This window comes from Avibacterium sp. 21-599 (assembly GCF_026226765.1).
GTDB lineage: Bacteria > Pseudomonadota > Gammaproteobacteria > Enterobacterales > Pasteurellaceae > Avibacterium.
Window position 1 is genome coordinate 2,030,879 of record NZ_JAKKOB010000001.1, and the last position, 41,255, is coordinate 2,072,133.

Annotated in this window: 40 protein-coding genes (1 of these 40 cut by a window edge); 36 read left to right on the forward strand and 4 right to left on the reverse strand. The window is 35.6% G+C overall.

The window, feature by feature from the left end; all coding sequences use genetic code 11:
* From L5B83_RS09695 to L5B83_RS09705, 3 genes are all read right to left on the reverse strand, one after another.
* Nucleotides 1–793: the 5' portion of a tyrosine-type recombinase/integrase gene (locus L5B83_RS09695; RefSeq protein WP_103855534.1), read on the reverse strand. Its footprint begins 107 nt before the window's first position; 793 of the gene's 900 nt are visible here — the first part of the coding sequence; it begins with the start codon at nt 791–793; the stop codon falls past the left edge of the window.
* A gap of 66 nt (nt 794–859) precedes the next feature.
* Entirely contained in the window at nt 860–1,171 is a 312-nt protein-coding gene (locus L5B83_RS09700; RefSeq protein WP_250350011.1) for a helix-turn-helix domain-containing protein, read from the reverse strand.
* Between the two features lie 644 nt (nt 1,172–1,815).
* A complete protein-coding gene (locus L5B83_RS09705) occupies nt 1,816–2,334 on the reverse strand; it encodes an Hcp family type VI secretion system effector (RefSeq protein WP_250350010.1) in 519 nt (172 codons plus the stop codon).
* A gap of 220 nt (nt 2,335–2,554) precedes the next feature.
* On the opposite strand from L5B83_RS09705, the gene tssB reads away from it, so the two are divergent.
* The 10 genes from tssB to L5B83_RS09755 all read left to right on the forward strand — a co-directional run bounded on the left by tssB (nt 2,555) and on the right by L5B83_RS09755 (nt 14,586).
* The gene (gene tssB, locus L5B83_RS09710; RefSeq protein ID WP_250350009.1) at nt 2,555–3,055 is read left to right on the forward strand and encodes a type VI secretion system contractile sheath small subunit; all 501 of its coding nucleotides are present in this window, start codon (nt 2,555–2,557) and stop codon (nt 3,053–3,055) included.
* Nucleotides 3,056–3,080: 25 nt separating this feature from the next.
* Complete coding sequence (tssC, locus tag L5B83_RS09715) at nt 3,081–4,562, forward strand: type VI secretion system contractile sheath large subunit (protein ID WP_250350008.1); 1,482 nt, start codon at nt 3,081–3,083, stop codon at nt 4,560–4,562.
* A 4-nt stretch (nt 4,563–4,566) separates the two neighbouring features.
* Nucleotides 4,567–5,016, forward strand: coding sequence for a type VI secretion system baseplate subunit TssE (gene tssE, locus L5B83_RS09720; RefSeq protein ID WP_250350007.1), 450 nt, complete (start codon nt 4,567–4,569; stop codon nt 5,014–5,016).
* Between the two features lie 9 nt (nt 5,017–5,025).
* The gene (gene tssF, locus L5B83_RS09725; protein ID WP_265778329.1) at nt 5,026–6,825 is read left to right on the forward strand and encodes a type VI secretion system baseplate subunit TssF; all 1,800 of its coding nucleotides are present in this window, start codon (nt 5,026–5,028) and stop codon (nt 6,823–6,825) included.
* On the forward strand, nt 6,789–7,826 hold the full coding sequence (gene tssG / locus L5B83_RS09730; RefSeq protein ID WP_250350005.1) for a type VI secretion system baseplate subunit TssG: 1,038 nt from the start codon (nt 6,789–6,791) through the stop codon (nt 7,824–7,826). The genes tssF and tssG overlap by 37 nt, the downstream gene beginning before the upstream one ends.
* 30 nt (nt 7,827–7,856) lie before the next feature.
* On the forward strand, nt 7,857–9,968 hold the full coding sequence (locus L5B83_RS09735) for a type VI secretion system Vgr family protein (protein ID WP_265778330.1): 2,112 nt from the start codon (nt 7,857–7,859) through the stop codon (nt 9,966–9,968).
* Between the two features lie 10 nt (nt 9,969–9,978).
* A complete protein-coding gene (locus L5B83_RS09740) occupies nt 9,979–10,902 on the forward strand; it encodes a hypothetical protein (protein ID WP_265778331.1) in 924 nt (307 codons plus the stop codon).
* Nucleotides 10,899–11,708: a hypothetical protein gene (locus tag L5B83_RS09745; RefSeq protein WP_265778332.1), complete on the forward strand. Its 810-nt coding sequence runs from the start codon at nt 10,899–10,901 to the stop codon at nt 11,706–11,708. The genes L5B83_RS09740 and L5B83_RS09745 overlap by 4 nt, the downstream gene beginning before the upstream one ends.
* A gap of 170 nt (nt 11,709–11,878) precedes the next feature.
* Complete coding sequence (locus tag L5B83_RS09750) at nt 11,879–14,032, forward strand: type VI secretion system Vgr family protein (protein ID WP_265778333.1); 2,154 nt, start codon at nt 11,879–11,881, stop codon at nt 14,030–14,032.
* Nucleotides 14,026–14,586: a hypothetical protein gene (locus L5B83_RS09755; RefSeq protein WP_250349999.1), complete on the forward strand. Its 561-nt coding sequence runs from the start codon at nt 14,026–14,028 to the stop codon at nt 14,584–14,586. Before L5B83_RS09750 ends, L5B83_RS09755 begins: the two co-directional genes overlap by 7 nt.
* Nucleotides 14,587–14,987: 401 nt before the next feature.
* Here the strand turns inward: L5B83_RS09755 and L5B83_RS09760 are convergent, their stop codons facing one another.
* A complete protein-coding gene (locus tag L5B83_RS09760; protein WP_265777648.1) occupies nt 14,988–15,551 on the reverse strand; it encodes an IS1595 family transposase in 564 nt (187 codons plus the stop codon).
* A gap of 93 nt (nt 15,552–15,644) precedes the next feature.
* On the opposite strand from L5B83_RS09760, the gene L5B83_RS09765 reads away from it, so the two are divergent.
* The 26 genes from L5B83_RS09765 to L5B83_RS09890 form a co-directional block, all read left to right on the forward strand.
* Entirely contained in the window at nt 15,645–16,148 is a 504-nt protein-coding gene (locus tag L5B83_RS09765) for a hypothetical protein (RefSeq protein ID WP_265778334.1), read from the forward strand.
* Entirely contained in the window at nt 16,145–16,963 is an 819-nt protein-coding gene (locus tag L5B83_RS09770; RefSeq protein ID WP_265778335.1) for a hypothetical protein, read from the forward strand. Before L5B83_RS09765 ends, L5B83_RS09770 begins: the two co-directional genes overlap by 4 nt.
* Nucleotides 16,964–16,986: 23 nt before the next feature.
* Nucleotides 16,987–17,877: a hypothetical protein gene (locus tag L5B83_RS09775; protein WP_265778336.1), complete on the forward strand. Its 891-nt coding sequence runs from the start codon at nt 16,987–16,989 to the stop codon at nt 17,875–17,877.
* Nucleotides 17,878–17,891: 14 nt separating this feature from the next.
* Nucleotides 17,892–18,704, forward strand: coding sequence for a hypothetical protein (locus tag L5B83_RS09780; protein ID WP_265778337.1), 813 nt, complete (start codon nt 17,892–17,894; stop codon nt 18,702–18,704).
* A 23-nt stretch (nt 18,705–18,727) separates the two neighbouring features.
* Nucleotides 18,728–19,606: a bacteriophage T4 gp5 trimerisation domain-containing protein gene (locus tag L5B83_RS09785; protein WP_265778338.1), complete on the forward strand. Its 879-nt coding sequence runs from the start codon at nt 18,728–18,730 to the stop codon at nt 19,604–19,606.
* Nucleotides 19,606–20,241 (forward strand): hypothetical protein, encoded by a 636-nt coding sequence (locus tag L5B83_RS09790; protein ID WP_265778339.1) that lies wholly within the window; start codon nt 19,606–19,608, stop codon nt 20,239–20,241. Before L5B83_RS09785 ends, L5B83_RS09790 begins: the two co-directional genes overlap by 1 nt.
* 1,082 nt (nt 20,242–21,323) lie before the next feature.
* Nucleotides 21,324–21,863 carry a hypothetical protein gene (locus tag L5B83_RS09795; protein WP_265778340.1) on the forward strand — a complete coding sequence of 180 codons (540 nt, stop codon included), beginning with the start codon at nt 21,324–21,326 and terminating at the stop codon, nt 21,861–21,863.
* A 163-nt stretch (nt 21,864–22,026) separates the two neighbouring features.
* A complete protein-coding gene (locus L5B83_RS09800; RefSeq protein ID WP_265778341.1) occupies nt 22,027–24,156 on the forward strand; it encodes a type VI secretion system Vgr family protein in 2,130 nt (709 codons plus the stop codon).
* A complete protein-coding gene (locus tag L5B83_RS09805) occupies nt 24,157–25,581 on the forward strand; it encodes a hypothetical protein (RefSeq protein ID WP_250349979.1) in 1,425 nt (474 codons plus the stop codon).
* Between the two features lie 915 nt (nt 25,582–26,496).
* Entirely contained in the window at nt 26,497–27,075 is a 579-nt protein-coding gene (locus L5B83_RS09810) for a hypothetical protein (protein WP_250349978.1), read from the forward strand.
* Nucleotides 27,066–27,824, forward strand: a complete 759-nt coding sequence (locus L5B83_RS09815) for a hypothetical protein (protein ID WP_265778342.1) — start codon at nt 27,066–27,068, stop codon at nt 27,822–27,824. The genes L5B83_RS09810 and L5B83_RS09815 overlap by 10 nt, the downstream gene beginning before the upstream one ends.
* 196 nt (nt 27,825–28,020) lie before the next feature.
* Complete coding sequence (locus tag L5B83_RS09820; RefSeq protein ID WP_250349977.1) at nt 28,021–28,446, forward strand: hypothetical protein; 426 nt, start codon at nt 28,021–28,023, stop codon at nt 28,444–28,446.
* 2 nt (nt 28,447–28,448) lie between these two features.
* Nucleotides 28,449–28,988 (forward strand): T6SS effector amidase Tae4 family protein, encoded by a 540-nt coding sequence (locus tag L5B83_RS09825; RefSeq protein ID WP_250349976.1) that lies wholly within the window; start codon nt 28,449–28,451, stop codon nt 28,986–28,988.
* 5 nt (nt 28,989–28,993) lie between these two features.
* Complete coding sequence (locus L5B83_RS09830; protein WP_115261407.1) at nt 28,994–29,452, forward strand: hypothetical protein; 459 nt, start codon at nt 28,994–28,996, stop codon at nt 29,450–29,452.
* Nucleotides 29,453–30,411: 959 nt separating this feature from the next.
* Nucleotides 30,412–30,762, forward strand: a complete 351-nt coding sequence (locus L5B83_RS09835; protein ID WP_265778343.1) for a hypothetical protein — start codon at nt 30,412–30,414, stop codon at nt 30,760–30,762.
* A 68-nt stretch (nt 30,763–30,830) separates the two neighbouring features.
* A complete protein-coding gene (locus L5B83_RS09840) occupies nt 30,831–31,373 on the forward strand; it encodes a hypothetical protein (RefSeq protein WP_250349974.1) in 543 nt (180 codons plus the stop codon).
* 7 nt (nt 31,374–31,380) lie between these two features.
* Complete coding sequence (locus tag L5B83_RS09845; RefSeq protein WP_250349973.1) at nt 31,381–31,581, forward strand: hypothetical protein; 201 nt, start codon at nt 31,381–31,383, stop codon at nt 31,579–31,581.
* 265 nt (nt 31,582–31,846) lie between these two features.
* Nucleotides 31,847–34,018 carry a type VI secretion system Vgr family protein gene (locus L5B83_RS09850; RefSeq protein ID WP_265778344.1) on the forward strand — a complete coding sequence of 724 codons (2,172 nt, stop codon included), beginning with the start codon at nt 31,847–31,849 and terminating at the stop codon, nt 34,016–34,018.
* A complete protein-coding gene (locus L5B83_RS09855; protein WP_250350003.1) occupies nt 34,015–34,767 on the forward strand; it encodes an N-acetylmuramoyl-L-alanine amidase in 753 nt (250 codons plus the stop codon). Before L5B83_RS09850 ends, L5B83_RS09855 begins: the two co-directional genes overlap by 4 nt.
* A complete protein-coding gene (locus L5B83_RS09860; protein ID WP_265778345.1) occupies nt 34,760–35,344 on the forward strand; it encodes a hypothetical protein in 585 nt (194 codons plus the stop codon). Before L5B83_RS09855 ends, L5B83_RS09860 begins: the two co-directional genes overlap by 8 nt.
* A 73-nt stretch (nt 35,345–35,417) precedes the next feature.
* On the forward strand, nt 35,418–36,161 hold the full coding sequence (locus tag L5B83_RS09865) for an N-acetylmuramoyl-L-alanine amidase (RefSeq protein WP_265778346.1): 744 nt from the start codon (nt 35,418–35,420) through the stop codon (nt 36,159–36,161).
* Complete coding sequence (locus L5B83_RS09870; protein WP_265778347.1) at nt 36,154–36,726, forward strand: hypothetical protein; 573 nt, start codon at nt 36,154–36,156, stop codon at nt 36,724–36,726. The genes L5B83_RS09865 and L5B83_RS09870 overlap by 8 nt, the downstream gene beginning before the upstream one ends.
* Before the next feature lie 163 nt (nt 36,727–36,889).
* On the forward strand, nt 36,890–39,022 hold the full coding sequence (locus L5B83_RS09875) for a type VI secretion system Vgr family protein (protein ID WP_265778348.1): 2,133 nt from the start codon (nt 36,890–36,892) through the stop codon (nt 39,020–39,022).
* Between the two features lie 13 nt (nt 39,023–39,035).
* The gene (locus tag L5B83_RS09880) at nt 39,036–39,944 is read left to right on the forward strand and encodes a hypothetical protein (protein WP_265778349.1); all 909 of its coding nucleotides are present in this window, start codon (nt 39,036–39,038) and stop codon (nt 39,942–39,944) included.
* Complete coding sequence (locus tag L5B83_RS09885) at nt 39,941–40,744, forward strand: hypothetical protein (RefSeq protein ID WP_265778350.1); 804 nt, start codon at nt 39,941–39,943, stop codon at nt 40,742–40,744. The genes L5B83_RS09880 and L5B83_RS09885 overlap by 4 nt, the downstream gene beginning before the upstream one ends.
* A gap of 23 nt (nt 40,745–40,767) precedes the next feature.
* Nucleotides 40,768–41,255 (forward strand): bacteriophage T4 gp5 trimerisation domain-containing protein (locus L5B83_RS09890; RefSeq protein WP_442780634.1); only part of this gene is annotated, 488 nt, incomplete at its 3' end.

Sequence of the window (41,255 nt, forward strand, 5' to 3'; positions counted from 1 at the left end):
AAAGATTATTAGGATTCTTCATTAAATTTGTTGCAACTGTGTGCCTAAATCTATGTGGAGATACATTGAACCCAACAGAACGAGATATAACTTTAAATATATGGCTTATTTGATGTTCACTGGTATTTTTAGCTCTATTCCTGGACAAAGGGCAAAAGAGATTAAAGTTAAATAACTGACAATCATTAGTTTGATTTGCTCGCTTTAATTCAAGGATAAGGTTCTGAAGATAAGGAAACAACTTATCTGAAATAGGAATTGTGTGTGAATGATGATTTTTATTTATTTCGGGAGATATATGAATAATTCTACTCACTAAATCTATATCACCAACCTTTAATTTTATTAATTGAGCTCGGCGAATTGCTGTATATCTGAATGTCTTTATTAACGTTTCAACAAACCATACAGGATTCAAGATACCTGGCAAATTATGTGCACCTTGCAGAAAAAAATCTAACTTTGCTAGTTCTGTACTAGACAAAATTTTCCGCTTAGCTTTTCCCTCTCTTAAAAATAATTTATTACAAGGATTATCTTGATAATCTAATAAATTTTGTTCAATTCCAAATTTATAGATTGCTTTGATGTGGCGCAAATAGCTATTCCATGTGATTGGTTTAATATTACTCCCAACCGCGGTTCTTCTCCAATCTAAAAGCAATAAACTAGAGATTTCATTTGGATACATAACATTGCAATTTCTCTGTAAGAGTCTAATAGCTTTCTGATAACTCTTAATTGTATCTCCTCGGAGATACTTATATAAAAAAATTTTGTAATAACTCTTCAAATGTAATATTACCTACCGCCATAATTAAGGTTCCTTTAATATTCTAATTAAAAAATTTCTAATATACTAAATTTCTATCGATTTAAAATAATTTACTCCATGCAGGATAAAATCTCTTATATCCTTTGAGTTTCGTAATAAATCCAGCAAACACTTCTCTTCTTTATTTATTGCTATAACCCCCCTCTCACCAAAAAGTATATAATTAATATCAACACCCTCTAATCCTAGCTTCATTAAATAGTCGACTCTAGGCATAATTCGATTATGCTCATATTTGAACTGAGCTTGTGATCTAACACCTCCTAATTTTGCAAATGCTCTTTGAGTTAACCCCATTCTCTGTCTTTCTTCTTTTAAACGATGACCAATATACATATACATCCCTATTCTAGATAAAACGTTGACTAGCTCGTAATATATCTATCCAAAATATACTAAGCAATCAATTTTTATTTCATTTTTTCAGATAATAAATGCGAGAGCATACTCGATCTTTAAGGGAGTAACTCATTACATGGCTATAGGTAGGATTCCAATTAGTTATAAATAACACCTATATACATTATTTGATATTTCAGGAACCATGTATTATAAAAGACAAAGCAAACAAGAAAAAAAATAGTAAATAGATATTCGTAATATTATATAGCATTTGAAAAAGATTTAACCTATTCATCTCTGCTACATTTTCTTATCTTTTACAGCTTAAAAGTAAGAATAATCAATGACAAAGAAAAAATCAATATTGACGCAGGAACTTTAAGATCAAATAGAATTATAAAAGAAAGAGACTTCCCACTCGAATTAAATAATTGAATGAGGCCTTAATAAAAGAAGCTGAACAGAAAACTTTAGATTATCGTGTGGCATAAAATCATGCAAAGGTCGATAAAAGCCATCCTTATACTCAATCCCAAACATTGAGTATTTAAATTAAGTTAGGTGATGGACCTTTAATATAGTAGCTATAATAAAGTATGGTGTGCTTGACACACCATACTCGTAGCTAATCTAGTTAATTAAGCTTCAATTGGTGTACGCCAGTCATCTGAACCTGATGTACCTGCTACAGTATGCTCCCAAGTGATTTTTCGGTAAGCTAAAAAGACATCAAGTAATTGAGTAAACTCTTTTTGAGAAGGATCCTGTGCATGTGGCATTAAAAGATCCATATTAACAATAGTTGCATCTTCTAATGTAGTTGTGAAGTAATGCTCTTGTTTGCCTTCAACTGATGTGCGATACCATTTTAATTCTACTTTCGGTAGCATTTCTCCTGAAGCTAACGCATTATAAAGTAATGGAACTGCTTTATTTAGGGCTACCGTTAAAATTAATGGTTTATGTGCACGTTGACCTGATGGTTGACCTGATTGTGGATCCGTTGGTACGGTCACTTGGTGTTTAACCTGCTGAACCAACATTTGATCTTCATGACCTTCAACAAAAATATTTCCCACAGAATCAGCCGTAAACGCACCAGCTGTGATATTACCTTGGGTTTTTCCTGTAATTGAAACGTAACATGGAGTTGGCATAGTAGTTGTCCTCACTAATGTAATAAATAATTATTGACGTCAGAAATCAAAAAAGATGATTTCTTGTATATTAGTATGTCGTTTTTTATCTAAAAAAACAACAAAAAGCTTAAAAAACACTCTATTAAAGAACCAGAATTTTGATATACTAAATTTGTAGATGGTCTATATACCATGTATACCCCCTTTTCATTCTATACAATTAAAGAAGGATAATGCTATGAGTAAAAAAGAAGGTTCTGTTGCACCTAAAGAGCGAATCAATATTAAATACGTCCCAGCAACAGGCGGTGAAACTGCCGAAGTTGAATTACCATTAAATCTCTTAGTTGTTGGTGATATGAAGGGAAAAGCAGAAGACTCATCTATAGAAGAGCGATCAATGATTTCTATTGATAAAAACAATTTTTCTTCAGTTATGGAAGAAATGGAAATTGGTTTGAATATTAATGTTGCAAACAAATTATCCGATAACGCATCACCAGATGATGAAATTAATGTGCAATTAGACATCAAATCTCTTAATGACTTCTCTCCAGATAACATTGTTAAATCCGTTCCAGAATTACGTAAATTGCTTGAATTAAGAGAAGCATTAACTGCCGTCAAAGGACCACTTGGGAATGTTCCGGCTTTTCGAGCTAGAATCGCAGAACTACTCGAAGATGAGCAATCCCGAGCTCAATTACTTGCAGAATTAAATTTAGTTGATAAAAAATAGTTGATCATACCAGAGGACTTTAGATATGGCTGATAAAATCCAAACAGAACAAATCGAACAAAATACCACTACCTCGGGCTCATTACTTGATGAAATCATGGCTCAAACAAGGCTTTCTGAAGATAGTGAAGGCTATGATATTGCTAAACAAGGTGTCGCTGCTTTTATTAGTAACATTTTAGAAACAGGCTCTAAAGAAGAGCCAGTAAACAAGTTATTAATAGATAAAATGATCAATGAGATTGATCGGAAATTAAGCGCCCAAGTAGATGAGATTCTACATCACAATGAATTTCGTAATTTAGAATCATCTTGGCGCTCATTAAAATTATTAGTTGATAAAACAGACTTTAGAGAAAATATTAAGATTAACGTTTTTCATGCAACAAAAGAAGAATTACTCGATGACTTCGAATTTGCACCTGAAATTGTTCAATCTGGTTTTTATAAACACGTTTATTCTTCTGGCTATGGTCAATTTGGTGGAGAACCTATTGGTGCCGTGATTGGGAACTATGAATTTACCCCTAAATCCCCAGATATGAAACTCTTGCAATATGTGAGCGCTGTAGGTTCTATGGCTCACGCCCCATTTATATCTTCCGTATCCCCCGCTTTCTTTGGTATTCAAAGTTATACTGAATTACCTGCAATTAAAGATCTAAAATCAGTGTTTGAAGGACCAATGTATGCTAAGTGGCGTTCATTACGAGAATCTGAAGACTCTCGTAGTTTAGGATTAACTGCCTCTCGTTTCTTAGTTCGTTTACCTTACTCTGTGTCAGACAATCCGGTAAAAACTTTTGGCTATGAAGAGGATGTAAGTAAAGACCACGAACACTATCTATGGGGTAATAGCGCATTTTTACTAGCTTCTTGCTTGACGGATAGTTTTGCTAAATATCGTTGGTGTGCAAATATTATTGGCCCACAAAGTGGCGGTGCGGTCTATGATTTACCAGTTCATATTTATGAAGCGATGGGACAAATTCAGTCAAAGATCCCAACAGAAGTGCTTATTACAGATAGAAGAGAATTTGAATTAGCGGAAGAAGGATTTATCGCATTAACTATGCGTAAAGGTAGTGATAATGCTGCATTCTTTTCTGCTAATTCTGTTCAAAAACCAAAAATTTTCCCAAATACAAAAGAGGGTAAAATAGCAGAAACCAACTACAAATTAGGTACTCAATTACCATATACATTTATGATCACTCGAGTAGCTCATTTCTTAAAAGTGTTACAACGTGAGCAAATTGGTAGCTGGAAAGAAGCAACTGATTTACAAACCGAGTTAAATAAATGGCTCAAGCAATATGTCGCTGATCAAGAAAACCCACCTGCAGATGTTCGTAGTCGTCGTCCATTCAGAGCGGCATCTATTTCTGTATCAGATGTAGAGGGAGATCCAGGTTGGTTCTTGTCTTCCATCAAATTAAGACCACACTTTAAATATATGGGATCTAACTTTGAACTATCGCTTGTTGGTCGTCTAGACAAGGAATAGAAAAATGGCATTATTAAGTTGGCAACGAGATAGTACAGCTAGCTTATTTGAGCGTATACAGGGGAAGGAGGTAAATCCTTCTCCTCTCTCCCATTCTGGTCTCAAAACTTTTATTGAGTCAATAAAACATAATCTTAACAATATCCTTAATACCCATCCAGGCACATCACAAAGTGCGGTCCAATTAGGCATTATGGACTTAAATGATGCCACGAGTAATACAGGAGATATCTATCAAAAAATATCCCAAATCATTCAAGAATGCATTTTGAATTTTGAGCCTCGAATCATCGCGGTAAATGTGACACCATTTCCTAATGAAGAGCAACCTCTAACCCTATTTTTTTACGTCACGGCAACAGTATCCTTTGAAGACTACACCAAAGACATTGCCTTTAATTTACACCTAGATAACGATCATCGTTATTATCTAGATATGAGCAACATTACTTAAGATGTGATTATGTCTCTTGAAAAATATTTTAGACAAGAATTAGATTATCTGCGTGAATTAGGTAAAGAAATTGCTAATGAAAAGCCTCATTTGGCTAATTTTTTATCTGAAAAAAGTGCCGATCCCGATGTTGAACGATTACTAGAAGGCTTTGCCTTTTTATCTGGTAGTTTAAGAGCTAAAATTGAAGATCAATTTCCAGAGTTCACTCATAGTTTAATTAATATGCTCTGGCCAAATTATCTGCGCCCAACACCAAGTATGACTATCGTTGAATTTTTTCCCAACCCTAAAGTCGCAAAAGGTTTTGATGTCGTAAATAAAGGCACCACGTTATTAAGCCGTCCTATAGTATCTGGTAACTCCGACAAAAAACTACAATGTCAATTTCAGACTTGCCGTGATGTTTGGCTCAATCCCTTCTCTCTTTCGGATGCAAGTGTATTAAATAGTAACGAGCAAGCTATTATTAGCTTAGTATTTTCTAGTGAATCGCCACTAAAGTTCTCTGAACTAGATTTAAATAAGTTGCGTTTTTATCTTGGGGCAGATGATTACACTAATCAGCAACTATATCTATGGTTTAGCTATTACTTGACAGGTGCAGAGATTGTTGTCAACGACCAGAAAATAACATTACCTGAGTTTAATTTTTCACCTGCAGGATTTAATAAAGAAGACGCACTCTTACCTTACCCCAAAAATGCTTACAGTGGTTATCGGATCTTACAAGAATATTTCTGCTTTCCCGAAAGCTTCATGTTCTTTGACGTAAATGGTATCGCTCCACTACCAAATACTCTTGATGAATCAAATCAGTTTATATTAAACCTCTATTTCTCTGAGCCATTGTCTTCAGATGTTCAAATCAGAAAATCAACTTTTAGACTACATTGCACACCTGCAATAAATTTATTTAAGCATAGTTGTGAACCGCTTAGATTCGATGGGGATAAAGATGAATATTTGCTAAAAGGAAGTTATTCTCATCCTGAATGGTATGAAATATTCTCAGTAGATCAAGTATCAAGCCATGTTGAAAATACGAACAATAAAGCTAGAGGGCCTCGTCATTCTTCCACACGTCATTACTTACCTTTTGAAAGCTTTGAGCATCAAATTGAATATGCTAAGGGACGAACCGAGCTTTATTATAAAGTAAGGGCTAAAGATGCCTTATTTGAAAAAGGATTTGATCATTATATTTCTTTTGTAAGAGGCGATGAGGTAATAAGTTTAGGAAAAACTGAATCCATCTCGATCAATGTGACTTGCACTAACCGTGAAATACCCACCAACTTAAAAGTTGGTGATATTTGCATTGGCACAGAAACAAACCCAGCAATTGTTGAATTTAAAAATATCACTCGTCCATCTATGCCACTGCATCCATTACTAGATGGAACACTCGCTTGGAAATTAATTTCCAATTCTTCACTAAACTACTTATCGTTACTCGAAATTGAGGCATTAAAAGAGATTATTAGAACCTACGATCTGCCCAGCTGGCATAGTAGGAGAAATGCCAAAATGTCCCAAAAGAAACTTGATGCGATTAAGTCAATAGACACCAAGCCTATAGATCGATTATTTAAAAGTGTTTCTATTAGAGGACTACAATCTACCTTATATATCAAACAAAGCGAATTTAACTCTGAAGGTGAAATGTTTTTATTTTGCACTGTGCTATCCCAATTCTTCTCTCTCTACGCAAGTGTAAATTCATTTCACAAACTGAAAGTAATAAATTTAGATAATCAAGCGAGCTATGAATGGCCTATTCAAATCGGACAGCATCAATTGATGTAAACACCGCCTCCCAAAAACTAGACATTAGCCGATACAATTTCTATCGGCTAATGGAGCTATTATGTAAAATCAAAGGGGTTGATCCAAGTGAAAGCTTAAGTTTATTACCTAAAGATGAAATTATTCGCCTAACATCACTAGCCGGATTAGGCTTCCCAATTAGAGATATCGCTAACTTAAAAGAATTACCGGAAGGAACATTTGAACTTCAAGTTTCTTTTTTAGGTTTGCATGGTAGCCAATCGCCCCTACCTGGCTATTACCTAGATAGTCTAGCCACTGAATATCTTCATAAAGAGACAAAATTAGTTGATTTTATGGACTTATTCAACCATAGACTATCGTTATTACTACATCAAATTTGGCGAAAATATCGCTACTACATAAACTACCAAACAAATGGAACTGACGAATATTCTAACAGAATGTTTGCCTTAGCTGGACTTGGCTATAAAAGTATCAGAAACAAACTCTCTGTCAATCATTCCAAAATGTTAGCTTATGCTGGTATTTTATCTAGTCCTGCTCGCTCCCCTGAAATCATTTGTAACTTAGTTTCCCATTGTTTTGATTTAGAGTTCGTCTCACTAGAAAGTTGGTGTTTTCGTTATGTTGAAATCATCGAAGATGAACAAAACCGATTAGGATTAATGAAAAAAGAAGCGGGGAAACCACCAAAAGGCCGTTCTTGTTTAGGTGAAAATTTCACCTTAGGTAGCAGAAAGCCAAACAGAGGAAGCAAATTTGAATTACAGCTCAACAACCTTTCTCGGCAAGAATTTTTGTCATTTTTACCAAATGGAGAAAATTATCTCCCCCTCGTTACCTTTGTCTCTTTTATATTAAAAGATCAATTTGCCTGGGATTTGAGATTAGGATTAGCAAAAGAGCAAGTATCAGGTATGGTTTTAGGAACCGAACAAGATAGTTTACTTGGCTGGACAAGTTTTATAGGTCATCCAGTACAAGAACCCGATGTGTTATTGACAATTAGAGAGTAAAAATCAATACGAATTTAACAAGGAGAAATTATGTTCGACTTATTCACCTCCAAAGACCTCCACTTCACCCTCGAAGTAGCACAACTGCCGCCTGACACCTTCCGTGTTGTCAAATTCGATTTCGAAGAAGGCTATAATTCCCTCTTTAAACTCTCCATTGTCGCGGCAACACAACATAATCAGCTTCCATTTGGTTCACTACTCGACTGCGCTGCAACCCTTTCCATCTGGCAAGATGGTGAGCGACAACGGAATATCTCCGGTATCGTCACACAAATCAAACTCGGTAAAACCGGTGAACGCTATACCTTTTATCACTTTACCCTCTCCCCTCATCTCTGGCGATTAACCCAAAAAAGACGCTCTCGTATTTTCCAACATACCAGCATTGAAGATATCTTAAAAACCCTGCTGAGCGATTCCGATGTGCTTTTTCACACCATTGATATCGCCTACCGCACAAGACGGGAATATTGTGTGCAATACCGCGAAACCGATTATGAATTTTTCCAACGGATTATCGGTGAAGAAGGCTTGTTTTTCTTTTGTACGGAAGATGAACATAATCAAATTGACCGGCTCTTTATTTACGATGATGCCCATCGTTTATCCAAAGAAGATACCCTCTCCCTTGACTATAATGCCAATCCTACCGTATTACGCCAAGCCCCTCATCTCCGTACCTTCCAATGGACCGAACAAATTCGTCCTTCTGAAGTGTTGTTAAAAGATTACACCTTCAAAAAACCAAATTGGAATGCGGAATATGGCTTACAAGGCACGCAAGAAGAGATTCAATTCCAAGGAGACTACCCTTACTACGACTACCCTGGCCGCTATAAAAATGACAGTGGCGAACGCTTTGCCCAATATCGTCTCGACAGTTTACGCCGTGATGCCCATACGGGCGAGGGAGAAAGTAATCACCCAGCTTTAAGGATAGGTCAGCTCTTACACATTCATCGCCATCCTCGTGCTGACTTCAATCAGCCTTGGCAATTAACTTACATTCAACATCATGGAGAACAACCGCAAGCCTTGGAAGAGGAAAGCCATTTTAGTCAACGTGAAAACACCACCTTTATCACTAATCGTTTTGAATGTCTTTCTCCGGAGAAAACTTTCCGTAGTAATTTCCCTCAAAAACCACAAATCTGTGGCACACAAACTGCGGTAGTCACAGGCCCCAAAGGGGAAGAAATTTTCACGGATTACCAAGGCCGGGTTAAAGTGAAATTTCATTGGGATAAAGGGGAATTCAACGATTCCAGAAGTTCTTGCTGGGTGCGTGTTGCTCAACCTTGGGCGGGGCAAAACTGGGGAATGCTCGCCATTCCGCGTGTTGGGCAAGAAGTGGTGGTGAGCTTTTTAGAAGGCGACCCTGACCAACCGCTGATTATTGGACGCGTGTATAATGAGCTACAAATTCCTCCGGGTAATCTGCCTGCCACCTATACCCAAATGCACATTAAATCAAAAACCTACAAGGGGGAAGGTTACAACAGCATTCTCTTTGAAGATGCCGCGAACCGAGAATTATTTGAAATGCATGCCCAGCGGGATATGACCACACTGGTTGAGCATGACCAAAAAAATCACATTAAAAACCACCGCACTTTAACGGTTAACGGTAGCCAACGCACTCAAATTGACCAAGGCAGAACCACCCAAATCACCACCGGTAATGACATCAAAACCGTCTTAGCGGGAAACAATCTTGAAACCATCAGCTTACTTAAAGCTATCCAAGCGAAAGAGATTTTCAACGCGGCACACGACCGTATTGAGCTTGAAGTGGGCAAACAAACCAGCCTGACGATGGACAATGAAAAGATTCTCCTTCGCTTTGGTAAAAACACGATTTTGATGAATGAAGAAGGGATTTGGTTGGATGGTGTGCATATCGGGATGCAGGAGAAGGAAATTGAAAAAGAGAATTTTTTAACAGAAGGCATTCAACCCTATAGCCATAGCTTTATACTTCAAGATAAATCGGGTAATCCATACAAAAATATGCCTTATATCATACGTTATGATGGTAAAACCTTAACAGGTATCAGTGATAATGAAGGAAGAACACGTCCGATTTACACTCAAGACGAAACAAAAGTAGATGTACAAATTGATTGGGAAAAACTATAAGGAACAATAAATGATTACTCCTATTATTACAAAAAGCAAGACACAGCCCATTGAAAATAACAGCTATACGATACACGCTGAAGATGCTTATTTTCTTGTACTTGGCTTTGAGGTCAATAAATCACCTTTAACTAACCCTAATTTTGAAGAGGAAATGAAACAAAATCAAGAGGAAGATAATAAGCCTCAACAATCCGCTTATCAACGAATTTCCATAGAGGATGATGAGGGACATTTCGAAACAGACATGCCTGTTCATCAGGTACTCTCTGACCCTGGGCATGCATTTATGTATTTGGTTAAAAACCTAAATGCCACCATTTTCTTAAGTGTAGGCCCTTTAGCTAATGATGCTGAACGATTAGCTGAATATAGAAAAACCTATCAACTCCCTGACCAAGAACAAATTAATCAGATGTTAGCCCCTTATCCTGCCGCTCAGGTCGGCTATGGACTCGGACAGGACTTCAATCGTGCTTATGGAATAGCGACCGCCGACTACCGAATATCCGAAAAAGTCACCTTGTTTCAATTAAAAATTACCGAAGCGCAGTATGAAGCCATTTATAAAAATGTGGTGCGAATCAGAAACGTAATAGAACAACGAGAGCAATATTATAATATTGCAAACAATTATACCTGTGCAAAAGTGGTAAGGGATGATGCCATTGGAAATATTTTACCTGATTTACCTTGGGGAAGAAGTGCTGTGATGACAGGGCATATCCACGCGATTAATCCTTATGCGTTTTATGACCAAATGCAGGAATATAAGAAAAAATCAAAATTTATACAAGAGTTTATCATCGACTTAGATGATCAACAGACGCAATGGAATAAGTTTATTCATGCAATTAAAGATGGCAATAAGAAAAATCTCCTTTTTCAAAATATGCCGAAAGATATTATTTTAGAAAAAGGAGCAAAAAAATGAAAAGCGTATTATTAGCAATATTTCTATTACTTACATCATCATATGGAAGTAGTGCTTCTTCTATAGAAAAACAAGAAAGTTCCGGGAGGGGCAATATTTCAATAATATACATTAATGAAATTAAAAAATATCAATTTACCAAAAGAAACATAGCCGACTTTAAGTTCTTTCTTCAAAAAAACATAGAAATAATAGAAAAAAATAGTATTTATTCAGTATTAAGAGAGTTAAATTCAAATTTCGAAGGGGGAGAAATTGTCCCTAAAAAACTGTTTACTCCAATAACCAAGGGATACTTTACTTACTCTTATCTATTTGGTAAGTCAATAAAAGAAAATTTCGAAATTCATGGATATTATGACAGTAGTTTTGATAAAAAAACTAAAAACTTCTGGAAAACAGCAACAATATTTCCCGTTGCGGAAAGAATAGCAATGAACTCAGAGTTTACTCAAAAAGATTTCGATGACTTAAATCTAGTTTTTAAACAAAAATACTTTTTAAAAGATCTTCTCTTAAAAAACACATTATCCTCCCTAGCCGGGTATTCAGATTCTTACTTTAAAGCAACAGGGCGATTCGAAGCGATAGAAAAAAATTGCTATGCAATTTATCGATTTGAACGTAAAGATGAAAAAGCCCATCTCCAATTTGATTTTTGTGTGAGCCGCAATAATTACCAAGAAACGGATAAATACCCTTATCGATTTGGAAAAATTGTGATTGAACGGTTAGATGAGCCAAAATCACCTAATTATAAAATTGTGCCATACAAAGCAAAAACTTTACCAAATTGGGGGCAATAAGAATTATCAATTTCAATATGATTTGTTGAGTATTAAGCAATAGGCGAAAAACTACTGCGCTTTTGTCAGCATACCAAGAAAATCTCCTTTTCATTAATTGTGAATTCACCTAAGTTCATTTATATTATCAAGATAAATGAACCATTGCATATCAATGAAAAGGGTATCCTATGTACCGAAATGAGACTAAAATACCAACCTTCTCCGTTGCTAACGATCTCCACTTCACCCTCGAAGTAGCACAACTGCCGCCTGACACCTTCCGTGTTGTCAAATTCGATTTCGAAGAAGGCTATAATTCCCTCTTTAAACTCTCCATTGTCGCGGCAACACAACATAATCAGCTTCCATTTGGTTCACTACTCGACTGCGCTGCAACCCTTTCCATCTGGCAAGATGGTGAGCGACAACGGAATATCTCCGGTATCGTAACACAAATCAAACTCGGTAAAACCGGTGAACGCTATACCTTTTATCACTTTACCCTCTCCCCTCATCTCTGGCGATTAACCCAAAAAAGACGCTCTCGTATTTTCCAACATACCAGCATTGAAGATATCTTAAAAACCCTGCTGAGCGATTCCGATGTGCTTTTTCACACCATTGATATCGCCTACCGCACAAGACGGGAATATTGTGTGCAATACCGCGAAACCGATTATGAATTTTTCCAACGGATTATCGGTGAAGAAGGCTTGTTTTTCTTTTGTACGGAAGATGAACATAATCAAATTGACCGGCTCTTTATTTACGATGATGCCCATCGTTTATCCAAGGAAGATACCCTCTCCCTTGACTATAATGCCAATCCTACCGTATTACGCCAAGCCCCTCATCTCCGTACTTTCCAATGGACCGAACAAATTCGTCCTTCTGAAGTATTGTTAAAAGATTACACCTTCAAAAAACCAAACTGGAATGCGGAATATGGCTTACAAGGCACACAAGAAGAGATTCAATTTCAAGGAGACTATCCTTACTACGACTACCCTGGTCGCTATAAAAATGACAGTGGCGAACGCTTTGCCCAATATCGTCTCGACAGTTTACGCCGTGATGCCCATATGGGCGAGGGAGAAAGTAATCACCCAGCTTTAAGAATAGGCCAACTCTTACACATTCATCGCCATCCTCGTGCTGACTTCAATCAGCCTTGGCAATTAACTTACATTCAACATCATGGCGAACAACCGCAAGCCTTGGAAGAGGAAAGCCATTTTAGCCAACGTGAAAACACCACCTTTATCACTAATCGTTTTGAATGTCTTTCTCCGGAGAAAACTTTCCGTAGTAATTTCCCTCAAAAACCACAAATCTGTGGCACACAAACTGCGGTAGTCACAGGCCCCAAAGGGGAAGAAATTTTCACGGATTACCAAGGCCGAGTGAAAGTGAAATTTCATTGGGATAAAGGGGAATTCAACGATTCCAGAAGTTCCTGCTGGGTACGTGTTGCTCAACCTTGGGCAGGGCAAAACTGGGGAATGCTCGCCATTCCGCGTGTTGGGCAAGAAGTGGTGGTGAGTTTTTTAGAAGGTGACCCTGACCAACCGCTGATTATTGGACGCGTGTATAATGAGCTACAAATCCCTCCGGGTAATCTGCCTGCCACCTATACCCAAATGCACATTAAATCAAAAACCTACAAAGGGGAAGGTTACAACAGCATTCTCTTTGAGGATGCCGCGAACCGAGAATTATTTGAAATGCACGCCCAGCGGGATATGACCACACGGGTTGAGCATGACCAAAAAAATCACATCAAAAACCACCGCACTTTAACGGTTAACGGTAGCCAACGCACTCAAATTGACCAAGGCAGAACCACCCAAATCACCACCGGTAATGACATCAAAACCGTCTTAGCGGGAAACAATCTTGAAACCATCAGCTTACTTAAAGCTATCCAAGCGAAAGAGATTTTCAACGCGGCACACGACCGTATTGAGCTTGAAGTGGGCAAACAAACCAGCCTGACGATGGACAATGAAAAGATTCTCCTTCGCTTTGGTAAAAACACGATTTTGATGAATGAAGAAGGCATTTGGTTGGATGGCGTGCATATTGGGATGCAGGAGAAGGAGTTGCAAGTGCCGGATAATACAGGGGAATTAAAACCACTCTATCGGCTTCAGTTCCATCTATTAGATGATGAAGGAAGACCTTACCAAAATACGCCATTTACAATCAAATTGCCAGAAAGCGAACAGAAAGGTATAACAGATGAAAATGGATTAACACCTGTCTATTTTAGTGAACAATCTGCTGACGCTGAAATTCGGTTACATATTAATAAATTAGATGAGAGAAGCTGGACATGGTAAATAACAAAACATCAAAAGCAAATTTTAAAATAAATGACTATGTGGAAACCATTAAAATATCAAGACCAAAATATATTCTCTATGTAATAACGAATGAGAATACATGGGAAGATTCATTTCATCTCTATAATGTTTGGGGTATTGGTACACATACAGGAATGATTCTTGAAAACACTCAAAATAAGAGCGAATCTTTATTATATGACCCAAGTGGAAGTTATTTTTTCAAAAGAGAAAGTGGCGAAATTATCTACCCAGGCAGTGGCTATACATTATCAGGAAATGATTTTTCATTTGAAGATTATATTAATTATCAAAAAGAGGATGGTGAAGATGTTTATGCACATATATTTTATCTTTCTGACGAAGAAGGAGAAAGAATCAAAAGTAATATAGAGGCAGATAGAAGTTGTGGTCCTATGGGGTGCACTGAATGCTCAAGTGAAGTACTTAAAGGTGGAATTGGTAAATTTAAGGACCTAGAAATAACTAGCCGTCCCAATCAACTAGGAGACCAATTAAGAAAATTATCAGATATAACTATAAAACTATAGTGGAGAGACATAAATGAAAAATATTTTTATTAAACGAAATGCTGAATGGTTTGCTATAATTACTTTCTTTTTGTTATATGTATGCACAGGAAGATTTAGATATTCTAAGGTTGTAGACTATCAAGGAATATATTTATATTACATTCTTTCTTTTACCTTATGGTTTTGGATAAGAACATTTTTCCACACTAAGAAATATTTATTTTTCATAGTTTGCCCAATGATTTGTCTATTCCTATCCTGTTTTATTATGTCTTTTTATTATTTTAATTCTGGTTTTATATTTTTTTTAATACATTTCATCCTATGCTATATAGTTATGGGGTATATTTATCTGAGCTTGCTAATGTTCTTATTTTACAAGCTTTTAAAATAATAAATTTTGGGGCTGTCCTAGATAACTAGACTAAACTTCCTTTAACTAGTTGTTTTAAAATGGAAATTTGAGTTTTTATGTCACTGTAATTAAAACGCCATTCGCATTCCTTTAAATAAAGCTCAAAATGGGCTTTAGGAATACCATTAAATTTGCGAAAATGGCTAAATTCACTCACATCAAGCACATCATAACTACGATAAGTATCGGTGTAAACAATACTATCAGGCTTTACTTTCTCTCGAATAATAGGTAACAAGGTGGCTGATTGAGTATTCGGAACCGCAACGGTATAAACCTTGCCATTGCGTTTAAGGAGCCCGAATACCGCGATTTTCCCTGCCGCGCCACGACCACGTTTACCTGTGCGGGCACTACCAAAATAACTTTCATCGGCTTCAATTTCACCTTCAAACATTTCTAAGTGTAGGCTATTTTGATAGATGAGCAGGCGTAAACGATGAAAGTAGTATGCTGCTGTTGTTTTGTTTACATTGACCAACTCCGCAGCAGTCCTTGCTGTAATCCCTGCGACAAATAGCTCAATGAGTTTATTTTGTTTATGCTGACTTAGACGACTTTTTCTCATTGGTTCATTCTAACCTAAATAGAGTTTTTAGTCGTTATCTAGGACAGCCCCTAAATTTTTATTAGATTCTTTGAATATTATTAAATTAATCAAATGTTAGCCCCTTATCCTGCCGCTCAGGTCGGCTATGGACTCGGACAGGACTTCAATCGTGCTTATGGAATAGCGACCGCCGACTACCGAATATCCGAAAAAGTCACCTTGTTTCAATTAAAAATTACCGAAGCGCAGTATGAAGCCATTTATAAAAATGTGGTGCGAATCAGAAACGTAATAGAACAACGAGAGCAATATTATAATATTGCAAACAATTATACCTGTGCAAAAGTGGTAAGGGATGATGCCATTGGAAATATTTTACCTGATTTACCTTGGGGAAGAAGTGCTGTGATGACAGGGCATATCCACGCGATTAATCCCTATGCGTTTTATGACCAAATGCAGGAATATAAAAAACAGAAAGAAAAAACTTACTTTATTAAGAAATTTAATATTGATTTTAAAGAAGAAACACAAAACAAATGGGATCAGTTCATTTTAGACATTAAAAACAGAAACTACCCAAAAGACATCATATTAGATAAGGGGAATAAATGAAAAGACTAATCTTTATAATACTGTTATCAATTTCCCAAGTGATTTTTTCTATGGAAAACAAATTTAATGAGAGTAAGGAAAAGATTTCAGAAAAGATAAGGCAATCAAATAGAATTTCTGACTTAGAAAATTATATATTCACTCCGAAAAATATCAAAGACTTCAAGTTTTTCCTACAGTGTTCTGTTGATATACTAGAAGGAAGGAGTATTTATTCTGTATTAAAAAATTTAGATTATCCTTTTGAAGGAGGAGAACATATCCCTAAGAAACTCTTTACTCCAATAACTAGTGGATACTTTATTTATTCTTATTTATTTGAAGAACCAACAAAAGAAAAACGAGGAGTTTATGGGTACTATAGTAGCTATTTCAGTAAAAAAGATAAAAAATACTGGAAAACCGCTACTATATTCCCTATTGCAGAAAAAATGGCAATGAACTCAGAGTTTACTCAAAAAGATTTTAATGATTTTAATCTTGTGTTTAAGCATAAATATTTTTTAAAAGAATTACTTACTAATGATGCTAATAAATATCTAGCAGGATATTCTGCTTATACCCTTAGAGAGCCTGCACGTTTTGAGGAAGAGGAAAACAATTGTTATGCCATTTACCGTTTCGAACGTAAAAATGAAAAAGCCCACCTCCAATTTGATTTTTGTGTGAGCCGCAATAATTACCAAGAAACGGATAAATACCCTTATCGATTTGGAAAAATTGTGATTGAACGGTTAGATGAACCAAAATTGGATAAATCACGTTACAAAGTTGTACCATATAAATCAACAACGCTGCCTAATTGGGGGAAATAAGTAATAAAGATAAGGAGCAATAAATGCCAACTCCTATCATAACTAAAACCAAAACGCAACCCATTGAAAATAACAGCTATACGATACACGCTGAAGACGCTTATTTTCTTGTACTTGGCTTTGAGGTCAATAAATCACCTTTAACTAACCTTAATTTTGAAGAGGAAATGAACAAAAATGAAGGGGACGATAATCAGCCTCAACAATCCGCTTATCAACGAATTCCCCTAGAGGATGATTGGGGAGATATCGAAATAGACATGCCTGTTCATCAGGTACTCACTGACCCCGGGCATGCATTTATGTATTTGACTAAAAACCTAAATGCCACCATTTTCTTAAGTGTTGGCCCTTTAGCTAATGATGCTGAACGATTAGCTGAATATAGAAAAAAACACCAACTCCCTAACCAAGAACAAATTAATCAAATGTTAGACCCATATCCTGCCGCTCAGGTCGGCTATGAGCTCGGAAAGGACTTCAATCGTGCTTATGGCATAGCAACCGCTGACTACCGAATATCCGAAAAAGTCACCTTGTTTCAATTAAAAATTACCGAAGCGCAGTATGAAGCCATTTATAAAAATGTGGTGCGAATCAGAAACGTAATAGAACAACGAGAGCAATATTATAATATTGCAAACAATTATACCTGTGCAAAAGTGGTAAGGGATGATGCCATTGGAAATATTTTACCTGATTTACCTTGGGGAAGAAGTGCTGTGATGACAGGGCATATCCAAGCAATTAATCCTTATGCGTTTTATGACCAAATGCAGGAATATGAAGCACAGAATGAACTTATTGGACGAAAAGTAATCGATAAAGGAAGCAAAGATGATACAGAACTTTTCTGGAATAAGTTTATTAAGGCAATTCGAGATAAAAAACAACCACGCGATGTTTTTTTATAACCGGAGACAACCCAATGACAACGAAGAACCGATTATACAAAATACTAACCAGTCTATGCTTCTGTTTTGCTTATATTACCTGTTTTGCAGAAACAGCTAATCAGGAGACTATCGAAAAACAATATATTGATATCAATGAGCTTACCGCCAAACATGCCTACCAATTTACACCACAAGATATTGCTATTGTTAAAAAATTAATTTGGAGTAGCTTAAATGTTCTCGGTCAAAAATCTAGCATAGCAGAAGAGATTTCTAAGCTAGGTAAACCTTTTGAAGGTGGGGAAATTCTGCCTAAAAAATTCTTTTCACCCATTCGAGATGGAGGAATCTTTAACTATCATACTTTTGAAAAAAGACGTGAAGGTAATAAAGAAATTTTTGTTGAAGGCATATACAGTAGTCAAATTAGAAAACGCTTCAATGAAAAATATTGGGATTTTGCTCTAATACGTCTTGGCGTAGATGACTATGGACAAGCAACCCAATTTTTAGACCGTGATTTTAAAGAATTTAATTTAACGTTTAAAGAAAAATTCTTCTTTCTCGATTTATCGTCAAGAGATCAAGTTAAATATGCAGGAAATACTGAAGAATATATTGGTAAAGATAAATGCTACGCGATTTATCGTTTTGAACGTGTTATTGGAAAGGAGGAATACCACTTTTATTTTTGTGTAAATCGTGAGAATTACGATGAACACGCACCTTATCCTAATAAGTGGGGAAATCTAGCCATAATACGGGTAGATGATCCAGCCCCAGACAAATCACGTTACAAAGTTGTACCATATAAAGCAACAACGCTGCCTAATTGGGGGAAATAAGTAATAAAGATAAGGAGCAATAAATGCCAACTCCCATCATAACCAAAACCAAGACGCAACCCATTGAAAATAACAGCTATACGATACACGCCGAAGTGAGCTTTTTAGAAGGCGACCCTGACCAACCGCTGATTATTGGACGCGTGTATAATGAGCTACAAATCCCACCGGGTAATCTGCCTGCTACCTATACCCAAATGCACATTAAATCGAAAACCTACAAAGGGGAAGGTTACAACAGCATTCTCTTTGAGGATGCCGCGAACCGAGAATTATTTGAAATGCATGCCCAGCGGGATATGACCACCCTGGTTGAGCATGACCAAAAAAATCACATCAAAAACCACCGCACTTTAACGGTTAACGGTAGCCAACGTACTCAAATTGACCAAGGCAGAACCATCCAAATCACCACCGGTAATGACATCAAAACCGTCTTAGCGGGAAACAATCTTGAAACCATCAGCTTACTTAAAGCTATCCAAGCGAAAGAGATTTTCAACTATGCTCACGACCGCATTGAGCTTGAAGTGGGCAAACAAACCAGCCTGACGATGGACAATGAAAAGATTCTCCTTCGCTTTGGTAAAAACACGATTTTGATGAATGAAGAAGGCATTTGGTTGGATGGCGTGCATATTGGAATGCAGGAGAAGGAGTTGCAAGTGCCAGATAATACAGGGGAATTAAAACCACTCTATCGGCTTCAGTTCCATCTATTAGATGATGAAGGAAGACCTTACCAAAATACGCCATTTACAATCAAATTGCCAGAAAGCGAACAGAAAGGTATAACGGATGAAAATGGGTTGACACCTGTCTATTTTAGTGAACAATCTGCTGAAGCTGAAATTCGGTTACATATTGATGAAGCAGAAAATCATCATTGGAGTTGGAAATAATGGAAAAAGAGAAAAAGACAACCGTCGGAACATTTACACAAGACCCGACTAAGAGTATTGTTAAAGTTCAAATCACGAGAAGAATTCCTGATGGGGTTTATGTGTGGGTTGAACTTGATAGGCTTGGGCATGCTTTTTGGTCACTTTTTAAAGATGAAAAAATTATTGTATACACATATGGGAGATATGATGATGTCGATACAATTCCGATTACAGGAGAGGGGATTTTGATCAAATATACAGGTAATCATGCTTTATCATATATCAAAAAAATATTATATCTAAAAAATGGATATAGTAATGTTTATAGAATAAATGATGCTGATTTAGAATTAGCTATAAAGTATTCTGATAATTTATGGCTTAGTAGTAATGAAAGACCAGATAGAATGAGCACTAGTAACAATATAAAAACTCATGGGAGAGTTATTAATAATTACAATTTATTTATTAGGAACTGTGTTACAACTACAATTGATCTAATTGAAAAATCAGGAACAACTATATTTTGGGATCTAGAATTAGATCCCAAAACTCCTCATGGATTATTTATTCAGTTAGATATGAAGTCCCAGATGAGTAAAAAAGTTAAGAAATATACTAATGAATTTAAGTTGGTATTTAAGGATAATTAGCTATGATTTATAAAATTTTAATTCTTATTATTGTATTAATAGATATTTTATCTATTCTTGGAACTCAGCTTTTTATAAAGTACTCATTACAAGAGAGCAATATTCCAACGGCAATACTAGAGTCAATAGAGTCTAATTTGCAATACCCTTCTAACGTATTAATATTAAATATATTATTTCTTATATTTTTATTATTTAAGAAGCATTAAATATTATACATTTAAAAATATAACTAAAAAATAATAACTTTACTAGATGGAATTAGAATATGAGCAGTTTAACTTTTAAAAAATTTTCCTTGCTATTTATATTCATACTAAAAATAGCTGTTTTTATACTTGCTTTACTATGTTGGATGGATCTATCTATAACATTCAGGTACTCAATTGATGGTATGGCATATGAGGTACAAAATTCTAATGCCTTACTATTAGCAAGTATGCTAGGGCATGCATTTCTAATTATTTTTATTGAAGCGATCTATTTTCTTATATGTTTATTATTTAGAGTCTGGAAATTTATAATTAATTATATTCTGCTGACAACTAGTTTAATAATCGTATTTACTTACATTTTTAAAATAAGGGAAGATAGCTGGGCAGTTTTCTTTTCAAAAGAGGCTGGCATATTATTACTATCACTTACAATTAGTATTTTACTATCCTTACTTTATTTTACATTAAAACCAAAAGAATAAATTAAAATTTATCAATAATAGCATTTACTTCTATAGCTTTATAAAAAAATATTAATAATTACTTAATGCCGTATAACTTTATAGGACTTATAAAATTATTTTATTATTTATAATTCAATTAGCATTATCTTTCCTTAGCATTTTATACTGGGTAGATTTTCAGGTTATACTTCATTATCAATCAGATGAATTTAGTGCTGCATTTAGCTTCCTGATATTTTAATTGAAGCATTATTATCCGTATTTTGTATTAAACAACTAGGAGGACATCGAGAATTTGCTTTACCAGGTGATCATCGAACGTGTCCAGGAAATGTAGGAATGCAATTTGTTACCTATTTAAGACAACATTTTCAACTATCTGCACCAGAAAAAGGAAAACGCAATGAGTAAAAAAAATTTTTATAAACATCTTGTAACATTATTATGCATTATCAATATTATATTAATAGGGATTATTTTCTTTTTTCATAATGAAATAGGACTTGTCAGAGTAACAACAGAATTTGGTACAGGGTATGATTTTTTTTATAAGAAAAAAGATATGCACAGAATCTTTTATATTGAACCTGTTGGAGAACGAGATTTAGATCAGCTTTCAGATGAAGCATTTAATGAGCTATCAGAATTTTGTGCAGCGGCAAAAGAAGATGGTCGTCTCTATAAAACTTCTTGTGATTCTTATTTTACTAAGGAAGTAAAAAGAAGAGCCTCTCTACGTCCTCATTCTTTTATTTTAACATATAACGGTGAAATATATAGAAATAGTCCTTATATTATGCAATATGATAAAAAAACTATAGAGGGTATAACAAATGATAAAGGAGAGACAGAAACCGTTTACGTTAGTGATAAAAATGATGTACATATAGAAATTGATTGGGACGCTTATTTTGGTAAAGAAGTGGATGAGTATAGCAAATAAGACTAAAAGACGGATGACAAATTTACACACCACCAAAATAGGCTGACAAAGCTTCTATTATGTACCTCTGTCTTACAGAGTGGTTACGAACTTATTGAGTTTTGGAAATACAGTATGTATTACTATGTCACGCCAGATAAAAAATTTTAATAAGGGATAAACAATGAACACACTAAAATTCCCCGATTTTTCTGTTTCCAAAGGCCTCCACTTCACCCTCGAAGTAGCACAACTGCCGCCTGACACCTTCCGTGTTGTCAAATTCGATTTCGAAGAAGGCTATAATTCCCTCTTTAAACTCTCCATTGTCGCGGCAACACAACATAATCAGCTTCCATTTGGTTCACTACTCGACTGCGCTGCAACCCTTTCCATCTGGCAAGATGGTGAGCGACAACGGAATATCTCCGGTATCGTCACACAAATCAAACTCGGTAAAACCGGTGAACGCTATACCTTTTATCACTTTACCCTCTCCCCTCATCTCTGGCGATTAACCCAAAAAAGACGCTCTCGTATTTTCCAACATACCAGCATTGAAGATATCTTAAAAACCCTGCTGAGCGATTCCGATGTGCTTTTTCACACCATTGATATCGCCTACCGCACAAGACGGGAATATTGTGTGCAATACCGCGAAACCGATTATGAATTTTTCCAACGGATTATCGGTGAAGAAGGCTTGTTTTTCTTTTGTACGGAAGATGAACATAATCAAATTGACCGGCTCTTTATTTACGATGATGCCCATCGTTTATCCAAAGAAGATACCCTCTCCCTTGACTATAATGCCAATCCTACCGTATTACGCCAAGCCCCTCATCTCCGTACCTTCCAATGGACCGAACAAATTCGTCCTTCTGAAGTGTTGTTAAAAGATTACACCTTCAAAAAACCAAATTGGAATGCGGAATATGGCTTACAAGGCACGCAAGAAGAGATTCAATTCCAAGGAGACTACCCTTACTACGACTACCCTGGCCGCTATAAAAATGACAGTGGCGAACGCTTTGCCCAATATCGTCTCGACAGTTTACGCCGTGATGCCCATACGGGCGAGGGAGAAAGTAATCACCCTGCTTTAAGGATAGGTCAGCTCTTACACATTCATCGCCACCCTCGTGCTGACTTCAATCAGCCTTGGCAATTAACTTACATTCAACATCATGGCGAACAACCGCAAGCCTTAGAAGAGGAAAGCCATTTTAGCCAACGTGAAAACACCACCTTTATCACTAATCGTTTTGAATGTCTTTCTCCGGAAAAAACTTTCCGTAGTAATTTCCCTCAAAAACCACAAATCTGTGGCACACAAACTGCGGTAGTCACTGGCCCCAAAGGGGAAGAAATTTTCACGGATTACCAAGGCCGGGTTAAAGTGAAATTTCATTGGGATAAAGGGGAATTCAACGATTCCAGAAGTTCTTGCTGGGTGCGTGTTGCTCAACCTTGGGCGGGGCAAAACTGGGGGATGCTCGCTATTCCACGTGTTGGGCAAGAAGTGGTGGTGAGCTTTTTAGAAGGCGACCCAGACCAACCGCTGATTATTGGACGCGTGTATAATGAGCTGCAAATTCCTCCGGGTAATCTGCCTGCCACCTATACCCAAATGCACATTAAATCAAAAACCTACAAAGGGGAAGGTTACAACAGCATTCTCTTTGAGGATGCCTCGAACCGAGAATTATTTGAAATGCATGCCCAGCGGGATATGACCACAGTGGTTGAGCATGACCAAAAAAATCACATTAAAAACCACCGCACTTTAACAGTTAACGGTAGCCAACGTACTCAAATTGACCAAGGCAGAACCACCCAAATCACCACTGGTAATGACATCAAAACTGTCTTAGCGGGAAACAACCTTGAAACCATCAGCTTACTTAAAGCTATCCAAGCGAAAGAGATTTTCAATGCAGCACACGACCGCATTGAACTTGAAGTGGGTAAACAAACCAGCCTAACGATGGACAATGAAAAAATTCTCCTTCGCTTTGGTAAAAACACGATTTTGATGAATGAAGAAGGCATTTGGTTGGATGGCGTGCATATTGGAATGCAGGAGACAGAAATCGAATTAGCTTCAAACCAATCGCAATATGAAGATAAAAAAATGACTTTACAATATGCAGATATCTATGGAAAATCCCCACAAGGAGAAGAAATCACCCTCACACCATCTAAATCGGGTCAGTCGCTTCAACTTACTGCAGATAGCCAAGGGAAAATAGAGATAGAAGGCACGAGTCTCAACTTTTTTACTGCAACTCAGTCAACAAGGGAGAAAAAGTAGATGTCATCAGCAGCGCATCACAATGAAACTTCAACAAGAAGAAAAGAAGTTCGCTATATTTTCTTACCTGGAGAACCTGTTGAAAAGCTCGCTCGTTCTTGTGATTACACTATTTTATTAGGCACTGTACAAGAAGTTGTGTTCAACTTCCAAACGAAACTATTTACAGATTTAACCGTTGAAATTCTCCCAAGTGAAAAAGATAGCAACAATTTTAGACTCAATGCCGTTTATGATAAACAAACCAAGAAATTAATACATGGCAACTTCTCTATTTCAAATCAAGGCATTCCCTACCGTGTCCAAGTGAGCCGATTTTTTGATGGCACATTTATTGTTCGCTCAAAAGATAAAGAACTGGGACGATACAAAACCACCAGAATAGGCATTCAGACCGAAGAAATAGAAAAACCAGATTTATGGCTAGAGCCTATGTATATTGGATTTTCAGATGTGCCAGACATCAATCAACTACATGGCATTCATAAGGCTCATCAACAAAGTGCTTATAAATGGGTAAAAACGCTTGATCAATTTAATCATCAGGAAGTATTTAAACCCCTCTATCAACCTGAACGCGTTCTTCAGGCTTTTGATGAATTATGGAAAGATAATGGTTATGCTTGCATCAAAAATGAGCCTGAGGAAGTTGGTGTATTCATTTTTTTAGAACCTAAGAAAATATTCAAAAATAAAATCAATGTTCCTCTATCAATTGATCCTTATGGAAGTATTGCCCATAAATATAAAATCGCTCAAGAGATTTCATTAAATGAATTAGATGAATTGAAACTAATTTTAAAACAAGGAGAATATGATGAATTAGAAAATATTTTGCAATACTATGGATTAATCTATCCGACTATTGATTATCTTTCATCTAATAAAAAGTTACTTTCTCTATCTAATAGAAAAATTCAGATAAAATGGGTTAAAGGATACGTTTGTATTGCATTTAAAGGAAGTATCCCAGCCCCTTTGCCTAGTGGAGGACTATCTAGTAAGAGCTATTCCAGTTTAGGAGGTTTTCATATCAGTAAAAATATGACAAGAACAAAATTCGCATTCCAAGAAGTAACAAATTTATCTAACACATTAAAAGGGACTTTTAGCAAATTGTCGACTCTTGCATTTTTCTTAGATGTATGGGGAGATTATGAAGATATTATGAATTCTCAAGAAGGGTCAAAAAGTATTGTTGAATTGCTTGGAAGGGTTGGCATTAATTTAATATCTGCTATTTTAGGATATTATTCATCTTCCTTTATAATATCAACCATCATGGCTGGATTAGCTACTGTAACTACGACAATACCAATATTCTTTGTTATTATGGGCGGCGCACTAATTATAACAGCCATATCTATAATATACTCCAAAGTTTCTAACCAAGGAAAAATTATTCTACACAAAGCATTTGAGTAACATAGCATGAGCAAATCAAAAATAATATTATTACCCCATAATAGAATATCTAAATACTCTTTAATTGCATTTTTTATGATGTTTATATTTGTATTTTCACATCAATTAATTATATATAATAGCTTTGAACATGGCCGATTAAAGCACATACTTTATACATATGTAACATTTGAGGCGATATACCTTTTATGTTTTTATCTACTACTTAATTTCCTGAATAAAAATGGCAAGGTAATACCGTCCATGATTATAAGAAGTGCATTTTTCAACATGCCAACCACAACTTTCATCTTGTTTTTTCCAACTGTTTTAATTCAGATTATCAATAACAAATATTTTTTAATATTCTTTTTCCTATACTTATTACTCACTCTCTTTATATCTTTTCTCTATACATATGAATATAATGATAACAATCTCATAGAAAGAAGTAAAAAACATTGGTTAAAAAAAGAAGAGAAGAATAACGAGACGCTATTTATAAATGATTACTCATTACCAAAACTACTACAGTGGAATAACATGTTTTTCTTAATTGGGTTTCTTCCAGCAACAGCATTAATCCTTTTTTATTTCATAGTAAGATTTAATCAAAAATATGACATCTATTATTCTACTGGCATAATGTTATTCACCACCACCTTTATATATCCAACATTTTGTTACTGGGGGATAATAATAAAAACCTACTTAAATAAAAAGAAAAAACACAAATAAAAATAATAGATTGAGTTATTTAAAGTCAAAAAAGAAGCTAATCTCTCAAAAATCCCCTTACAATACTATCCTTTTGGAACACCAGTCGAACGCTATAAAACAGCACAAACAGTTGAGGTAAGGGAATTAGAACATATCCTTGAAGATAAAGAATATAAGGAGCTTATAGAGATTCTCCAATATTACGCTAACGATGACATGGCTTTAGTTAAAGATACAATTGATTACACATTAGAAAATAAACATTGGATAAAAGCAATGAGTCATAAAGTCGAAGTAAAATGGATAAACGGATATTTAGCCATTGTATTTAAAGGAAAAACTCCTGCTTTTGGATTTAGATATGCTGGATTAGCGCATGAAAAATTAAAAGGTGTAACCGGAGGAATTCATATTAGTAAAAATATTAAACGGATTTGGCTATCCGCAAAAGAAGTACTATCCATCAAATCATTAGCTAAAGCAAATTTCTCCGGCCCATTAGCCGCAACAGGATTCGTGATTGATGTCATTTTGGATTATGATACAGTAGTGTTGGATGAATCAGGGAGTCGAGATATTGTAGAGTTATTAGGAAGAATTGGGTTATCTTTTTTGGGCGGAATAGCTACTGTGACGATAAGTTCTATATTGACTTCTTTAATATTATCTATTTCCGGATTTATGCCCGCTTTCCCTGTAATATTAATCTTCTTACTTAGTGGCGTTGTTATTGTCAGTATAGGTTATGCTATTAACCAAGCCATTGATTACATAAAGGATGAAACATGGAACTAAAATATTTAAACAAAAATAGTAGGTTTATTTTTAATAAATATAAAACAGGTGTAGGATCTTATAAATTTATATTAACAGTCTTTTTTATTTTTTTAATCATACAATATGCAATCCTCTTCTTTACAGACCTTAATATCCCAATAGAAAAGAAAAATAAGTTAATAGTGTTGTTTTTGATAGGAGAGCTTACCTATCTATTTTTATTCTATCTCATAACACAATTCCTTTCAAAAAAGAATAATATTATTGCATTAATGTATCTTCATTCTACCATCTTTGGTATGGGATGCATGAGTATTGTATTGCTCTTTTTTCCAGCTTATGTTTTAAGTTATTTTCTATACCCTGAATTATACTTAAATCTTATTCTTATACTCTCTTTCCTTCTGTTTGTAGCAATAATTCACGTCATTAGAATCAATGAAGAAAAGTTAATTATAGATAGCCTTTCTATTTTTTCTGGTAAAAAATCTTCTAAAGAGATCGTAAGTTTAGATAACTTGGCAAAGAGTAAAATTTTAAAGTATGCCCTTTATATTATCTTAACCATTTTTATAATCAGTATGTTCCAATCTACTCGGAGTCGGCACGCAGAAAATGGACTTTACTATGTTCTCCAAACTGCAATTATAGGAAATTGTGCAATATTGTATTCAGATATGTGTTATGTATTACTCATAATCAAAATAGAAACAAAAAGATTAATAAAAATATGTAATAGCGATAATAAAAATCCAAAAATTAAATAAATATTGTAGAAGTTAAAACTTCTATATAAGCTACCTTTAACTAAGGTAAAAAAACAAACTTTTATAACATAGATAATAAATTATTTCGTTGTGAGCAACTCACCTCGGAAAACTATGATTTAATTCAAAAACACAATATAAAAACCATTATCAATAAGAGATTTTCAACGCGGCACACGACCGTATTGAGCTTGAAGTGGGCAAACAAACCAGCCTGACGATGGACAATGAAAAGATTCTCCTTCGCTTTGGTAAAAACACGATTTTGATGAATGAAGAAGGGATTTGGTTGGATGGCGTGCATATTGGAATGCAGGAGAAGGAGTTGCAAGTGCCGGATAATACTGGAGAGCCAAAACCAGATGGAGAAATTATTCAATTATATTGGTCTTATGGCGAGGAGTTAATTAAGTTAGAGGATCTTTCTCGTCATTATACGGACTTAAATTTACATATAGTCAAAGAGAATGGCAGAGTGGGCGATAAAGTCGAAGCTATAATTGAATATGAAACAGAAAATGGAAAAGAAAATGTGATTGTAAGCGGTATTATTGGCAATAATAGCGAAGCAGTCATAAGAAATGTTTTTGAAAAAAGAAATCTAAGTTTTAATAAGGAATAATTATGGCAACAATTACTGCTCGGGCAGGAAACAGAAAGCGCTCTATAAAGGTGAGAAGACCGCCTTGGGATAAGGTATATGAGGGATATCCTAAACGAGAAGATCCCACTTCAATAACAAATGAAAATGATGAATATGCTGAATTAGTATTTATATCAATAATGGGGGAGAATTATGACAGAAATATCTTTATAAATGCCTGTGCTACAAGATTATCCCTCGCTTTATTAAATGGAGGAATGAAACCACCTAGGAACTACCCAATTATAAAAGGAAAATTTGCAGGTAAAGGTGTGATTGTCAGTGCGGCAAAAATGATCGAATGGTTAAAAAAGCAGTTTGGTTCTCCGGAGGTTTTTATAAGATATCCAGAATCCTTGCAAGAAATACAAAATGCAATTGGAAACCGTAAAGGTATTTATGGCATGATAGCTAAAGACCCTAAATGGGCTAGTGGACATGTTACTCTATGGCATAAAAATAATGCAATTGGAGGACATAATTATTTTTTAGAAGCAAAAAAATATATTTCTGGGAGTTAAAATAAATGAAGAAATTAAATGTAATAATATTTTCACTACTCAGTAGTTTATCTGCATCAGGAAATTTAGAAAATATAAAAAAAGATTATGCCTCAGATGGCGAATTATATGGCCAGTTTTTAGACTTAGGAAATAGCGTCTGCCTAGATAATGTTTTATATTCACAAGGTTTTTATAAAAAAAATAACCATTACTTTTTTAAAAAACATTCTCAAACATTAAATGGTTTAAACTCTAAGTTTGACTATTACTATAAGTGGAGTGATATAAAAATAATTTTAAATAAATACTACAATGAAAACATTAACAACACTATTAAAAAATATAAATTAAAGGATGAATATTTTAAGTTGGAATATAGCTCTCCAACATTTATCTGTAAGGATCTATTTACTGACAATAAAAAACTAAAGAAGTTGTATAAGGATTTTATATATAAATATAATTTATCTGACTTAAAATAATTTTAAGTTTTAAAAGCGCGACTATAATAATTGAAATCGGGAATTACATATTGAAATTGACCAAGGCAGAACCACCCAAATCACCACCGGTAATGACACAAAAGTAAAAGTTATAAAATATATAAAATCAATGACGCCTCATTAGATAAAACATAACTTTTTTTGAGGACTTATGATAATAGTAATGAACCACCTAATAATTTCAACAAAAAAGAGATATGTAAAAAATATGGAAAGGTTATAAACAAATATAATTTGTTTTATAGAAACTGCACAACAGTTACTATTGACTCATTAAAGTATGCTGGCACAAACATATTTAATATTGAATTAAAAGACTCTTCCGATAATATAGAATATAGATACAAAATAGAAGGAATCATTGCACCATTAGAATTAGGAAACTTTATGGAGACTAGAAAAATATCCTCAACTAACATTAGTGACTTCACATCACAAATAAAGTCCTACTTCAACTAAAAAGAGATGAAATATGAAATACATACTATTTACAATCCTTGCCATTTTTTTTGCATTAATAATAATCGATATCAACCTAAATATAAAATATAGTATATTCGTTGATGAAACTATGGATCACACCCTTTACAAGAGGATATTTTCTTTTTTTTATTCTTGCAATCATATTCTGTCAATTCACTTTCTTTTTAGTTTTTTTTCAAAAAGAAGAAAATATTTTATTTTCTTATCTTTAATCACGCTCTCTATATTAATTGGCGGATGGGCTTTCATAAATGCCACTAACTCATTTAAATCGAACATAGAAAGAGAGGTTATTTCGATATATCTTGAATATTTTTTATTATTTTTTATCTCTGTTTTGTTATTTATATCGAAGACTTATATTAAAATAAAAAATTGAAACTATATAAACAACATATATACATAAAGTCTATTCTTAGATTCCTAAAGGAGTAATATTATAGAAAGGAGTTAAAATGAGACTTATTCTATTATTTTTGTTTTTAAGCGTACCCTGCTTTGCTAAAGAAAAAGAGGTATTTTTAGACTTTAGAGATTATGCTTTAAAACTATGTTTAACTATAAACTACAAAGAGCTTGGCATTGAATTAAATGATGCTTCTAAGTTATCCGAAAATCATTCGGTACAGGAAATATATGATTTAATGAATTTTGTAACTCAAAAAATGAATGAATTTCATAAACAAAAATATATAATTCACATGGAGGAAAGAAAAGATATTATAGCTAATGATATATTCTTACAATGCATTAGTTTTTATAAATCAAAAGAGCTGTCTGATTTTGTTGAAAGTTTAGAAAAATAATAATTTATGCCGTATGCTCATTAGTAAAAATACTAAAGAACAAATTTTATTTTTAGAGTTAAGATGATATGCCAAATAAAAAGTTTTTATTAATACTTTTATTTTTTATAATTAATAATAGCAATGCATCCAACTTGCTTACACAAGTAAAAGAAAAACTTTCTAATGACGAGTTAGCTCTGGAGCAATTCCAATATTTAGGGACATTACATTGTCTAGATGTAAGAATAGGAATGGAAAAGAACTCATTATTCACTAATAAATATATACATCTTTATAATAACCTTTACCCCCTCCCTAGATTATTTAAAAGTAATAAATTACTGGAAAAATATATTATTATTGAAAAAGATGTTATCTTTCCAAAAAAAGGAGTTATGCTGGATAAATATTTCCACAATGACCTTAATTTCTGTTTAAAATTATATTCATCATCTAACATAAAAAAACAATACTTAAACTTTATCTCTAAAAAGATTAACTATATAGATGAAGATCCTGATTCTTCTGAATATGAGGATGAAAAAACTATAAGAGAAAATATGCTAGACTATATCAATAGAGGAAAATTAGACGTACATAGGTTTTTAGATGGGCTTCCAAAAGAATAAAAGAAAAATGAACAATAAGCAAACACAAGCCAACGGCATTATTCGCCAACAACGCTTTCTAGGTGCTTATTATAAATATCAAGTGGAAGTGGCTGGACAGTCTTTGAATGTGATTAGCCAACACGAATTTCCCTTACATAGTGCAGTGCAAATTGACTTAAAAAATGGCGTTACGCCGTTGTTATTTAGCGAAATGCTAGAGGGATAATTGTCGATAAAAATGCCATAAATGTATCCTTTATAATACATAAGCCTTTTGAAGCGGAAAATTTCCTTACAAATTATTTGTTCTCATTCGAGAGAGGCGTTTTTTTAATTTATCATACCTTTGCTAAAAGGAGGGGCAAGGTAATAAAAAAATTGTTGTTGGAAGCATATATAGGTTGATTATCATACAATCTTCCAATTGTGACTTTATTCAAGTTAGCTTATATTATCATCAATAAAAAACGAATATTTAATAAGGGATAACAATGAACACACTAAAATTCCCCGATTTTTCTGTTTCCAAAGACCTCCACTTCACCCTCGAAGTAGCACAACTGCCGCCTGACACCTTCCGTGTTGTCAAATTCGATTTCGAAGAAGGCTATAATTCCCTCTTTAAACTCTCCATTGTCGCGGCAACACAACATAACCAGCTTCCATTTGGTTCACTACTCGACTGTGCAGCAACCCTTTCCATCTGGCAAGATGGTGAGCGACAACGGAATATCTCCGGTATCGTCACACAAATCAAACTCGGTAAAACCGGTGAACGCTATACCTTTTATCACTTTACCCTCTCCCCTCATCTCTGGCGATTAACCCAAAAAAGACGCTCGCGCATTTTCCAACATACCAGTATTGAAGCTATCTTAAAAACCCTGCTAAGCGATTCCGATGTGCTTTTTCACACCATTGATATCGCCTACCGCACAAGACGGGAATATTGTGTGCAATACCGTGAAACCGATTATGAATTTTTCCAACGGATTATCGGTGAAGAAGGCTTGTTTTTCTTTTGTACGGAAGATGAACATAATCAAATTGACCGGCTCTTTATTTACGATGATGCCCATCGTTTATCCAAGGAAGATACCCTCTCCCTTGACTATAATGCCAATCCTACCGTATTACGCCAAGCCCCTCATCTCCGTACCTTCCAATGGACCGAACAAATTCGTCCTTCTGAAGTGTTGTTAAAAGATTACACCTTCAAAAAACCAAACTGGAATGCGGAATATGGCTTACAAGGCACACAAGAAGAGATTCAATTCCAAGGAGACTACCCTTACTACGACTACCCTGGCCGCTATAAAAATGACAGTGGCGAACGCTTTGCCCAATATCGTCTCGACAGTTTACGCCGTGATGCCCATATGGGCGAGGGAGAAAGTAATCACCCAGCTTTAAGAATAGGCCAACTCTTACACATTCATCGCCATCCTCGTGCTGACTTCAATCAGCCTTGGCAATTAACTTACATTCAACATCATGGCGAACAACCGCAAGCCTTGGAAGAGGAAAGCCATTTTAGCCAACGTGAAAACACCACCTTTATCACTAATCGTTTTGAATGTCTTTCTCCGGAGAAAACTTTCCGTAGTAATTTCCCTCAAAAACCACAAATCTGTGGCACACAAACTGCGGTAGTCACAGGCCCCAAAGGGGAAGAAATTTTCACGGATTACCAAGGCCGAGTGAAAGTGAAATTTCATTGGGATAAAGGGGAATTCAACGATTCCAGAAGTTCCTGCTGGGTACGTGTTGCTCAACCTTGGGCAGGGCAAAACTGGGGGATGCTCGCTATTCCGCGTGTTGGGCAAGAAGTGGTGGTGAGCTTTTTAGAAGGCGACCCTGACCAACCACTGATTATTGGACGCGTGTATAATGAACTACAAATCCCACCAGGTAATCTGCCTGCCACCTATACCCAAATGCACATTAAATCAAAAACCTACAAGGGGGAAGGTTACAACAGCATTCTCTTTGAGGATGCCGCGAGCCGAGAATTATTTGAAATGCACGCCCAGCGGGATATGACCACAGTGGTTGAGCATGACCAAAAAAATCACATCAAAAACCACCGCACTTTAACGGTTAACGGTAACCAACGTACTCAAATTGACCAAGGCAGAACCACCCAAATCACCACCGGTAATGACATCAAAACCGTCTTAGCGGGAAACAATCTTGAAACCATCAGCTTACTTAAAGCTATCCAAGCGAAAGAGATTTTCAACGCGGCACACGACCGTATTGAGCTTGAAGTGGGCAAACAAACCAGCCTGACGATGGACAATGAAAAGATTCTCCTTCGCTTTGGTAAAAACACAATTTTAATGAATGAAGAAGGGATTTGGTTGGATGGCGTCCATATTGGAATGCAGGAGAAGGAGTTGCAAGTGCCGGATAATACCGGAGAGCCTAAAAAAGAATCTCATTACATCGCGAAGGTTCTCGTAACAGATAAAGCTACTGGAGAAATTTTAGCTCATCGACCTTGTGAAATTGAATTTTCATCAGGAAAACGAATTAAACAAGAAACAGATCAAAATGGCTATTTATATATTCAAAGCAACCAAAAAGAAACTGTAAATATTCATGTACTGTTTAAATCACCAAAAAGACTCTTACAAGCTAATGAGGTTATTGAAGAATGAATCAACAAATAACTACAACGATAGGATTGGAAAAAGAATATGAAGCTAAAGAGCATGTTATAAAAACGAATGACAAAGCAGCAACAAGGCAGACTATTATTAATAGAGTGAATAATAACCTAAAGGAAAGGTTCGGAACACAATTTATTGAACGCTCTGGTTGGAAAGCTAAACCGCCTAAGAAAAAACTCACCGAAAGCTGGAACTATAATGCAATCGTCATTCACCATCAAGGAAATTCAAATTTCGGTTTCTGTTGTGGAGACCCAATCAACGAAACACAGAAAATTCAACAATCTGAAATGAAAGGATCTCAAAATTTTGATGATATCGGTTACCACTATATTGTAAGCTGTGAAGGAAATATTTTAGAAGGAAGAGATATTAGATTTCAAGGTTCTCATGTAAATTGGAATAATTCCAATAAAATAGGGATATTATTACTTGGTGATTATTCAGAAAGAGGTGAAATGAATTGGCATAATATAGAAGAAGCAAAGGATTACCTTATAGATCATCTAGACTTTTTTCATTCACTCAGTGTCCCAGAAATTCAAGGATATGCTTGCATTACTTTAATTGAAGCATTGCTATCAGTGTTCTTTATTAAACAACTAGGAGGACATCGAGAATTTGCCTTACCAGGCGATCATCGAACGTGTCCAGGAAATATAGGAATGCAATTTGTTACCTATTTAAGACAAAATTTTCAACTATCTGCACCAGAAAAAGGAACAATTAATGAATAAAAAACTCTATAAATTTTATAAATGTTCAACAATCTTATTGTTTATCTCTAACCTAATATTGACTAGTATGATTATGTTTTTTAATAGCGAAATAGGTATAGTAAGAACAACTACAGAATTTGGGGATAATTACGGTTTTTTTTATAAGAAGAAAGATATGCACAGGATTTATTATTTTGATCCTATAGGAGAACAAGACCTAGATCAGCTTTCTAATGATGCATTTCACGAGCTGTCTGAATACTGTGCTGCTGCAAGTGAAAATAATTACAGACATAAAATTTCTTGTGGTCCTTATTTTAATAAGGAAGTAAAAAGAAGGGCCTCTCTACGTCCTCATTCTTTTATTTTAACATATAATGGTGAAATATATAGAAATAGTCCTTATATTATGCAATATGATAGAAAAACTATAGAGGGTATAACAAATGATAAAGGAGAGACAGAAACCGTTTACGTTAGCGATAAAAATGATGTACATATAGAAATTGATTGGGAAGCTTATAAAAAACAGATGAAAACCCAAGATAATAAAAAGCTAGAAAATATACCTTTAGAGACAGAAGAAAAACAATAAAAAAACACCTCACTTAAGACATTAATACTAAAACAATCAAAAATATACCACACGCTAATAAGGTTATTGAAAAATGAATAAAAATAAAACAACTGAAGTGAAACTAAAAAAAGATATCTGTGAGATTAAAAACATTCAGCTTAATGACAAAGCTGCAACAAGACAAGCTATTATCAATTACATTGAAAAAAATCTCATACTAGGAATTTCAAATAAATTTATTGAACGCTCAGAATGGAATGCCAGAAAACCCAAGAAAGAATTATCGGATGATTGGAATTATACGGATATTGTTATCCATCATCAAGGAAACGCATCATTTGGAACAGAATGTGTACCAGTATTTGAAGTAGCGCATAGTATACAAAACGAACACATGAGTGGTAAGTTCGATGATATAGGATATCACTACATTGTTGCCTGTGATGGTCAAATAGCTGAGGGGAGAGATATTAGATTCCAAGGCTCCCATGTTAATGAGAACAATTTTCACAAAGTAGGAATATTATTAACTGGGGATTATTCAGAAAGAGGTGAAGTTGATTGGAAGAAGAAAAAAGATAAAAAAGAGTATCTTATAGACCACCTAGACTTTTTCTACTCCTCTAGCATTCCTAAATCTCAAAAATATGCTTGTATTATTTTAATTGAGGCATTGCTATCAGTGTTCTGTATTAAACAACTAGGAGGGCATCGAGAGTTTGCTTTATCAAATGATCACCGCACTTGTCCAGGAAATGTAGGAATGCAATTTGTTACCTATTTAAGACAGCATTTTCAACTAGACGCACCAGAAAAAGGAAAAATTAATGAATAAAAAATTTTATAAATGCACAACAATCTTATTATGTCTTTCTAATCTTATATTGATTGGAGTTGTTATATTTTTTAATAGTGAAATAGGATTTGTTAAAGTGAGTGGTGAATTTGGTCCGGGCTATGGTTTTTTTTATAAGAAAAAAGATATGCACAGAATCTTCTATATTGACCCAGTTGGTGAACGAAACTTAGACCGACTATCTGATGAGGATTTTAATGAATTATCTGAATATTGTGCTGCATTGAATGAGGATAATTATTGGTATAAGGCGGATTGCGGCCCTCATTTTATTAAGGAAGTAAAAAGAAGAGAGACAATAAAAAGAGTAGAGATCCCTGAAAAAATCAAAAGTCCTCACCGTTTTAGGTTATTAGGAGAAAGTGAGCCATATAGAAATATGCCCTATATTATGCATTTTGATGGAGAAACCGTAAAAGGAATTACCAATGAGAACGGAGAAACAGAGGAGGTTTATGTTGCAGATGAAGATGAAGATAATATTGATATAGAAATTGATTGGGACGCTTATTTTGGTAAAGAAGTGGATGAGTATAGCAAATAAGACTAAAAGACGGATGACAAATTTACACACCACCAAAATAGGCTGACAAAGCTTCTATTATGTACCTCTGTCTTACAGAGTGGTTACGAACTTATTGAGTTTTGGAAATACAGTATGTATTACTATGTCACGCCAGATAAAAAATTTTAATAAGGGATAAACAATGAACACACTAAAATTCCCCGATTTTTCTGTTTCCAAAGGCCTCCACTTCACCCTCGAAGTAGCACAACTGCCGCCTGACACCTTCCGTGTTGTCAAATTCGATTTCGAAGAAGGCTATAATTCCCTCTTTAAACTCTCCATTGTCGCGGCAACACAACATAATCAGCTTCCATTTGGTTCACTACTCGACTGCGCTGCAACCCTTTCCATCTGGCAAGATGGTGAGCGACAACGGAATATCTCCGGTATCGTCACACAAATCAAACTCGGTAAAACCGGTGAACGCTATACCTTTTATCACTTTACCCTCTCCCCTCATCTCTGGCGATTAACCCAAAAAAGACGCTCTCGTATTTTCCAACATACCAGCATTGAAGATATCTTAAAAACCCTGCTGAGCGATTCCGATGTGCTTTTTCACACCATTGATATCGCCTACCGCACAAGACGGGAATATTGTGTGCAATACCGCGAAACCGATTATGAATTTTTCCAACGGATTATCGGTGAAGAAGGCTTGTTTTTCTTTTGTACGGAAGATGAACATAATCAAATTGACCGGCTCTTTATTTACGATGATGCCCATCGTTTATCCAAAGAAGATACCCTCTCCCTTGACTATAATGCCAATCCTACCGTATTACGCCAAGCCCCTCATCTCCGTACCTTCCAATGGACCGAACAAATTCGTCCTTCTGAAGTGTTGTTAAAAGATTACACCTTCAAAAAACCAAATTGGAATGCGGAATATGGCTTACAAGGCACGCAAGAAGAGATTCAATTCCAAGGAGACTACCCTTACTACGACTACCCTGGCCGCTATAAAAATGACAGTGGCGAACGCTTTGCCCAATATCGTCTCGACAGTTTACGCCGTGATGCCCATACGGGCGAGGGAGAAAGTAATCACCCAGCTTTAAGGATAGGTCAGCTCTTACACATTCATCGCCATCCTCGTGCTGACTTCAATCAGCCTTGGCAATTAACTTACATTCAACATCATGGAGAACAACCGCAAGCCTTGGAAGAGGAAAGCCATTTTAGTCAACGTGAAAACACCACCTTTATCACTAATCGTTTTGAATGTCTTTCTCCGGAGAAAACTTTCCGTAGTAATTTCCCTCAAAAACCACAAATCTGTGGCACACAAACTGCGGTAGTCACAGGCCCCAAAGGGGAAGAAATTTTCACGGATTACCAAGGCCGGGTTAAAGTGAAATTTCATTGGGATAAAGGGGAATTCAACGATTCCAGAAGTTCTTGCTGGGTGCGTGTTGCTCAACCTTGGGCGGGGCAAAACTGGGGGATGCTCGCTATTCCACGTGTTGGGCAAGAAGTGGTGGTGAGCTTTTTAGAAGGCGACCCAGACCAACCGCTGATTATTGGACGCGTGTATAATGAGCTGCAAATTCCTCCGGGTAATCTGCCTGCCACCTATACCCAAATGCACATTAAATCAAAAACCTACAAAGGGGAAGGTTACAACAGCATTCTCTTTGAGGATGCCTCGAACCGAGAATTATTTGAAATGCATGCCCAGCGGGATATGACCACACTGGTTGAACATGACCAAAAAAATCACATCAAAAACCACCGCACTTTAACGGTTAACGGTAGCCAACGCACTCAAATTGACCAAGGCAGAACCACCCAAATCACCACCGGTAATGACATCAAAACCGTCTTAGCGGGAAATAATCTTGAAACCATCAGCTTACTTAAAGCTATCCAAGCGAAAGAGATTTTCAACGCGGCACACGACCGTATTGAGCTTGAAGTGGGCAAACAAACCAGCCTGACGATGGACAATGAAAAGATTCTCCTTCGCTTTGGTAAAAACACGATTTTGATGAATGAAGAAGGCATTTGGTTAGATGGCGTGCATATTGGAATGCAGGAGAAAGAAATTGAAAAAGAGAATTTTTTAACAGAAGGCATTCAACCCTATAGCCATAGCTTTATACTCCAAGATAAATCGGGTAATCCATACAAAAATATGCCTTATATCATACGTTATGATGGTAAAACCTTAACAGGTATCAGTGATAATGAAGGAAAAACGCGTCCAATTTACACTCAAGACGAAACAAAAGTAGATGTACAAATTGATTGGAAAGCGCTATATAAATAATAAGGAGCAATAAATGCCAACTCCCATCATAACCAAAACCAAAACGCAACCCATTGAAAATAACAGCTATACGATACACGCTGAAGATGCTTATTTTCTTGTACTTGGCTTTGAGGTCAATAAATCACCTTTAACTAACCCTAATTTTGAAGAGGAAATGAAACAAAATCAGGAGGAAGATAATAAGCCTCAACAATCCGCTTATCAACGAATTTCCATAGAGGATGATGAGGGACATTTCGAAACAGACATGCCTGTTCATCAGGTACTCTCTGACCCTGGGCATGCATTTATGTATTTGGTTAAAAACCTAAATGCCACCATTTTCTTAAGTGTAGGCCCTTTAGCTAATGATGCTGAACGATTAGCTGAATATAGAAAAACCTATCAACTCCCTGACCAAGAACAAATTAATCAGATGTTAGCCCCTTATCCTGCCGCTCAGGTCGGCTATGGACTCGGACAGGACTTCAATCGTGCTTATGGAATAGCGACCGCCGACTACCGAATATCCGAAAAAGTCACCTTGTTTCAATTAAAAATTACCGAAGCGCAGTATGAAGCCATTTATAAAAATGTGGTACGAATCAGAAACGGAATAGAACAACGAGAGCAATATTATAATATTGCAAACAATTATACCTGTGCAAAAGTGGTAAGGGATGATGCCATTGGAAATATTTTACCTGATTTACCTTGGGGAAGAAGTGCTGTGATGACAGGGCATATCCAAGCAATTAATCCTTATGCGTTTTATGACCAAATGCAGGAATATGAAGCACAGAATGAACTTGTTGGACGAAAAGTAATCGATAAAGGAAAAGAAAATATAACAAAAAGGTTTTGGGATGAATTTATTACCGCCATTCGAGATAACGAACAACCGTATGATGTCTTCTGGGAACTGGAGAAAACACGATGAATCTACTTAGAAAAACTTTAGTAAGCTTCTGTTGCTGCCTTATTTATATCACCTGCTCTGCCGAATCCTCTTCTAATAAGGACATAAATAAGGAATATATTCGTATCTATCATATAACCCCTAAACACGCCTACCAATTTACACCACAAGATATTGCTATTGTTAAAAAATTAATTTGGAGTAGCTTAAATGTTCTTGGTCAAAAATCTAGCATAGCAGGCGAGATCGCTAAATTAGGCACGCCTTTTGAAGGCGGGGAAGTTCTGCCTAAAAAATTCTTTTCGCCCATTCGATATGGAGAGATTTTTAACTATCACACCTTCGAAAAAAGACGTGAAGGCAATAAAGAAATTTTTATTAAGGGCATATACGGTAGCCAAATTAACAAACGCTTCAATAAAAAATATTGGGATTTTGCCGAAATAAGCATCTGGAACGATAATTATGGGCAAGCAACCCACTTTTTAGACCGTGATTTTGAAGAATTTAATTTAACGTTTAAAGAAAAATTCTTCTTTCTCGATTTATCACCCAAAGATCAAAGAATATACGGCATTGATGAAGAGAAATATATTGGTAGAGATAGATGCTACGCGATTTATCGTTTTGAACGTGTTATTGGAAAGGAGGAATACCACTTTTATTTTTGTGTAAATCGTGAGAATTACGATGAACACGCACCTTATCCTAATAAGTGGGGAAATCTAGCCATAATACGGGTAGATGATCCAGCCCCAGACAAATCACGTTACAAAGTTGTACCATATAAAGCAACAACGCTGCCTAATTGGGGGAAATAAGTAATAAAGATAAGGAGCAATAAATGCCAACTCCCATCATAACCAAAACCAAGACGCAACCCATTGAAAATAACAGCTATACGATACACGCCGAAGTGAGCTTTTTAGAAGGCGACCCTGACCAACCGCTGATTATTGGACGCGTGTATAATGAGCTACAAATCCCACCGGGTAATCTGCCTGCTACCTATACCCAAATGCACATTAAATCGAAAACCTACAAAGGGGAAGGTTACAACAGCATTCTCTTTGAGGATGCCGCGAACCGAGAATTATTTGAAATGCATGCCCAGCGGGATATGACCACCCTGGTTGAGCATGACCAAAAAAATCACATCAAAAACCACCGCACTTTAACGGTTAACGGTAGCCAACGTACTCAAATTGACCAAGGCAGAACCATCCAAATCACCACCGGTAATGACATCAAAACCGTCTTAGCGGGAAACAATCTTGAAACCATCAGCTTACTTAAAGCTATCCAAGCGAAAGAGATTTTCAACTATGCTCA

What these genes read in the sequence shown, in the direction of transcription:
- L5B83_RS09700 (WP_250350011.1), bottom strand. Translation starts at nt 1,171, where the DNA reads ATGTATATTGGTCATCGTTTAAAAGAAGAAAGACAGAGAATGGGGTTA.
- L5B83_RS09705 (WP_250350010.1), bottom strand. Translation starts at nt 2,334, where the DNA reads ATGCCAACTCCATGTTACGTTTCAATTACAGGAAAAACCCAAGGTAAT.
- tssB (WP_250350009.1), top strand. Translation starts at nt 2,555, where the DNA reads ATGAGTAAAAAAGAAGGTTCTGTTGCACCTAAAGAGCGAATCAATATT.
- tssC (WP_250350008.1), top strand. Translation starts at nt 3,081, where the DNA reads ATGGCTGATAAAATCCAAACAGAACAAATCGAACAAAATACCACTACC.
- tssE (WP_250350007.1), top strand. Translation starts at nt 4,567, where the DNA reads ATGGCATTATTAAGTTGGCAACGAGATAGTACAGCTAGCTTATTTGAG.
- tssF (WP_265778329.1), top strand. Translation starts at nt 5,026, where the DNA reads ATGTCTCTTGAAAAATATTTTAGACAAGAATTAGATTATCTGCGTGAA.
- tssG (WP_250350005.1), top strand. Translation starts at nt 6,789, where the DNA reads ATGGCCTATTCAAATCGGACAGCATCAATTGATGTAAACACCGCCTCC.
- L5B83_RS09735 (WP_265778330.1), top strand. Translation starts at nt 7,857, where the DNA reads ATGTTCGACTTATTCACCTCCAAAGACCTCCACTTCACCCTCGAAGTA.
- L5B83_RS09740 (WP_265778331.1), top strand. Translation starts at nt 9,979, where the DNA reads ATGATTACTCCTATTATTACAAAAAGCAAGACACAGCCCATTGAAAAT.
- L5B83_RS09745 (WP_265778332.1), top strand. Translation starts at nt 10,899, where the DNA reads ATGAAAAGCGTATTATTAGCAATATTTCTATTACTTACATCATCATAT.
- L5B83_RS09750 (WP_265778333.1), top strand. Translation starts at nt 11,879, where the DNA reads ATGTACCGAAATGAGACTAAAATACCAACCTTCTCCGTTGCTAACGAT.
- L5B83_RS09755 (WP_250349999.1), top strand. Translation starts at nt 14,026, where the DNA reads ATGGTAAATAACAAAACATCAAAAGCAAATTTTAAAATAAATGACTAT.
- L5B83_RS09760 (WP_265777648.1), bottom strand. Translation starts at nt 15,551, where the DNA reads ATGAGAAAAAGTCGTCTAAGTCAGCATAAACAAAATAAACTCATTGAG.
- L5B83_RS09765 (WP_265778334.1), top strand. Translation starts at nt 15,645, where the DNA reads ATGTTAGCCCCTTATCCTGCCGCTCAGGTCGGCTATGGACTCGGACAG.
- L5B83_RS09770 (WP_265778335.1), top strand. Translation starts at nt 16,145, where the DNA reads ATGAAAAGACTAATCTTTATAATACTGTTATCAATTTCCCAAGTGATT.
- L5B83_RS09775 (WP_265778336.1), top strand. Translation starts at nt 16,987, where the DNA reads ATGCCAACTCCTATCATAACTAAAACCAAAACGCAACCCATTGAAAAT.
- L5B83_RS09780 (WP_265778337.1), top strand. Translation starts at nt 17,892, where the DNA reads ATGACAACGAAGAACCGATTATACAAAATACTAACCAGTCTATGCTTC.
- L5B83_RS09785 (WP_265778338.1), top strand. Translation starts at nt 18,728, where the DNA reads ATGCCAACTCCCATCATAACCAAAACCAAGACGCAACCCATTGAAAAT.
- L5B83_RS09790 (WP_265778339.1), top strand. Translation starts at nt 19,606, where the DNA reads ATGGAAAAAGAGAAAAAGACAACCGTCGGAACATTTACACAAGACCCG.
- L5B83_RS09795 (WP_265778340.1), top strand. Translation starts at nt 21,324, where the DNA reads ATGAGTAAAAAAAATTTTTATAAACATCTTGTAACATTATTATGCATT.
- L5B83_RS09800 (WP_265778341.1), top strand. Translation starts at nt 22,027, where the DNA reads ATGAACACACTAAAATTCCCCGATTTTTCTGTTTCCAAAGGCCTCCAC.
- L5B83_RS09805 (WP_250349979.1), top strand. Translation starts at nt 24,157, where the DNA reads ATGTCATCAGCAGCGCATCACAATGAAACTTCAACAAGAAGAAAAGAA.
- L5B83_RS09810 (WP_250349978.1), top strand. Translation starts at nt 26,497, where the DNA reads ATGGCTTTAGTTAAAGATACAATTGATTACACATTAGAAAATAAACAT.
- L5B83_RS09815 (WP_265778342.1), top strand. Translation starts at nt 27,066, where the DNA reads ATGGAACTAAAATATTTAAACAAAAATAGTAGGTTTATTTTTAATAAA.
- L5B83_RS09825 (WP_250349976.1), top strand. Translation starts at nt 28,449, where the DNA reads ATGGCAACAATTACTGCTCGGGCAGGAAACAGAAAGCGCTCTATAAAG.
- L5B83_RS09830 (WP_115261407.1), top strand. Translation starts at nt 28,994, where the DNA reads ATGAAGAAATTAAATGTAATAATATTTTCACTACTCAGTAGTTTATCT.
- L5B83_RS09835 (WP_265778343.1), top strand. Translation starts at nt 30,412, where the DNA reads ATGAGACTTATTCTATTATTTTTGTTTTTAAGCGTACCCTGCTTTGCT.
- L5B83_RS09840 (WP_250349974.1), top strand. Translation starts at nt 30,831, where the DNA reads ATGCCAAATAAAAAGTTTTTATTAATACTTTTATTTTTTATAATTAAT.
- L5B83_RS09845 (WP_250349973.1), top strand. Translation starts at nt 31,381, where the DNA reads ATGAACAATAAGCAAACACAAGCCAACGGCATTATTCGCCAACAACGC.
- L5B83_RS09850 (WP_265778344.1), top strand. Translation starts at nt 31,847, where the DNA reads ATGAACACACTAAAATTCCCCGATTTTTCTGTTTCCAAAGACCTCCAC.
- L5B83_RS09855 (WP_250350003.1), top strand. Translation starts at nt 34,015, where the DNA reads ATGAATCAACAAATAACTACAACGATAGGATTGGAAAAAGAATATGAA.
- L5B83_RS09860 (WP_265778345.1), top strand. Translation starts at nt 34,760, where the DNA reads ATGAATAAAAAACTCTATAAATTTTATAAATGTTCAACAATCTTATTG.
- L5B83_RS09865 (WP_265778346.1), top strand. Translation starts at nt 35,418, where the DNA reads ATGAATAAAAATAAAACAACTGAAGTGAAACTAAAAAAAGATATCTGT.
- L5B83_RS09870 (WP_265778347.1), top strand. Translation starts at nt 36,154, where the DNA reads ATGAATAAAAAATTTTATAAATGCACAACAATCTTATTATGTCTTTCT.
- L5B83_RS09875 (WP_265778348.1), top strand. Translation starts at nt 36,890, where the DNA reads ATGAACACACTAAAATTCCCCGATTTTTCTGTTTCCAAAGGCCTCCAC.
- L5B83_RS09880 (WP_265778349.1), top strand. Translation starts at nt 39,036, where the DNA reads ATGCCAACTCCCATCATAACCAAAACCAAAACGCAACCCATTGAAAAT.
- L5B83_RS09885 (WP_265778350.1), top strand. Translation starts at nt 39,941, where the DNA reads ATGAATCTACTTAGAAAAACTTTAGTAAGCTTCTGTTGCTGCCTTATT.